Here is a 57,671-nt window from a genome sequence, read left to right as displayed (position 1 = left end):
GATGAGCAGCACTGGTGGCAGGCAGGTTTGGGAGAGGCTGATGCAAGTGAGGTTGAAGATTTTGGTATCGTCGATGATCGTGATGATATGGCGCGCCTTAGCGACTATCTAGATAGCCATCCTGTGCAAGTGCTATTGGGGGTTCATGCTCAGGCGTTACCCGATCGCGGCACGCTGCGCAAACTTGACCGCATCGTCACCCATGCCAAACACGGCTTGATCGTGCAACTGTTAGACATACCGCCCGTTACCGATACGCCCAATGTGCGTTTGCAGCAATGGCAGACCGCACTGGCAGCGCGCAATATTGGCCTGACCAACAACCAATAGCTTGATACTGTTTTGCTGTTTCTATAATTGCCATCACCTAGATAAGACACGACTATGACCACTGATAATCATAACCGCGATACTGACACTGCCCAAGCCCCGCACCAAAACAGCCCATTTGCGGACAAAGCCTATGGTATATCTGATACATCTGACGCGCCGACAACCAACCTAACCAAACCAGCAGACCCTTCTGCCATGCCTACCAATAACGCCAATCTGCAATCAAATCACCAAACAGGCAACCATACAGACCATCACACGGCACCGCGTGGCAAAACCACCATTGCCAGTGGCGAGCCGTTAAAACTGGCTGTCGTTGGTCACACCAATACGGGTAAAACCTCAATTCTGCGTACCTTATTGCGCGATGTGTATTTTGGGGAAATCAGAAACGAAGCTGCCACCACGCGTCATGTCGAGCGCGCCCAGCTCGTTGATAGCCAAACGGGTGAGGTATTGGTGGCGCTCTATGACACTCCAGGGCTTGAAGACGCATCAGGTTTGATGGATTGGCTTGAGGACAACACCGCCAGCCGCCGCGATGGTATCGAGCGTTTGCAGCAGTTCTTGGCGGCCGATATTGCGAGCGCCTCAGCGCTTGACGATGCCCACTATAGCGCCGACTACAGCCAAGAAGCCAAAGTGATTCGTCAGCTGCTGGCCAGTGATATGGCCATTTATGTGGTTGATGCACGCGAGCCGGTACTGGGTAAGTATAAAGATGAGCTGGCGATATTGTCTTGGGCGGCGATCCCTGTGATGCCCGTCTTTAACTTTACCGACAGCCAATCGGCCAATATCGACGACTGGCAGACCATGCTGGCACGGCGCAATCTACATATCTCTACCCGCTTTGACTCGGTGGCCTTTGAGTTTGAAGATGAGATGCGCTTGTGGCAAAACCTTGCCACCATGCTCACCCATGCTGAAATGCTCGAGCAGTTGATGCACAGCCGCCGCACAGATTGGCACCAGCTTTATGATGAGGCCAATATCATCATCGCTGACTTTTTGTTAAATGTCGCCGCCTTTGTACGCGAGATTAACGATGATGATGACCCCCTGCCAGTGCTGACACAAATGCAAGAAGCGGTGCGGCAAAGTGAGCGCAGTATGCAGCAACACCTGCTCAATTTATATCAGTTTTATGATAACGATGTCGCTGCCACCCCGCTTGAGCTCAAAGCCTATCAGCAAGACCCGTTCGATCCGGAGCTGCTCAAAAGCTATGGCATCCGTACCACCTCAGGGGCGGCGGCGGGCGCGTTATTGGGTTTGGGTATTGATGCGGCGGCGCTTGGTACCACCATGGGTCTTGGTACGGCGCTTGGCGGTATCGCTGGCGGGTTGTTGTCAAACACAGGCAGCATCGCGGACAAAATATCAGGGGTCAAGCGTCTGTATATCGATCCTGCCACCGTAACCTTACTGGCAACGCGTGCTATCGACTTACTTGCTGCCCTACGCCACCGTGGTCACGCCGCCACCGATGTCACGCAAATGCGGTATAGCAACAATACATCTAATGATGCCGATCATCATGATGAAACCAACGACAACTCAGAATCAACAGTACTGACCCCGTGGCCTGCTCACAAGCTACCAAGCGAGCTTAAAAAAGCACGCGGAAAACCGCAGTGGTCATCTTTTACCAGTGGCAAGTCAGAACAAGCACAAAGTTTGCGGATAGATGCCGCATGGTCGCTATCGCGCAAACTGGAACGAGAAGCTCAGGCTTGAGACGCTTAGCTTCTGTCTTTTACTCTGTCTCTTAGATAGGAGGTGTCGATAACAGCGCGCTCAGCGCATCAGTGCCGCGCACGTCAGTTTGCTGTAAATATATGGGATAAACAGGATAGCTATCAAAGCTGCGCTCGATATCATGCATGAGATTTTGTTGCCGCTCGGCCCGTGTGCGCCAAAAGTCGTCTTGCTGCACAGGAGTAATCAGCTGATTGACGACTATCGCCGCTGGGGTCAACTGGGTATCTTCCAGCTGAGTTATGGCACGCTTGGTTTCAGCCAGTGGCAACACATCCGCAGTCATCACCAAAATGATCGAAGTTTGCTCACGGTCGTGTAGTAGCGTTCCTGCTTGACGAAACAAATTTTTGCGTTTTTCTAATACCGATACCGCTTGCTCCCATCGGTCAGGTTTGTGCTCGGTAAACGGATTGTTCAGTGCGGTTTTGTCCAGTGCTTTATTATTGGTCTGCAAATGATTGCTGACTGAGCGTAGTTTGGCTTGGCGTCGCTGCTGCGCGAGCAGTCCATCAGTCCATGCCCCCATCATTTCAGGCAGCACGAGCAGACGCAACGTATGCCCAGTTGGCGCGGTATCAAAGACAATATGCTCATAACCTGCCCCCGCCGCCTCGACCAAATGCCGACACATTGACTCCAGCATGGCTGCCTCTTGCGCCCCTGGAGCAGACTTTGACAGGCGCAAATGCTCACGGATTTTGGGCATCATATCAGGATTGGCATAGCCTTTGATGGTGCGCTCGACTTGCGCAAAATGCTGATCGACGATCACATCAGGGTTCAGCTCAATGGCATCAAGATACGGGGTGATGACCGTCTTTTCATTATGCAAACGGGTATCCAATACATCACCCAAACTGTGTGCAGGATCGGTTGAAATAATCAGCGTTTTTTTATGCCTCTGTGCAAAGCGGCTGGCAAGTGCGGCGGCGGTTGTGGTTTTACCCACCCCGCCCTTACCACCTACAAAGATAATGGGTGTTGCAGATAGCTGGGTGACCAGCTTCTCTAAAGGCTGTAATGCCATAATCTCGGTCTCAATATAATTGGGTATATCAGTCAGTATTTTTTGATGTTTTCTCAGTCCAGCTAACAGCAGCCCACATGATCGAAGGGGCATTTATCCATGCCCATCCGCGTGTGCCATTCATGAAAATTTTCCAAAAATAAAGGCTGCAGCTCTAAGGTATAAAAACTGGCTGGATTATCAATACCCAGACTCTCAGCAAACATCAGCAGCATAAAAAAATCCTCTTCATCGCGTGCGGCTCGTGCCATGGTTTGCCGATACGGGGCATGATAAAACTCGTTGAGTCCCGCCAAAAAACGTCGCCACAAGGATGCGTTATGCTCGGCGCTGTGTTCGCTTCGGCCATTTTTGTAGCTTGGTGTTGCTGGCAGGCTTTTATTGTGGTCATCTTCGGTTGGCTGCGGATTCATATCGCCCCTCTTGCACATTTTATAGATTATCTGTGCTTAGCTTATATCGTTTTTTGCTTACCAAAATATAGCACGCCCCTATTATCAAATGATACCGCTCTGACGAGAGCGATAGGCTAAACATAAAAAAAACGCCAGCAGTTGCCAGCGTTTTTTTATTGTCAGTTTATTAGATCAGTCTGATTATTTGCCTTTATGCTCCGACCATTCGCGGCGCAGTACCGACAAGCTCTCAAAGGTGACCAAAATTGTGGCAATCAAAATAATGATATCCATAATGATGAGCAGCCAGTTACCATCGACATAGAAATTTTTGAGCTGTAGCAGCAGTGCAAACACGGTCATCACCAACAAGAACGATAACGGTGCCAAGGTATACCAAACAGCTTTACCTTTACGTAATAAGATCACTGTCACAACCATCAAGGTCAATGCCGCCATCAATTGGTTGGTCGTACCAAATAGTGGCCAGATAATCATCCCGCCTGACCCATCGATGCCACCAGCACCAAAGGCCAATAGCAAACACGTACCCACAGCAAGCAAGGTAGCAACCACGCCTTTACTCAGAATAGGCAGATTATAAAACTCCCCAAACTCTTGGAAAATATAACGCTGCAAACGCACGCCCGTATCCATCGTCGTGCCTGCAAACAATGCCGCCATGACCGTCAGCATGGTTTGTGACAACACCATATCGATACCCACGCCTGCATTAAGAATAGTTGCACCACCATCGATAAAGGCACCGATAGAGCCATCACCGAATTTTTGATAGACCGCTTGCCAATCGCCTAAACTTGCAAAACCTGCGGTAGCCGCTAAAATTGCACCGAGTGCCAATAGGCCCTCACCAAGCGCACCAAAGTAACCGACAAAGCGCGCATCTTCTTCTTTATCGATTTGCTTTGATGTTGTCCCTGTTGCCACCAGTCCGTGAAAACCTGAAATCGCACCACAAGCAATGGTCACGAACAGTAGCGGCATGATCGGCGGTGTGCCTGCAGGCAAATCCATATTTACCGCAGGGGCCACAATATCAGGCGTTGAAATAAAGATGGCGGTATATAACAAAATCAGACCGACAAACAACTGCAAGCCGTTGATATAATCGCGAGGCTGGAGCAGCATCCATACAGGTAGCAATGACGCAACCGCCGCATAGGAAAACAAAATAATAATCCATACCGCATTGTCAGGAAGACCGAAAACGGTCTCAGGCAGTGCAATCGGGAACATAGGGCCCAGATAAATAAGCGTATAAAGCGCCACAACCCCAATAATGGACACCAAAGGTAGGCTCATCTGGTAACGGTAAATACACTGACCAATAATAAAGGCCACCACCAGCGCGCCCCAAACGGGCAGTACCGCTGACGGCGTCTTAATCATCATATTGGCAATCGCCACGCCGAATACCGCGTTGACCATGAGTAGCAGCAGGAAAATAACGACCATCATCAAGCTGCGCACCCGCGTGCCCATCACATTACCCGCAATCGAGCCAATTGATTGACCACGATTGCGCATACTTGCCCAAACCGCCGACATATCATGGACGCCGGCCATAAAGATCGTACCAAAAACCACCCATAATACCGCAGGTACCCAGCCCCAAATGACTGCAATAGCAGGGCCAATGATTGGCGCTGCCCCAGCAACTGAGGTAAAATGGTGTCCCCACAATACATATTTATTGGTTGGGACATAATCCACGCCGTCTTTCATCGTATGGGCTGGCGTGGGACGACTGTTATCTAATGCTAAAATTTTGGTCGCAATAAATTTTGAATAAAAAAGGTAGCCGCAGAGCATTGCGGCGACGCCAAGTAACAATACAATGGCACTGTTCATCTTATCTCTCCTCAGATAAGCCGAGATTATCGCACTCGTCTTCTCTTACTTTGTATGGTTCGCACAAACGCTGGCAAGACAGTAGTAAAACCCTACTTGTTTTCTTCACCCTACTTGTTTTCTTCCCTGTTTTTTATTGCGCCTTGTCATCTTCGTTATGCGCATATGAGTGCTGAGCATGCAGCAACTGCTGCTGAGTTAGAATAGTGATCAGACATCAACCTCAACATTAGTAGTCAATATTTTATCAATCGGATATGTACTCAACATGTCAGACCTCACGCCAAAACATAGACGTGATAGCCATTTTTTTGGTGACCTTAATCAGTAGCTGATAATTCATCATAAAAATCGTGATAATCGAGAGCTGATGTATCACTATTCTCATTTTAGTGTATCTGATTTGACCTAAAATGTAACGTATGATCATGAGTCAAAATGATTTGTCTATTGATATCAGACACATAACCCAAACTACTAAATATAATGTATCTTATTATTTTGTCTTTTATAAACAATAGTTTATTATAGCTGTCTATTTTTTTATTAAATTACCAATACTGATAAAGGCTGTAGCATGGCGCACTATTTTGGATTTGTCCCTTCACCGACGCTAAAAAATATGATCGATGAAGCAGAAAAACTGATTGCCTCAAATGTAGATATCCCCTATTACCCGCATCGCAATGCATTAACTCAGCAAGTGGCGCGTGAGCTGAACGACAACTTACTGGTTAGTCTGGTTGATGTGATCCCCAATCCTGAGCGCAAAGCAGCCATGCGCAAAATCGTTGGGACGATTGAACGTTCTACCGAATCGATGCTCAATGTCCTACTGGGTAAAGACAGTAACGAAGACATCATGCCCAGCTTTGACTTTTTAAGAGAGCAAACCATGTTTGTAGACAACGACGGTATACGTCGTGTTGGTTTTCAGCTCTCAGACAATGAAACACGTATCATCACAGAAGGGTTTGACGCGGTTATGCCGCAGTCCGTTGACAAGGACAAATTCAAACATGCACTTGAAACCATGAATGAAGTGGCGCTGACGCACTTTATCACTCGTTTTACTGAGACGCTTAAACTTGGCATGATCAAACGCAAATCCATACCCGTTGCCAAAGCTGCCATCGATAAAGGAACCAGCATCGCGCTCAATCGACTGTTGCCACAACTGCCTGATGATGGTCTCAACCGTTTAGCAAACTTTTATCGCCCATATTTTGTCAAGCTGGAAGATTGACTTAAATAGCGCATTAATTTTGCCAAAAACCCCGCAGTTATTGGGAATATAGCGCAAAACTTGCTAAAATAAGCGGCACTTTTTACCAAAGGCGCAACCCATGACTCAAATCAGCAATCAAGAAATCGAAAAGACTCTGCGTAACTCAGAATGCCTTATTAGCAGCATCGAAGTTGCCGCCGCTTATGAGCGTCTCGCAGCTCAGCTTAACCTGCATTATGCTGGTCTAAACCCGATCGTAATGGTCGTGATGAATGGCGGATTGATCCCAGCAGGTCAACTGCTTACGCATCTTACCTTCTATCACCGCATGCATTATATCCATGCATCACGCTATCGTGACAATGAAGGCACCAGCGAGCTGGACTGGAAATTCAAACCAGACGTTAAAATCGAAGGTGAGCACGTATTATTGATTGATGATATTTTTGACGAAGGCATTACCTTAAAAGCCGTTGTTGAAGAACTCAGCAAAGAAAATCCGTTGTCGCTTGAGTCTTGCGTATTACTCAATAAGCAACACGACCGTAAAGTTGAAGGCTTTGATGTGGATTTTGTCGGTATCAATGTCTCTGATCGCTATGTATATGGTTGTGGCATGGATTTTCACGGTTACTTGCGTCACCTACCGGGTATCTATGCAATCAAAGAAGACAAAGTATAATTTCTATCTTGTATTGTTCATAAATAGAAAAAGCATCCAAAACGGATGCTTTTTTTGTGCCTAATATTGAGCCTAATTTTGTGTCTGGGTAGATTTAGATTGGATCATCTATATCATTATAGACCTCAAACTGCGATGCCAGCCCTGTTTGGCGAACGGTTGGTGTTTTTAGCGCATAAGTAAATGCGCGCGATGTACTAAAAATAGAGACTTTTGACTTGGCGCGAGTCACTGCTGTATAGATCAGCTCTTGGCTCAGCAAACGCGTATTTTGTTCATCAAAGCAGACCGCCACATGATCAAACTCTGAACCTTGGGATTTGTGAATGGTCATCGCATACGCGGTGGCGATCATATCCTCGCTTAGCATATTGACCGCAATACCTTGTGTCTTATTTTCAAAAAACACTTGCAGTCGTCCCTGTTCTGTTTGCAAACAGATACCAATATCGCCATTAAACAGCCCCAACTCATAATTATTTTGCAGCACCATGATTGGGCGACCGTGGTACCACTCAGATTTCGACAATGGCAGCTTTAACTGCTCTTTATGCTTTTCACTAAGATAACGGTTGACATAGTGATCACCGCAAGTACCATGATGACCAGCAGTTAGTACCTTGAATGTATTTAGCACGGTCATGAGGACGTTGAATTGTTGAATATGAATTGAAGTTGGTATGGATTTCGCTTTTCTTTTTTCTGATAATACTTTTTTTGTTCCATTTATATATTTTGAGTACTGGTCTTGAACTTTCTTTAAAAATTTAAAATTACTTAGGCTATTTTTTATTAAAGCCTCTTGATTGTTTGTCGCTGTTTGCTCAGTGAGTGCCAAAGTGTAGAAGTTTAGGCTGGAATCTCTTGAAATCAGCGACCATATGGCGGGCATGTTTGTTTGATCCTCATTGATTAAACTTGCCAGCTGGCCAATACCCGAGTCTGCACTGAAACGGCGACTACGGGCCAAGCGCTGATGAACATCTTGTAACGCAGGCATACGGCACAAATCAGCAAGCACAGCCCCTGCATCTACCGCTGCTAATTGATTGGCATCACCCAGCAAGATAAGTCGTGCACTGGGCTTGATGGCACTGACCAAATGATTGGCCAACTCTACACCCAGCATCGAGGCCTCATCAACAATAACAATGTCTTCACTAAGTGGATTGTCCGCATGGTAGCGAGGCTGTCCGCCCTGCCCGATACCCAGCAAGCGGTGAATGGTTTTGGCTTCTGGTAGCTGAATCGCTACCCCTGCTTGCTCAATGGCGCGTTGCAACGATTCTTGCATACGCTGAGCCGCTTTTCCTGTTGGTGCTGCTAGTGCCAGATTGGCGCGACCAGACAAGTCTTGCACCATGTGGCTACTTTGTGCTTGCTGTAAAGCAATGACCAGCTGCGCAACAGTATAGGTCTTTCCGGTACCTGGCCCACCCGTAATGATACTAAACGCAGATTGGTTTGCCATGTGGATGGCGTCTTTTTGTTCATCATTCAGATGAGTATTTAGCGTGATGGGTAGCGGCTCAACGGTTTGCGACTTAATACGCATGATATGACGCGCCAAGGCATGTTCTGCTTGCCACGTGCGGTGTAACCATAATGATAGCTCTACCTTGCCATCATGCTTGGTTTTTGTCTTGAATACAATTGGACAATCATCTCCACTACTCTTATCTCTTATTAATGGATGATTGGACAGTTTTATTTCAAAATCGCTTAGGCTATTTTTATGGCTGTCATTTTGGCTAATGCTTTGTAAATAACGATAGAACGGCACACTGTGATGGTATTGCTGGTCCAGTACTTGCCGCTGATACGCAGGTAGTGCAGATTGCAATAAAAGGCTATTCCAGAGGCTATTTTGATTGAGCAGTTCTTCTAAAGTGACATTTGCGCCTGCATCATCAATTTGAGCCACCAAGGGCTGTAGCAGTGGCTGTAACAGCTGCTGCTGCCATGATTGTGTGGTTACGACATAATCATCTATATGCTCATGATGATCATCACGATACTGATGCTCATTGTTTGCTTGTGTCAGCACTAAAACAGTATGCCCCTCCTCCAGTCGCTGTACCAAGATGGAAAACAATGCGGTAAACAGCCAATCGTCTGTATTTTGTTCTGTATACGGGGCATCCGATACATTCAGCTGAGCGTGGTACGCACTATGCGTTTGGCGGCGACGCTCTAGTAGGTAGTGACTGATGGTCATCGACCAACGGCTACCCTCATCCGCTGTCGTTTGTGATGAGCCTGCGTCACCAAGAAGTGTGGTTGGCAAAATATCGATATCCATGGTCATCATGTTCCTTATACGTTTGGTTGCTCAGTTTATTGGTCAGACCCGTCGACAGGAGTGCCAAGTATCGCGTCAAGTCTACTTACCAAGGTAAAAGGTATCTGCCACTGGATACGACCATAGCTGCCCTGCCCTGCCTTGTCGATACCGCGCAAAAAGACATATTCGACCGCGCCAAGATATTGCACTTCATGACCCACGTAGTTTGGCAGTCGTAGGCGCAAAAAACGATGTAGGGCCACTTGATAAATGGCTGCCTGCAGCCAATAGCCAGCCTTGTTCATCGCGGCGCTTAGATTGGTATCATTATAATGACTGATATCATCGCCCAAATAATTACTCTTGTAATCGACCACATAAAACTTACCCGCGTATTCATAAACCAAATCAATCTCACCGCGCAGATAACGGTATAGATGTTCAGTATATTGCGCGGTCAGCTCAATATGCTTATCGGGATCGTCAGGTAGGCAATCGCGAAAGGCTTCGTTAAGATGCTCTGGGGTAAACGCGGTTGATAAGCCCATGTTAAAACTCAGCTCAGCGATGCGCTGCTTTTTGGGGATAGCGCGTAATGGTTGCCCCGATGCCAGTAACGGTGCGGCCAATACATCTGCAACCCATGCCAAAAGTGCGTCATGATCCGCTGCCTGTAAACTCTCTGCTGCGATTGACACCATGTCGTCTTGGTCGTTTGCTTGATCAGTAGACGCAGGAAAACGGCTACTTTGCAATAGTCGCTGTTGGTTTTCAGCACTGGTATAGCTGCTGGGTAATTGATACTGGCGAATGCCTTGATCAATCACGTTTGACCATTTGCTGGTGTTGATAAAGTCGATTTTCTCAAAAACTTGGTGCAAAAACGTCCCCGCATTGGCGCCTTTAACAAAGCGAAAGCGGATATCATCTGCAGTAATACTGCTATAGGCAGCATCATCTTGAGTATAATCAGCCGGAATCGGTGTCAAGCCTGTTATTTCAAACTCATCTTCGATACTGTCATCAAATACTGCCAATGCGTGGCTTTGTTCACCCAGCTGCCGAGCCAAGGCGGTAAAGCTGGTTTTGGCCCAGCCTTTAAAACGACTGGTTTTAAGCTGCGCATACGCGGCGCGATAATCGATACGTGGCGACGTTTCATCGTTAGGTCTTGATGCCGCGTTTTCGTCTGCTGCCTGTGCGGTTGCCTTGGTATTGGCTGTCTTTTTTTGGTCTTTATGAGCAGCGATGATGGTTTCAGCAGCAGGGACAATGCTCGCATAATGTAACCAACCAATGTGCCCTTGAAGGCGCTCAGGCAAGGTAAATACTTTGTCATCGCCATCGAGCCACTGCAAAATTGGCTTGCGTCCTGCGTCTGTCTTGGTACTGGCATCCGTGACTACGATATACAGCTGTTCGCTGGCACGGGTAAAGGCCACATAGGCCAAACGGCGCATTTCATCATAGCTCTCAGCGGTTTCAAAGTCGGCATAATAGCTGGCCTCGGTATCACCTTTTACCGACTGACTATACGCTTTACCTTTACTGGCAGACAGGCGGCGCTCAGTGTGTTCCTTATCAACTGAATGATCGTACAAATACAGTTTGTGCTTACTGCCATGACCCTTGCTACGACTCGCATCGTTACTGGCTTTGTCCATACCAACCACATAAACCACAGGAAACTCTAGGCCTTTGGACTTATGAATGGTCATCAGCTGTACGCCTGATTCGGTCGGTAGTGGTTGCTGCTGCGCCCAGTCTGGTATCTGACGGCTGTTCATATTCTTTTTGTACCATGCCAGCAGCTCATACTCACCAATGTGCATGCCATGCTGTGCCAAAATATCCAATAAATGACGCAAGTCCATCAAGTGACGTGCGCCATCTTCAAGGTCGGCAAGCCCGACCCACACACTTGGGTCTTTATTATCCGTGTCTTTACCATTTGGCTGTGTCGCCATAGGATTACGGCGCAGCAAATAGTGCATGGCAGACAAGATACTGCCTTGCTGCCAATAACTGGCTGCGGTCTTGAGGTAGGTTTGAAAGTCTTGATAGCGCTGCTTACGGCGTTGCTGCGTTTCTACAGGTTCGTCATCAGCATTATTAGTGGCGGTATCTGCATGCTCATCGACACTGTTCATCAGTGCTTGTACCTCATCGAGGCTCAACTGATAAAGGTGGCTGGTCAATACTCGGTTGATGATGTCGCGCCGATGCGGCCGCAGCATGGCCTCCAGTAGCGCCACCAAATCTGCGGCGATAACGGTATCGAATACATTGGTTTCGGCCGTTTCAAGCGTGGGTACGCCAAGCTTGGCCAGCATGTCTTCGACACTTTTTAGCTCACGTTTAGCGCGTCCAAGCACGCCAATATCACTGGGCTGAATGGGACGGCCATCGATACATTGACCACTTGCCAGCAGCGCTGCGATGTGGAGCGCTGTCAACTCAAAAGCATCATACTTAGCCTCTTTATCATAGGGCAAATGGAGGATGCTCACAGGGCTGTTTGGCAAAACAGTTGCGGCTTCGACTGAAGGTCGGTCACTGTGCTCATTTAGCTGCTGCCATGACACACGACTGTCACCATTGTCGGCGGTAATATGCTGATAATAGATATTTTTGCCCAAACGCGCCAACTGATCGGCGCGCGTATCACAGCCGCTATTGTCAATGACTGCCTGTTCATCATGACTGTCGTCATATGCGCTATTTTTGGGTGCATGAACGCGGCCAAACCAATGATTGAGCGCATCAATCAGGCGCGCATTGGAACGCCGATTGATATCCAAACTCATGCGCTGGCGCGGCTCAAAGCGTGCTTTCATCGCATTATAGTTGGCCACATCGCCGCCGCGAAAGCCATAAATGGCTTGTTTGGGATCACCAACCAGTAATAAAAATTGCCGACTGCGACGCACCTCTTCGACATCTTGCGTCGGCTCTTGGTGCAGATAAATACGTTCAATCATCCGCGCTTGCTCGCCATTAATATCTTGTGACTCATCAATCAGTGCCACAGGGTAATGGTGACGGATATAACGCGCCAGCCGTGCGCCTTGTGCGCCCGATAACGCTTGATTGAGACGAACCATCTGTAGCGCAAATGTGGTCTCACCGCGTGTTTCTAATATCGCGGGCAGTTGCTGGCGTACCTTTAGCGCGATATTACGGTTTAAAATCTCAATGAGCGCGTCTAAATATTGCTCGATTGCCGTTGTATAGTCATGCAGTTTTTTTAACAGCGTAATCGCTTCAATATTGATAAAGGTCAACCGCTCGGCTTCTTTGTTTTTATTAAAGCCTTTGCCGCCTTCTTCTTTAGATAAAAAGGCCAAAGGAATGGCGTCATACCATTTTTGTGCATCATCATGCAGATGAGCAAAGAACAAGGTATTATTTTTTTCAATCGCTGACTGGATATCAAAAATACGATCCATTTTGGCACCAAGCCCTGCGGTGGCATGAAACCCTTGCGACTTACGATAGTCCTTACCAAAATAGGGTTCAACGGCAGTCAAATCACAGTCTTTAAACGCCGCTAACGTTTGCCGGTAGCCATCCAAATCAATCTGTTCACCAATCTCCACCAGCTCAATCGGCGTTGAGATAAACTGCATGGCTTTTTGGGCGACGGCCACATGGTCGGCAGGTGTGGTCAAGCGCTTGGTATGCTGCAACAAGTGATAAAGCTCGGGCTGACGGTGATACATATCACTTGCAAAGGCGCGCACCATGTCGTGAATGATGCTCTCAGTCACTACCTGCTCGTGATCGCTGATTTGCATGCCTTGCTGATGGCCCGTCTCGGCGCTATATTCTGACAGCCACTTTTGTGACAGGCTATCGAGCGTGCCCACAAACAGCTTGTCCAAAGTGGTCAATACCAAAGCGCAGCGGCGGTTGGCTTCACTGAGCGCGTAAGTCTCAGTGTGATCAAGTAAATAGGTGAGTAGATGATAATTGATCGGATCACTGATCAGGTCAATATTGCCAGCAAACGTGGCGTGCTCGATCAGCCATGCTTGTCTTGCTTGCTGCTGCTCAGGGCTGACCTTGCGGCGTACTGTCTGTTCGTCATCAGCGGAGTTGGCGGATTGTTGCTGGGTTTGCAGCGGATACAGCAGTGCATGCGTGGCACGGTTGGCTTGTAGCTTGATCAGCCACTGCAAGAGCTGGTGAAAGTCTACCAGCCGCGCATGGATACGCTCACGCATTTCAGCGGCAGCAGCGCGGGTAAAGGTGGTGGCAATGATATGCTCAGGCGCACGCTTGGCCTCGATCAGTAGTCGCAGTACGATGCCAGTGAGCGTCCACGTTTTACCTGTCCCTGCTGAGGCCTCAATCAAGTAATTGCCACGCAAGGGGACGCGCACGGCTGGCGGTTTTTGCGGCGGCTGTTGATCGTTTGGCTGGTGGTCATTTACAGGCATATGGTGTCACTTTTTTGGGGTATATCATCTTGATTATTTTAACGGAGTCAATGCAGCGTGCATCATAGCAAAAAGTGGCTCAGCCAGCGTGGTTAAGCCATCAGACAAGGCGCGGTACGGCTCTTGTTTTTGTAGCACATACTGCCACAGCTCATGCTGGGCACAGGTGTCGTATATCATATCGCTACCATAACTCGGCCATAACCACTCGCTAAAATCGGCCCGCTTAGGCTGGTAAGGCGCATCGTCTTTGGCTGAGTCCATCTTGTTGAGGTATTGCAGCGCATAGACGGGCAAAACAGTCATCGGTGTGGTGCCCGCGATATGGGCAAAACGAACCCACTTTAATAGCTCAGCCAGCGCATCCTCATAAATGATGGGCGCTAAGCTGAACGTTGTGATGCCTTTATACTTGCTGTTTTCACTACTGGCTTTATAAAAGCGCCAAATACTTTTGCCATCATCGTTTGCCACTTGTAGCGCTGTGGTTTGCCGCGCCACTTGCCAGTACACGTGTGCCAGCCAAAAGCGCAACAGATGTGTGGCTCGGGCACTGTTGGGCAAAATGTTGAGCCAGAGCTTCGCTGGTTCGTCTTGCTCACTGGGCACATTGCCTTTGATTTGTAGCCGCCCTTGCGTATTCATGTCTGCGGCTTCGACAGTGATCATTTTTTCGGCACACGGCGTCAACATACTCAGCGGTGCAGCTGTCAGCGTATCGGTTCTACCGCTATCTAAGGTCAAGCTGTCGTCCACATCGATACCGATATTTGCCAACAGCTCACCAAAGCTGCGTCCTTGCTCCATGATATTAAGCTGCTGATACGCCAGCGTGGACTGACGCGAGACGCCTGCAGGCATCACAGGGTGATACAATAGCGTTGCTGTCTCATCAGGGCGCGACTGCCTATCATCCCGTCGATTGACACGGTTGTACAGACTGCTTAGCAATTGATCATTGATGGTATAAGCACTGAGCCCTGATAGCGATAACGGCTCTTGATATACGGTATCTTCAGCAGGCATTACAATATGTACCTGCTGCTCTTTTAAAAAGTGCTTGGCAGGATGACGTACTTGCAGGTACAAATAGCGCATGTCAATATGCACAGTATCCATATCATATACATCACCTTCAAGGGCATCGCCACCAGCAATACGCTGGGCAATCGCCGCATATTCTGCTTTGGATGGCAATGTCACTTTTTGGCGAGTGCGGGCATGATTGTGCTGCTGTAGATGATCAAACACATCCGACCAAACAGGCGCAGGCGCGTAAATGCTTCTTTGGTAGGTTTTTTCGCGCTGCATGGCTTGCTCAAGCATGGGTATCAGATCTTGCGCGGTGTCCGATTGGTCATGGTGGCTATCTGGCACGACAAATACGTCCTCGGCAAATGGCAACGCAGGGTGGCGCGTGACCAGCCATTGTTCAATCAACTTGGGCAGATAACGCTGTACTTGAGCACTCATCGCGTCTTTATTACTGGCGTCATCAGTCGCATGATTTTTAACGACATCAGACTGCTGCGCGTCTTGTAACGGCTGCCATTGCCACTGCACCTCCCCTTGCAAAAACTGCAACAGCTCACTGACAGGGTTGGCAGGTAGGTGCTCATGCGTGTCCGTCAACCGCTGCCCATTATAAAATATCCAGCACGCGTTACGGGCGCACAGCAGGGCATCCAAAAACGCGCCATTATCATCATCTTCACTAAACCGATCACCACGCTGCGCCAATCCTGCTTTCATCAAGTCATAGCGATTGTCCCGATCTCGATTGGGAAACTCTGACAAATCCATATTGAGCATCACCACCAAGCCAAAAGGCACATTACGCAGCGCCCCAAAACGACCAAAGGTAATCACCCCCGTTGGCTCAGCACTGACTTGCTGGCTTTCAAGCTCCGCTTCAATACTATCTAGCATAAAGCTGAGCTTGAGCGGTAAGCTACTCACTTGTGACAACTTGGCTTCTACTTGCGCGCGGCTCAGCACATCGCCGCCTGCGCTGTCTGGCGCATTGTTGGCATGGTAGCGCTGATAGTGACGGTTGGCGCGTAAGCTGCTCTTAAAACCATTCATGGCATTAAAGATAGCGCGCATGGGTCGCGTTTGATCCAGTTCGCCAAAATACGCATGAATGACCGTATCCTCAATCAGATCCAGCCACTTCTCAGCACGGTAACGGGCTTGATAGGCATCACGGCAAGCATGTAACCCTGCATGAACGCGGCATAACGCCTCGATAATGGGGGCATCTGCCAGACTGATCGCCGCAATCGGCACGGTCTTTTCAGGTAATGCTTCAGTACGCCAGTTGGCAGGGTATAGACAGTCGCTGATACCGGCTTCTGGCATGACCAGACCCAAAGCAATCTGATCGAGCGCGTACGCAAAACTAAACCGATAATCATAGTCTTGACTGTCCAAACTTTGCTGCAAATGCGCCTCATCAAAACCCCGTACAAATCCTGCTTGTAATAACAACTCACAAGCACGGCTCATTTGTTCATGAGTCAGCCCCAGACTTTCGTACAACGGTGGCAACATCAGCCAATCAAGCACCGTAGCGGCTTCAAAACGCGCCGTATCGCTACCCAGCAAAGTATAAAAACCACTGATCGCCTCCCAGAGCTGGCGGATCGACTTATCGACCACGCCAGTGACTTTGGCAGGTAAGGTCAATCCATCTTGCCCCTCTCCGGCAACAAACACTGAATTGATTAAGTCATGGTGACGCTCAACATCTGGCAATAACACCACGATATCGGACAGATGACGTGTGCTACCGTCAGCATTAGCCTCGTTGAGCCAGTGCCCAATCATACTACGCAGTATCTCAAGTTGACGCTGTAGATTATGACAAGAATGAACACTTAGGCTATTATCATACTGTGACAATTGCCAATGCCTTGGCTGTTCTAGGTGTTTGTTGGCCAGTTGATCCTCGCTATACCACTGTTCATCAATATTTTCAGTATCGCTTAGGCTATTTTGCTCATTATCAGTATCATCTAGCGCCAATGACAGCTGTGCGCCCAGTGCCCCACTCACGCGCCCTGCTGCTGCTTGCTGCGTGGCGCTCTCATCGAGCATCAAAATATCATGCTGCAAGTGCTCAAGTAAGCTGCGCGGCTGCCCACTACTGTCATCGTCTTGATCGATATCAAATTTGTCTTGCCAATCAAGGACAAATCCCGATCTGTTCTCATTACCAGACAAACTTGCCAGCATGGCAAACGTCTCACGAGACTGTTTGCCCAGTCGTGATAGCAAGGTATGGCCATAATCACGCAAAAACACGCTTTCAGGATTGATAACTTGCTGGCGTTGTAGCCATTGTTTGTCGACAATATCCGCCCAAAACAGCTGTGAGGGATTGTAATGTAGCAAGGTGATGTCGATGTGTTGAGACAGACGCTGCAAAAAATCCAGCTCGTTTTGGGGCAGCTGCTGTATGGTAAAAATGTGCAACTGTGTTGGCAATGTGTCAGATAGGTCGATACCACTACGGCTGCGACAACCGTCTACATCGTCCATGATATGCCAAAACCGCGCCTCAATAGCCGCACGATGCTCATAAACCGCCGCAAATAATAACTGCCATAAATGCCGCTGCGCCGCCTCAAGCTCGACATAATGCGTGACTAACCATTCCGGCGTCTTGCCTGCATACGCATCAAACATTTCGGTCAGCTCATCTTTGGCAACGATCATTGCCTCAACATCCACAGGCTGATTGTGTGACCAACCTGCCAGCCACATCTCACGGTGGGTTAAGTAGCGGCTAAACACCCGCGAAAAATCGGTTGCCAACGACCATAAGCGACTGTCCTGTTGACTGCTATCCGCCGTCTCGTCGATAAGCGCAGACAATAGCGGATACAAAGGGTGCTTCTCATCGGCCATAATATGCGCCCGATAATAAGTGAAATACCCAAACAAACGCCACTGCATCACCGCGCCAGTCAATACCGCCACCTCAGGCACCGCTAGCACCTCTTGCGACTGCTGACTATCCTCAAGCCATGTATTATATGGCGCTAAGACCGTTTGCATCAGCTCCCACTGATACTGCCCCCAAAAGGTCGTCGTCACTAACGTACTGATGCCAGCATGGCTGGCAATCGACTTGTCCAGCCAGTCACCAAGCACCATCGACGGTACAATGACGATAAACTCATCGAAAATAGACTGATTTTTGGCCTGATAAGCCATCAGCAGATGCTCGACCAAGCGTTCGGTGCGATGAGACTGAATAATCGTAAACATAAATAACCAGTTAATAAAAATAAAAAAGCCGCGCCGTATATTGACAGGAGCGCGGTCATATCATCTATGACAGACAGGCCTATGATTTAGCACATAAAAAAAGCCTGCGTATACACGATCTCTACGTTTAATAGTCGTCACTATTTTGCATTTCTGTTACACTGAGGCTTATCAGAATAAGGTTGTTCTATCGTCACTACTTTGCCTGTAGCACGTCGTATTTAGTCCATAAAAACGATGCTCATAGTGTGCCACTGATTGCGCCTACTGACCAGCAAACCCAATCCACTATATAAAACACACGACATTTAGTGTCGCGATAGTTTACCAAGTTCAGCATAATTTTTCACGACGCTATTGCCGCCTACAACCATTGTGTTGCTGATTGCCTCAATAGTCAGTCCTGACTCATTTGGACAATAGCTTTTCGTCGAATACCTTTCGACCAGCTTACTCATAGGATAAGTTGATATGACCCCACGTCGTCCCATTGATGCGCTCTTTGTCAACTCAAAACAACGCTGCTACGTGGTCTATGATCGCGGTAGGCTATGGCAGCTGCCCCGGATGAAGATAGATCAAGCCGCATGGACACGGCGACAGCCTTATACGGGTGATGATGAGGCCTTATATTTGAGCCGTAGCCAAACCATTCATGATCCCATCTTGGCAACGCAGCTGCGTACCCTAAACTTACCTACTGCTGTACGCGGTATTACCCTACCTCGGTTTGAGGCATGGTGGGAGCGCCATGGGTTTGAGTGGACTAAAGCGGCACTGCTGGCAGGTCAGTCGCCACTCGCCGCGCATGAACGCGCAACCACGACAGACACCACGGTCAATCATGTGACTGAATCAAGCCTGCCTACCGTAAGCAATAAAAAAGACACTACTGCCCCTCAGATAGATATGTCAACATCACCCCTTTTAGATCAACATCAGACAGCGTTGTCAGGCTCGAACGATATTTTTGCTGAGATGCTGGCTGATTTGACCAAAGATATGCTGTATCCAAGCTCAAACCGTCACTAGTTGATCCAGCACATCCGTACTGGCGACGCTACTGACCCCATATCATTTTAAAATACTGACTGAATAACGAGCTGTGATATATGAAAGACTACAAGCTGCCATTAGTAGGCCTGATTGTGCTGCTGTTGATTGTTTTTTTTGGATTGCTAATATGGCTTTATTATCACAATCAAAAAAACGTCAACCCTTTGCCCATAGTCGCAGACGCTACCACAGCGACCGATAATAACGAGCCTGTAGGCACAGATAATGCAACGGTCAGCACCTTGTATATCCAAGCCGACGATAGCCTACAGTTGCCGTTAGATGATGTTATCGTACGTTTTGAGAGACGCTACCCAAAGATGCAAGTGTTGGCACGCTATGTACCCACACCATCACTGATCAGCCTGCCCAATATCAGCAACTATAACCATGTGCGTACTGCCTTTTTACTAAGCACCGACATGGTGATCGCTGACGATAAGCTACAACAAAGCCAACTTGATGCCTTACAAGATGTGCTTAACGAGGCGCAGAACAAGCGCAATACGAACAAAGAAGAAGCTGATGCGATATTACTTGAGAGTCGTGACAACACCGATAGTGAGGCAGAAAATACTGATCAATCAATGAGCACCGACCAAAAGGCAGCAGCAAGCGGCAGCAACGAAGCGCGCAGCTTAACCTCGTTCAGCTATGCACTAAAAGACCAACAAGCGGTGGAAGGCGTGATTTTGACGCACAACCCCATCGCGGTCAGCTTTCGTAACTTTTTGCTCTCAAGTACTGGGCAGGATATCTTGAACCGATACGAATACCGCAATATCGATGGCTATAAGAAAAACATTGATGACTTGTTCAACCCCACAACAAATGGTCAATCAGCGGACGATGATGAGTCTGACGTGGAGGTTGCCGATGCGCTGAGCAATGGCAACTAAACTGCATTACTCAGTAGACAGGCACTATATAAAGGATAAAAGCGATAAGAAGCACTGAATCATGCGAAGTTATTTTTTAGTGCTATATATAAGTGGCGCGCCTACCAAGACTTGAACTTGGATCGATCACTTAGGAGGCAACTGCTCTATCCAGTTGAGCTATAGGCGCGTATAGGTAAGGTATTGTAAAAAAATGCACCCACAAAAGCAATCAACTTTCGCATGAAAGCCTTTTTGTTGTTTGATCACATACGACTAATCCCCGTACATGCGGGGAACAGGTACAGGTCACGGATACCAAAGAGTATATCCGCGGTTAATCCCCGTACATGCGGGGAACAGGAGCGTCGTTAAATGTTCCGCAGTAAACAGGGCGGTTAATCCCCGTACATGCGGGGAACAGTGCTCTGAATATAGAGAGCCGCCTGATGTTGCCGGTTAATCCCCGTACATGCGGGGAACAGGTGTAGTGCCATCAGAAAGAGTATCAACAACTCGGTTAATCCCCGTACATGCGGGGAACAGGTGGCTCTGTGTCGTTTAGTATTAGCACCACGCGGTTAATCCCCGTACATGCGGGGAACAGAATTATAGTCTTAATGCTATATTTATCAGTATCGGTTAATCCCCGTACATGCGGGGAACAGCTATTACCAAGCTCAGCCCTATCTTTTAGCGTCGGTTAATCCCCGTACATGCGGGGAACAGAATAGCAGATTAAAAGCAGTATCATTCAAATACGGTTAATCCCCGTACATGCGGGGAACAGACTCTCCGTGCCGCAATTCTTACACTCAGACGCGGTTAATCCCCGTACATGCGGGGAACAGCTTCTTATAAAAGACTAAAATATTCTCATGGGCGGTTAATCCCCGTACATGCGGGGAACAGCCATCCAGTGTTTCACCATCGCCCTCACGTCACGGTTAATCCCCGTACATGCGGGGAACAGTCAAGACTATGTCCCACATTGCCGTTTCGTAGCGGTTAATCCCCGTACATGCGGGGAACAGTAGCGTTTGCAGGTCTACTGCTATGTACATATCGGTTAATCCCCGTACATGCGGGGAACAGTCCCTTTGTGTCCATGTTGTCCAGCGTTGACGCGGTTAATCCCCGTACATGCGGGGAACAGGCCATTTGTGCAAATTCAATATGGCGGCAAAACGGTTAATCCCCGTACATGCGGGGAACAGCCCAAACATTTATAAGAGATTGACTAAAAATCCGGTTAATCCCCGTACATGCGGGGAACAGGCCCCATAAGACCGACTAAGCTTGTCTCAAAACGGTTAATCCCCGTACATGCGGGGAACAGCCATCCTGACGTTGGTTTAACCGTAATATCGGCGGTTAATCCCCGTACATGCGGGGAACAGCAGTTATCACGCATACAAACGGCAGCATAGAGCGGTTAATCCCCGTACATGCGGGGAACAGAACGCAGGTTGCAACTCTAACGTCTGCATGGTCGGTTAATCCCCGTACATGCGGGGAACAGAGTATCGACAGCGAAAACAAAAACGGTCGCAACGGTTAATCCCCGTACATGCGGGGAACAGGACCTGCACCCCTACGGCGATACGGTGCGATGCGGTTAATCCCCGTACATGCGGGGAACAGTTGGCTACTCTGCATCTGTCATCAATCAGTACCGGTTAATCCCCGTACATGCGGGGAACAGCGGTCAGTACGAGCTGCTGACTGGTGATGGCACGGTTAATCCCCGTACATGCGGGGAACAGGTCCATCATGTAAAAAACATCATCACTACTCACGGTTAATCCCCGTACATGCGGGGAACAGCTTGTATGTGTTTTATCGATTTGAGCAATAGACGGTTAATCCCCGTACATGCGGGGAACAGACGCGCAGATTCGTCAAATGATAAACCCATGCCGGTTAATCCCCGTACATGCGGGGAACAGATCCAAGTCAATATTAAGATAGTCTCTATTAACGGTTAATCCCCGTACATGCGGGGAACAGCCGTCAGGCACTGGCTGCATCAACTGATTAACCGGTTAATCCCCGTACATGCGGGGAACAGTTATGGTCGCCATTGCCAAGATTGGCGCGGTACGGTTAATCCCCGTACATGCGGGGAACAGCAGATTACAGGCGTAGGCTCACAGGTCTACGACGGTTAATCCCCGTACATGCGGGGAACAGCCAAGCCAACTTTAGGACCGACTGTCCGATTGCGGTTAATCCCCGTACATGCGGGGAACAGGAATCACTATGAACATTGAATTGCTAAAGCAGCGGTTAATCCCCGTACATGCGGGGAACAGGTCAATGCCTAACAATCGACACCGTTCAGATTTCGGTTAATCCCCGTACATGCGGGGAACAGGCAGCTTTAATATTAATGGGTTGGCATAAGCTCGGTTAATCCCCGTACATGCGGGGAACAGCAGATAAAAGGCAGTGCGTCTGATTTGATCGACGGTTAATCCCCGTACATGCGGGGAACAGTGCTGACAAGCTGTTGATGTGGTCTTTAGTAGCGGTTAATCCCCGTACATGCGGGGAACAGATAGCGATTTTGGTGTTTTGCTGCCATCGACACGGTTAATCCCCGTACATGCGGGGAACAGACAGATGCAGCTAAATTCCCATTTTGGTTAGGCGGTTAATCCCCGTACATGCGGGGAACAGAGCGCCAAATCACGACTCATCTCAGACACCAGCGGTTAATCCCCGTACATGCGGGGAACAGTTACAAGCCGCATTAGATGGTTTAGAGCGTAGCGGTTAATCCCCGTACATGCGGGGAACAGGTAAAATCAATCACACCATCAATTTTATACAACGGTTAATCCCCGTACATGCGGGGAACAGTTAGCATGTATCTGCTGCTCCTCTGTCATGTACGGTTAATCCCCGTACATGCGGGGAACAGGGTCCTTACCTGTTAGATTTTTATCCAACCAACGGTTAATCCCCGTACATGCGGGGAACAGGACTGCGCTAGAGCGCTATCAACAGCATCTTGCGGTTAATCCCCGTACATGCGGGGAACAGTTCTTTGCCCAGTCGACTGGTTACGATAGCATCGGTTAATCCCCGTACATGCGGGGAACAGAAGGTAAAAACTATGAGCGTATTTAATACAATCGGTTAATCCCCGTACATGCGGGGAACAGGTACTGGCTGTGTTTAATGTTTCACCTGTCTGCGGTTAATCCCCGTACATGCGGGGAACAGCTGGTGGCAATAAAGCCATTACGCGTATCTAGCGGTTAATCCCCGTACATGCGGGGAACAGTATTGATGATAAGACTATACGGCTATCGTGGACGGTTAATCCCCGTACATGCGGGGAACAGTCCTCATACGCATGTGACACTGACAGCGGCATCGGTTAATCCCCGTACATGCGGGGAACAGGGTTCGAGCAGACGCACGAAAGCCGTGGGGCATGGTTAATCCCCGTACATGCGGGGAACAGACATTTAGCTCTATCAATCTTCTTATCGTATGCGGTTAATCCCCGTACATGCGGGGAACAGATAGCGAGTTTTGCCGCGTGCGCGTTGGTATGCGGTTAATCCCCGTACATGCGGGGAACAGCAGTAAAGGCGTCATTGAAGAAAACAATCAGGCGGTTAATCCCCGTACATGCGGGGAACAGGTTGAATCAATATCCCCATGCCCTAACAAATCCGGTTAATCCCCGTACATGCGGGGAACAGTTTTTGTCTGTGTAATACTTCAAAACCACCTCCGGTTAATCCCCGTACATGCGGGGAACAGCGTGGCTTTCGCAGGTCTTGACTGGTGCGGGTCGGTTAATCCCCGTACATGCGGGGAACAGAGGTTTATTGGTGGTCGCATATACAAAAGACGTGGTTAATCCCCGTACATGCGGGGAACAGCTTAACAGAGGGCGTAAGGGGTCGCAACTGGGCGGTTAATCCCCGTACATGCGGGGAACAGTTTGCCAATTTCCCGCTGCTGGTCATTGACGACGGTTAATCCCCGTACATGCGGGGAACAGGTGTGAGCATTGTTTTTTAGGTTTGTATAATGCGGTTAATCCCCGTACATGCGGGGAACAGTTTTAGATTATCGAGCGCTGCCTTTTGCCGTGCGGTTAATCCCCGTACATGCGGGGAACAGGTCTATCATGTAAAAAACATCATCGCTACTCACGGTTAATCCCCGTACATGCGGGGAACAGTCACTGTTGATACTCTTACTCATAAGTAACGACGGTTAATCCCCGTACATGCGGGGAACAGACTACTGATATTACCTTGCGCCAGCTCATCGCCGGTTAATCCCCGTACATGCGGGGAACAGTGATTAAGTATGTTGCCGCGCCAATAGCGCGGCGGTTAATCCCCGTACATGCGGGGAACAGATTTCCTAGCGTATTGATTGCATCACTCAGCGCGGTTAATCCCCGTACATGCGGGGAACAGCCGACTGGTTTAGAGCGTATGCTGTGTCCACGCGGTTAATCCCCGTACATGCGGGGAACAGATTGATATATGCAGACGCTACACAAATCAGACCGGTTAATCCCCGTACATGCGGGGAACAGTAAGCTGTCTGTGATAGCGGTTTTTATTTCACCGGTTAATCCCCGTACATGCGGGGAACAGACCTGGGGCGATCAGATCACGAATACGTAGCACGGTTAATCCCCGTACATGCGGGGAACAGTTGATGACGAGGACAACTCGCCAGCCGACGCACGGTTAATCCCCGTACATGCGGGGAACAGATCGAATCCACCGCAGAAGGTCGAGAAGGCGACGGTTAATCCCCGTACATGCGGGGAACAGACGCCTATTATCCGTTTGACCAAAGATAAAGACGGTTAATCCCCGTACATGCGGGGAACAGTGGTATTGATGATACGAGTGCGTCGAGTACGACGGTTAATCCCCGTACATGCGGGGAACAGTATCACCACAGCAGGTAGTGGCATTGGCGGCCCGGTTAATCCCCGTACATGCGGGGAACAGACAAAAATAACGATGCGAGTGTAGCGTCTGAGCGGTTAATCCCCGTACATGCGGGGAACAGTGCGATCAGCTGCGCGCGGGTGCGCTCAGTCGCGGTTAATCCCCGTACATGCGGGGAACAGCTCAACAGGTGGTAAACCGATTTCGGCGCGGGCGGTTAATCCCCGTACATGCGGGGAACAGCGAAAATAAGTTTAAACGGCTGCGTTGTATTACGGTTAATCCCCGTACATGCGGGGAACAGGAACTCAGACAACATATCGTTGATCGTTGCTGCGGTTAATCCCCGTACATGCGGGGAACAGGGCGGTGATGCGGTCGTGGCTCGTCTGGGTGACGGTTAATCCCCGTACATGCGGGGAACAGAATATCAGCGCCTGCGGTGACGGTGGCCGTATCGGTTAATCCCCGTACATGCGGGGAACAGAATTAACCCAGCAAAAGCAACAATAGCGATGGCGGTTAATCCCCGTACATGCGGGGAACAGAGGGCACGATGTTAGCGGGTCGCCCCATCACACGGTTAATCCCCGTACATGCGGGGAACAGCAGCAATACCGCCAACGCGTGCGTATTGCTATCGGTTAATCCCCGTACATGCGGGGAACAGAGGAGCATCATCACTCACGCGACCATATCTAACGGTTAATCCCCGTACATGCGGGGAACAGTACAATATTACTATTTCTAATTAACTGATAGGCGGTTAATCCCCGTACATGCGGGGAACAGCTGTGCAAGCCGTCCCTAAGAGCCATCAAGGGCGGTTAATCCCCGTACATGCGGGGAACAGTTCACGCTTGACTCTAAATCTAAACTTGCCAGCGGTTAATCCCCGTACATGCGGGGAACAGACGGGCTGAGTCACTAAACTCCAGCCCCATGCCGGTTAATCCCCGTACATGCGGGGAACAGGGGTAATTTGCACCAATGAAGTCAGCCTCTAGCGGTTAATCCCCGTACATGCGGGGAACAGGATGAGCTGACCAATGTGCAGGCGCTCGCAAGCGGTTAATCCCCGTACATGCGGGGAACAGGTATATCCAAGAGCACAAGCCCGACCTGCTTATGGTTAATCCCCGTACATGCGGGGAACAGAAAGACGATATTTTCAGAGACAGCGACCTGCACGGTTAATCCCCGTACATGCGGGGAACAGGCATCGCTAAATATGCCCAGTCCTGCCTATCCCGGTTAATCCCCGTACATGCGGGGAACAGGTTTAGCCTGGTGAGCGTAAGTACGTCGCACCCGGTTAATCCCCGTACATGCGGGGAACAGCCTTATTTATTTAGCTTGCTTGTTATTAGTGTCGGTTAATCCCCGTACATGCGGGGAACAGACTTGGAATCATATTGACCTGTGCTAGACAGGCGGTTAATCCCCGTACATGCGGGGAACAGATGACGCGCATCAATCCGACCGTGTGGCGTGACGGTTAATCCCCGTACATGCGGGGAACAGGCTTGTTTCGCCGTCATTGGGCGTATGCTGCCCGGTTAATCCCCGTACATGCGGGGAACAGTATCGCCCACAGCAATATTGGTATCGACTACACGGTTAATCCCCGTACATGCGGGGAACAGTTTCCTGTCTATATAAACCCTAACACTAAAAACGGTTAATCCCCGTACATGCGGGGAACAGTAGGTTGTCCGCTGCCTTGTAGATGTCAATGCCGGTTAATCCCCGTACATGCGGGGAACAGTCCTTGGCTAGCTGTTGATGGATTACCGCGCCCGGTTAATCCCCGTACATGCGGGGAACAGATATGCTGATGCTGCTCCCGACGTTTATGACCCGGTTAATCCCCGTACATGCGGGGAACAGAAGCTGGACTGGTGTTCCGGTGTCTATAAATACGGTTAATCCCCGTACATGCGGGGAACAGCAATTGTGCTATCTCTTCGTTATTACCACGCGCGGTTAATCCCCGTACATGCGGGGAACAGATTGACCTTTTTGCTAAACTCAATCTCATAGCCGGTTAATCCCCGTACATGCGGGGAACAGCCATCTTCTGAGACTGGCTCAGGCTCAACAAACGGTTAATCCCCGTACATGCGGGGAACAGCAAAAATGAGCTTAAATGGCTGAGTTATGTTGCGGTTAATCCCCGTACATGCGGGGAACAGACCTGCGCCGCGAAAGGCTCAGAGCGCGTTATCGGTTAATCCCCGTACATGCGGGGAACAGACTTATGATAAGTCTATGAAATTATTATAATTATAATCTTGTAATTATTCTACCAATTTTTTAACTGTTAAATAGCAATTATCCATCATGTAACGATAAGATAAGGTGTTGATTTTTTTCGTATTATTATTTCTACTCAGCCATTGGATAAAATTGTACCAAACGCATACCTTCATGGTCTATAGGTACACGTCGATTCTCACCATACGTCACAAAGTCAAAGCCAGATTCCGTGTTGGTCGCCCAAGACATAACCACATTGCCATCGTCTGCTAGTGCCAGCACTTGCTCCCAAATCATCTCACGTACACGCCGCGACACATCACCGACGTACACACCCGCCCGTACCTCTAGCATCCAGACTGCCAGACGACCTCGCAGGCTTGGCGGTACTGCTTCCGTCACGACCACAAGCATACTCATGATACTATCCTTCTTTTATGTACTCTATTGACTGCGATGCCCAGCGTTACCTATCGATTCAGGCTCGGGTATCGCTGGCGGCTGGGCATCAGCATAAGGCTTTGGTGGCTCAATCTCTCCTGCAGACAGAACATCCTCTATCATAGGAATTAAATTTCTTAGCACTTTACTTTGACGAAAGATTTCACGGCAGCCAATACGTACTTCACGATCCGGATCTAATGGTGCACGTTTTGCTACAGCAAAAGCGAGTGGCACGACGGTTTCAAATTTGACCAAATCTGCAATGTCATACACAAAACTTTTGGGTTTACCAGTATGTAAAAAACCAATAGCGGGCGCATATCCTGCTGCCAATATTGCCGCTTCTGTCACTCCGTATAGACAGGCAGTTGCCGCACTAATACAGCGGTTGAGATCGTCCGACATATCCCAATCACTAGGATCATACGAGCGCCCTTTCCAAATCATGCCATGCTCGCTTGCGAGACGCTGATAGATTTTTTTGACGCGCCCGCCCTCAATTCCACGCAGCTGATTGACACTTCGGCGACTGGGCGCGGCTTCATTAAAGCGTATTTCAAACATTTTTTTGACGACTTTTAAGCGCAGCTGTTCATCTAAAGCCAGCTTGGCTTGATACAAGAGCTTGTCTGAGCGTGCCCCGCCCGGCTGTCCAACCGAGTACAAACGCACACCTGCCTCTCCAACCCAAATCAGTAGCGTGCCTGTCTTAGCGGCGAGTGCCACAGCGGCATGGCTGACACGCGTACCCGGCTCAAGCATCAGGCAGGTAATCGATCCTATCGGAATGTGCATACGAATGCCATTTTTATCAATGACCACAAACGCGCCATCTTTAACGTCAATCTGACCGTACTCTACAAAAACCATAGAGTTGCGCTCTTTGATCGGGATGGGCTTTAGGGGAATAAATGCCATAAATATGCCTGTCTAAAATAAAAGAGGTGCAAATATAAAATGATACAAACGTAGCGCTTAAATAAACGAGAAACTTATTTATTGACGCAAGGGACGCACGAGCATCAGACCGCAACCAAATGCCTTTTGTTTACCAAAGCCTTGTAGCAGTTGCTCATAAAATAGCGCAGCGTCTTGAATCTCAAGTGCGCCTGCATAATCAAGGCTTGAGAACTGAATGCGTTTATTAACCGTCCCCTTTTTAGCAGTATCCGCCTGATTTTGCTGCGTGATATCCTCCCTAGTTCGGAGAAACTGATGCTGCGTGTACGCTGATAGCTCAAGATTTGGATGAATTACCACGCCCCATGACTGCATGCGCTTGGACTGAGTAATCCAATCGACTCCCGCATCAAACATGGCCTGATCGATACTATAAGCGTCATCAAAACCTTGTTCGATCATTGATTTTTTGGCTTGCATGAGTACATCATGACGAGATGACTTGCCCGCCTCATTTTTTATGGTCACTACAGGATTGGCACGTAATTCAAATGCTAAACGTTGACCTGCATGAAACTTGGGATTAAATGCTTTGGTTTGTACCAAAAAGTACGGATGATCTGTTTTTGGCTTGATGGTTGATAACACATAATAAAACAGCTGCCCGCCTTGCTCGTATTCGCGGTATAAAAACGGTCTTGGGCTGTTTGATGGTAAATCAAACAATTGCCATAGCGCTTGGTGTACGCGATACGGGTTTTGTGTCGTGGCATCGGCGCCCTGTGCATCATTTTTGTACTGCGGTCTGATTTGTTCCGTCACAAAAAGCCGTTTGGCGGCAGGCTCAGACTTTAATGTGACTCGGCTCAAATAACTCATAACGTCTTATCCATAGTCATATCAGTAGGCTTTGTGCTATCTGTAGGTTGAGCATCATCTACAAACGGGGTTAATGGCTCAAACGTTGACCACTCATGCCCGATACGCTGCGTAAACTGCCATTGCTTACGATCAATAGGATCGTCCCAATGCCTGTGGGTCAAGATATGCTCGGTGGTTTTGGCAGATAAGGACACCCCAAATAGATCATCGCGCGCGCCCTCCCAGTGGTAGCTCACTTGGCGACAGCGTGTTGTTTTTGCACCAACATTGGCATCTGTCTGACGATTATCTGTTTGTTCATCGCCTGCTCTTCTCTCAGTAACTATAGTGATCTCGGTAGGTAGCCAGTGATCACTCACCGTTTGATATAAAAGCTCATTGACACGGTTAATATGATTGACAGGTTGATCAGAAGCGTCTTCTTGGACTGGTAATAAACGATTAATAGACGTATCTAGCGCTTGCTTGATATTGGTAGCCGTAATAATGCGCGGCGTTAACGGCATGGCAAGCGGGCAAGACTTACGCCCCAAATATAGCGTAAACTTAGGACGCTCTAGCGCCTGCTGCAGTGCTGGCAAGTCAAATTCATAATCATGATTTCTCGCGTTCTGCTCATTATTTTGCTCACTCTGGGGCTTTAGCCAAATAGCAACCATCCATAAGCCATCTTCGCGGTAGTCTCGTGATGACAATATGGTCTCAAGCTTGGCGCTTTGTAGTTCTTGTTTACGGGTATGAAAGCGCTGTCCTTTGACGGCAGCAGTCGTTTGAATGGTATGATAATCGCGCAATATCGTCCCACGACTGTATGTTTTTGAGGCTATGCCAATACTATCCGCCAGTGCTTGCAACTGCTTTTGGTCATCACGCCTGATACCTAACGCCGCGCCAATCAAACCGAGTACCGCACCGCGCGTGGGATGATCACTCGTTGGTCTCTCCTCACCAATCGCTACAGCGCCCCATGAGGATAAGGGGGCATATAGCCGCATGACCAAATAATCCATAGCAAATGTCCCTGTTTTATGTGTGGTTAAATGGTCGTTATGTTGCCATCGACACCATAACGACTCAGTCATTAGATAAAATTACGGCTTAGGATAATTTGCCGCGCCGTCATCGGCCACAAATTGCTTCAGCCCTGGTAGCGTACCCACACCATTGTCGACGTCCATCACATAGCGGCTGTCCGCACAGGCGCCGTACACGCTATCAAATTTTTGTTGATGCAATTGTAAACTGTCAATGGCATCACTTAACACATTGTCCGTATTCACAGGGCGCAAGTAGGCGACCGACAATGAACGTGGCTGCACACTGCCCTTCTCAGCCATCACATAACTTGCAAAGGCACGCGACCCAAAGCTGTTTTGTTTGCCTGACGGGGCGACCGTTGTCACCGCCTCCGTCAGCGCCGCAAGCGTTTTTTCGGCAAGTTTCATATCGCCGTTTAGATTGTCCAGCAGCAAGTCTTTATTGATACAGATGTATTGATAAAACACAGCAGCAGCAAAGTTGGTCTCGCCAATGTGCGCCGCCCCCGCATCTTCGCTATGGTCATTCAAGTCATCAACGGCGGTAAAATAATCGTCTTCTATAGCCACTTGCTGCACGCTGATTGCATGAGCCACTTGACATGCCGCCTCAACATTGAAAGTAGGCTTGCTTGCAAGCATACGTCCAAACAAGGCAATATCTGCTGCCATATTGTCATGCTTTAATAGTGATAACTCTTCCTCAGTAGGCGCATCCCCTGTCTCAATAACGCGTTTGACCAATTCATCAACCGCTTGCTGCTCCGCTGGGCTAACATGTACCAACTGCTCAATCTCAGGCGCACGTTTGGCACTGACTTTACCAAATTGCTCGGCAATCGCTTTGGCAATTTTATCCGCAGTGGTGTCCTTTACCCCGCCTGCCAGAAGTTTTTCCTTAACTTGCGTACCAATGCGTTTGGTGCGCGTACCAATATGACCTGCCAGCGCCTCCTCAAACACATCGGACACACGCCAGTGCCGCTTGAGGCTTTGTGAGCTGACCCGCAGACGCTCAGCGTTACCCATTCTGGCGGTTTTGGGTCGTCCCATATCATCACGGTTTAGGTTCGATGGTGGATAGCTGGTCAATACATGCAACTGGATAAATTGGGTCATAGTCATGTCCTGTAAGAGTCATAAAAAGGGGGTAATAATGCTTAAGCGGCGTTCATTTGATAATAGCTCAGCGACCACTGCACGGTTAATTTATCTTTTGGGCTGCGATAGTTTGAGCCTTGAAAATCAGCAAAGCGGTGCATGATGTCATTGGCAAGCCAAACAATATTTAGCGGTTTGCCTTGCTGCTGCAACTGCGTAACCATTCGCCATAGTAACTGCACAAAGTCGTTAGGGTCTCGCGCTGATATCAGCTTTTCGAAGCGTAGCGGCGTAATCAGTGGACGCTCATTATCTTGTGACCCCGCCACATGCGCCATGTTGTTGACGAGTTTAGCTTTGTCTTTGCTGGTGACATAATAGGGCTCATCGGCATGACGTACTTGCGCGAGCACCCAAGCAACGGCTAGCCATGCGTTGAAAGTTGTATCAGTAATCTTGCTAGAAGGTGACGCGGCAAGCTTATTGCTCACTTGCTGCCACAGAGCGATAAACGCTGGCTGCATGGCAACCTCGTCCATATGCTGGCAGCGCTTGAGCTTGGCGGCATCTGATGACGATAGGCTACTGCGAAAAAATACCAGATAAGGGTCATTTTCGTCTGTTACAGGCAAGTTATTTGCCTTGTTTTTAATCTCTAATAATCTTTTGTGCCATGCGCTGATGATAGGAAAACAGCCTTGCAAATAACGCACTGCCTGATAGCTTGGAGCGTTTTTTTTATTGTCTTGATTACTATTGTTTTGAGCGGTGGAATTATTCATGAAACATTTTCCTTATTTGCAGCTTTATGACGACCACGGAAGTTTGCCAGTGCTTTATTGCCATATAAGAAAGCGCGCAGTTGGTTTAATTGCGCCATATGCCGCTGTTTGATGACCGCCGACGACAGCACTTGCTCTTCAAAGATTCGCTCGGTCAATTTAACGATACGGTTGAGCCAGCGCATGCCAGCGTCATGGGTCAGTTTGCCACCATGACGCGTTGCTTCATCAATCGCGGCAAAAAACAGCGGCTCACTGCGCTGCCAAAACATGGTGTCAATATTGCTCATATCGCCTTTAGTGTCTTTGGCCTGGCGCTCACTCATCCAGCCTTTTTTTATGCTGTCGCGCAATTGTCTGACGATGCTGTCCGTTAAAGTGTGCAACTCAAGAACAGTATCTAAAAGCTGTTCTTGATCTTCAGGCTCGATATGATAGATGGGCAGCTCTTTACTATAAAAGCCGCGCGCCTTCATGTTATCCATATCATAAGAAAACGCCCATAGCCTTGAAGCGTCTATCTCGCCCTCGCTTGCTTCATGAATATCGTTGGCTTGATCAATCACCATGGCACGAATAAACCCTGAGCTACCTTCCTTACCAGTAAAGGTAAGCATGTGCCAGATTTTATAGTTAATGCCGCCCGGTTGGGCTTTAATTGAAAATGGCGTGTCGTCAGGTTTTTTGGGATTCAGTCGGTACGGGGTAAAGGGATGCGGCGACCAATCACCTTCATAATTGTGACCATAGTTTTGGGTTCGGTACTGAATGACTATCTGGTCGCAGTGCTCGCCTGTGATGTCATCTATTGGCTTAATATCAGCATTATCTGGCGCATCATCAATTATGAGCCGTATGCGGCGCGGCATCGCCCAGTAAATATGTAGTGGATGTACGTCCTGGCTATATATCGGCTCACCACTCTTGTCACTGACACGCGTGTCTGTAAGCCACGGAAAGACGCTGCCGTCATATAGGTTAGGGTCTGGATAGTCAAAATCGGCACGATTAATCACATTTAACCACAGCTTTTGCCATAAGCTGCTGTCATCATGAGTGGGACGGACAAGGGTGGTCATAGGGCCGCCGCCGCGCAGCCCAGTGCGATGACCTTGCCCGCCAGATGGCGCGTTGATTTGCAGGGTAAATAGTGCCAACGCCGCTATCGGCAGTGACAGCTGATTAACCAGACTACGTTTGATAAAAAAGTCTTTATTGTGTTTAAGCGTATTACCGCCCGGAGCTTCGATAAGTAAGCCATCAATACGGTTAACCGATTTGACGTCTTGTAGCGGGTCTAAGTCCTGCATAAACCGCGCGCCATTGCTCTTTGGATCATCATCAACAAAAAATGCATGACGAACGGTAGCAAACGCCGCTTGTAGCGCATCAAGACTTGGCGGTGTCTCGTAACTGTCTAGCCAGTCATCGATAGTATTGGGGGCAAAGGTGGTTTGTAATAAGCCGATTAGTAATTGATACGCAGCGCCTTGAAAGTCTAAGCGCGGCAAATCCAGCTCAGCAATATTAGGATCAGATATCTGTACTGGGGTTATGATTATACGGCGACCATCACAGGTGAGTACCGGCAACCAAGGGTCATCAATTAGGTTCATATCTATCCTAGTGTTATTCGTTATCAATGGCTATTGTGAAACACTCCTTTCAGACTAACGACAGATAAAATACGAGTCAACAAAAATTTATATTTTTAGTGCGGAAGACAATCTATCGACAGCCACTACACTCCATGTAGAAAAGCTATTTAAGCATATAGAAAAAAATTCTATAAAAAATATTTTAAATAATAATAAACAATTGTAATTAGAAGTAACCCGTTCCCCACTCACGTGGGGATTTTAGTTTCTACCAATCCTTTATCTGCATCATAAACAAACTGCTCATCATTACCCAATAACCACAACTGTTTATACTCTAATCCATGGTAGCGCTCGTTTAAGGCAGCTACTTGTGAAGTATATTGATCAGGAACATCTGCCAGTTTTTTTGCCATACTTTCACCCATTTTAATCACGCTTAGTTCAAGCGAGAACGGTCTTGGCGCGGCATAGAATTCAATTCTTTCTGAGTCTTGATTTAGCTTACATATCACCACCTCTGATGTGGGCATTTCTTGGAACCTTGTATTGGCGTCACTATTGGCAACGGATTCGCTGGCAAACCACCGCGTTTGGCTTTTTTCGCAATAGCCCTTATCCCACTCGATCAGCATGTCCTTAGCAGTGCTTTGTTTGCGTTTTTGTTGGCTGTCATCGGCTTTACTGTCGGCAAGTAGTGCCTCTGGTATTTGCTGCTGGGCATCTTTGGCATAGACCGATTCGATCAATAACCGTGCATCTTTTGGCAGATCAAGACAGCCTTGCTGCTGTAAGATTCGCATCGTCAGCCACAGTTGACCGACATGCCGATACACATATTGGCTTTTATCAAACAGATCGCTATACCATGCTGCTGACGGATCATCGCTAAATATCGGCGCTAGTATCTTTAAGGTAGGCGTGTCTCGCGGCACAAGGCTATCAGATAGCCGTCCTTCTAACCGCTGACCCGCTTGATCACGCTGATGTCGATGTAGCCTGCCTGCCCGCTGGATCAGATAATCAATAGGACACAAATCGCTTACCATCACATCGCTATCAGCATCGAGAGATTCTTGAAACACTTGGGTGGCAATGAGTATCTTGCCAGCACGGATATCTGGCGTACTGTGTTTGCCAAACCAGTGTAATACTTGCGTCTCAATGCGGTTGCGATCGGCAAGCGCAAAGCGGCTATGAAACAGTACTATATTTTGGCTGTCCATTCCTGCTGCAAGCAGATCATCATAGGCGTCAATGGCGTCAGCCACGGTATTTCTGACCCACACCGCGCATTTATTGTCCTGTGCCGCCTGCAGCAAATAATCCACGACCGTCTCAGTGGTGTGCATAAAATCAACTGCCAATTTGCGCGCCACCCGCTCAGGACTATCAATCACGCTTTCGCGGACAGGCATTACACCAATGTCAGGTATGGCTATCACTTGTGTGGCAAGCGGGAATTGCTCGCTTTGGGTTACGTGTTGATCAACGTCCATTTGATAATGAGTGGTATATTGATCCAGCCACAGCTTAGCCAGCGCTTCGCGCTTATCAAGACTGAGCGTTGCGGTTAATAAAATCGCGTGCCCGCCTTGATGTAAGTGTACTTGCAATAGCGACTTTAGTAGCTCAAACATATAGCTGTCCGCGCTATGCACTTCATCGAAAATCAACACTTTGTGGTGTAGCCCAAATAAGCGTAGCGGTTGGTGTTTTTTGGGTAGGGCTGCTAGTAGTGCTTGATCAATCGTACCTACGCCGATGCTGGCAAGTAGCGCGCGCTTATTACTGCTAGCAAACCAAGCATGACACTGACTGCTGATCTCGTCACCGATTATTGCTGTCTTAGCTGTATTGACATAGTCTGCACTGGCATTTTGCAGCAATTTCTGAAAAGTTGCGTTCATGTTTTTGCTACCATGCGCAAGGACCAGTGACGGTACACTGCCCTGAGCGTTTGCATCATATAGTGTGGGCATGAACCGCTCGATACGTTCAAACATGGCATTAGAGGTCGCGGTAGTTGGCAGTCCAAAATAAAAGCCATCTGCTGCACCCTTTGCCATCAAGCGATGCGCAAGACAAAGCGCTGCTTCTGTCTTGCCAGATCCTGTGATGTCTTCTAACACAAACAGCTGCGGGCTATCAGGCAGCGGTACAGACTCTGCCCACGCTTGCAACGGCGATGGCGCAAAGCCAAAGCTGTCTTGGATGCTATTAAAAGGCGCTGGCGGCGTAATATTTACCAGTCCTTTGTCATAAATACAGCGACCAGCACGCTCAAGCGCCATAAGCCAATAGTCACTAAGTGGCATCACTTTATTTTCATAACAAAAGTACTCGCTGTCAGAGCCAAGCCAATCTGCCAGCATGGTCACACCAGACACCTGCCAGCTGATGTGCTTAACGCGCGTTTGCCAGTCGGTATCAGCCAACAAGTCAATTGGCATATCGACATGAAACAATGATTTTAAATCAGTGATCCACTCATTAGCCGCTTGTAGATTATTTGGTGTGATTTCATTTTGATACTTCACACCAACCGCTGACAAATCCTTAAAGTTGACTGGCTTATCCTCAGGTTGAATAGGCACACCATGATGCCCCAACACGCAATTAAATAAGATAGACAACCCAGTCTTGATACGCCGCTTCTGGTCTTTATCTGCTGTGCAAAGACGATTATTAGCAAAGGCATTTTGATAAAAACACCATCCAAGCGCGTCGTGCCGTTTGGTATAAGGATAAGTTTGCCGATCAACCGAGATCAAAAAGTCATCGTTTGCTTGATACAAACCCTGAAACGAGGCGGCAAACTTACCCAAATCATGCAATCCAATCAAAAAACACAATAGATCACGCAGCTTAGCCTTATCAATTTCTAAGTAGCTTGATAAATCACTCATAATGGGCGCATCATCATGCAGTAAGTGATACGCAATTGCTGCCACATCTAAGCTGTGATAAACCAACAAATGATAAGGAATAGTAGATAATTCAAGATTGGGCTGGGCTTTACCCCAGTAGCGGTAATAAGCAGAAATGTTAGACATAGCAAGACTCTATGGCAATATGATCAGCTATAGATTATAGCAAACAAAAGACAGCTGTATTTTGGGATTACGAGAATCTATACTCCTGCTTTCGATACTTAACTACCAAGTATTTTAATATATATTACTATTCATATTTGAACGAATAAATGCTAATATAGAACTTTGTCATTTAAATATGAGTGATTATTATCATATGCGATTTGATTTTTATACGCCAAGTGAGATTGCCGTTATTTTAGGTCAACGCTTAAAGACGCAGCGGTTATCATTGAATCTCACCCAAGCGGCTTTAGCAGAAAGGTCTGGGATTGGTATCAGTACTGTGGCTCGCATTGAATCAGGTCAAGGCGGTACACTAGACAATATAATCAGGCTTGCTATAGCACTTGGTATGGTCAATCATTTTGCCGAGTTGTTTGACATCAAACCTAGCAGTATTGAAGACATTATCGCTAAACAAAACCCACGCCTGCGAGCATCAAATAAAGCTAGCGAGTAACGCTATGTACCAACCAATATCTGTTATTAATGCCTACTATAAAGGCTTTGGATCTAAGCGTCTTATCGGTCAGCTCACAATGGACGGACGCCGTCCTGTATTTGGCTATGATGCTGCGTGGCTGGCTGATGGACTGGAACTATCACCAGTTGAAATGCCCTTACGATCAGCACCTTATTATGGTGCTCATGCATCAAGCCATTACCTATGCGGATTATTATCAGACAGCTTACCTGATGGTTGGGGCATGCTGCTTATGGATAGATTTTTTCGTAAGATTATGGACAAACCTGCAGGGCAAATCAATGTTTTGGATCGTTTAGCTTATATTGGTGACTCTGCCATGGGGGCGCTTAGCTTTGAGCCTGAGCATGACTTATCTGACACTATTGATACAGGTGAGCTGACTTTAGCCAAACTGGCGGCTGCCAACCAATCGATTTTATCAGGTCAAGACAGTGATATATTAACCGAGCTTATCGTCATCGGTGGCTCACCGCAAGGCGCAAGGCCAAAAGCACTTGTCCTATATGATGAAGCAACCGAGTTTATTGCTATGGACTTAACAAGCGAACAGCCATCCACAACGCCGTGGCTGATTAAGTTCCCTGCCCAATCTGAGCATAAAAGCGTTTGTCTATTAGAGTCACTTTATGCTGATATGGCTAAGCAAGCAGGCCTAAACATGCCTGCGCACCATTATTTTGATATCGGTGAACAACATGCTGCTTTTGGGGTTGAGCGTTTTGACCGCATGGGCAATCAACGCGTTCATACTCATACGCTGGCAGGGTTATTAGACATTGATTTTCGGATTCCCTCATTAGATTACCTGCAGTACTTGCGCTGTGTGCGTATGTTGACAGGATCACAAGCCGCGGTAGAAGACGGTTTTAGACATGCGGTATTTAATGTGATTTTTAATAATAAAGACGACCATAGCAAAAACTTCTCTTTTATGATGGACAAGGCTGGCAGGTGGTCATTAGCGCCCGTTTATGATTTGGCTTATAATTCAGGAATGAATGGTTATCATCAAATGGATGTGGCAGGTGAAGCGAAGCACCCTACTCGATCTGACTTACTGAAACTGGCTAAAGCAGCTGATATTAAGCAAAACAAAGCTCAAGCAATGATTGATCAAGTAGCATCAGTTGCTGAAGATTTTTTGACTGTTATTAGAGACCATGACATCGAAAACGAATTATCAAATCAGGTCATTCGTGACATAAAAGCCAATATTAATCGGATGGTAAGTTGATAGCGTTATGTAAGTTGTTAAATTTGTTGTTAAAAATAATGGTGGTGTTCTAAAAAGTATGCTGGCAATAAAAGTCCATCAGAAACCTATGCTAAGTTCTCTGTTTCTATAGCGCTTTCAAGGCTTCAAAAATGGTTCAAATTTCAATCAGCATACTTTTTGATACACCACCTAATTATACCGCTACGCTTATTAAGATTTAAAAACTTGCATGGTCTGTATAGACGTAAACTCTTTGAGACCCGCTTCTCCAAACTCAATACCAAACCCAGAGTCTTTAACACCACCGAACGGGGCATCGGGTTGAACCATGGCATGATTATTGATCCATACAGTACCGCAGTCTAAACGTGAACCGATACGCTGTGCTTTTTCGATGTCTGTTGACCACACTGAACCGCCAAGTCCAACAGATAAGCGGTTGGCACTGACAATCGCTTCTTCGACATCGCTAAACTTAATAATCGGAAGAATCGGTCCAAACTGTTCTTCATCAACCAATCTTGCGCCATCATTGATATGATTCACCAACGTTATGGGATAAAAATAACCAGTCTCGTCTACCACTTCCCCGCCACATAAAAAGTTAGCACCGCGCTCTTTGGCATCTTGAACGAGTGCTTTGACGATGTCTAGCTGCTTCTCATTTTGTAGTGGTCCAAAGTCGGTGTCTTCATCAAGCCCATTACCCGTCTTCATGCTTTTGGCAATCGTGGTCAAGGCGGCACACAACTCATCATGTACTGATTCATGCACATACAGTCGCTTTAGGGCGGCACACGTTTGACCATTATTGATAAAAGAGGTGGCAAAAATCTTACCTACAATAGCTTCAATATCAGCGTCGGCCAGTACGATACCAGCGTCATTGCCCCCTAACTCAAGTGTCAAACGTTTTAAAGTCACAGCCGCGCTTTTCATGATGGCTTTGCCCGTTGGGGTGGAGCCTGTAAATACAATTTTGGCAATGTCCACATGCTCAGACATCGCCGCACCGATATTCCCTTCACCAGTGACGATATTTAATACCCCTGCTGGCAAAATATTATTAGCAATTTCACCGAAGTATAATACCGTCAACGGCGTCATCTCAGATGGTTTCATAACCACCGTATTGCCGGTTAATAGCGCAGGAATGATATGCCAGATACTGATCAACAATGGGTAGTTCCATGGCGTTATGGAGCCTACCACGCCAAGTGGTTTGCGATGCAATTCTATGCGAGCCGAGTCATTGTCTTGAATGATTTCTGGTTCCAACGCCATGCTGGCGGTCGCACGTATCCAAGCCAATGTCCCACCAAGCTCAAAGCCTGCCCCCAAATCGGCAAAGCCTTTTAGTGGTTTGCCTTGCTCTTTGGTCAGCATCGTCATCAACGCCTCACTGTCGGCTTCGATGGCATCAGCAAGCTGCATTAGGTAATCACGGCGCTCTGCATATGTGAGCGCTGACCAACTAGGAAAGGCGGCTTTGGCGGCGGCGACTGCCGTATTTAACTGTTCAACACTGGCTTTTGGACAGCGTGCCACCACTGATTTGTCGGCTGGATTAATCACATCGAAATAATCATTCGTTGAAACTTGTTTACCGTCGATAATTAGATTAAATTTTTTCATGGTGTTAACTCTTATTCTTGTGAATATTATTTATAGGGCTGACTAGAAACACTCAGGCTAAGCCATAGCGTCAAATCATCTAAAAATAAGCGCTCTGCTTATATCATTAGCCTTAATGCAACCTTAGTGCAACCATATTATTGCTGCACTAAGGTTGTACTATTGACGCAGTAAGGCATGTCCCTATTTTAGAGCGGTTTATTTGCTTTCATCTTTGCCTTGATTAAGTGCCAATGACGGGGTTTCATCAAAGAAATTCCAAGGTTTGAGCAGTACATTCACCCATTCAGTTGGCATAATAGGCCACTCTTCAGCGCGCGCTATATGGGTAGTGCCCGTCGTTAACCATACCACCAGATCCTTATTATGAATTTTTTCATCATCTGCAATAAAGGCTCCTAACCCTGTGTCTTTATCAGAACGGTTGGGATAGGTACCTTCTGGATATAACTCATCTGGCTTGTATTGTGTTACCCAAATTTGTTTGTCCATAAAGCTCAGACGATTGAACAACCACTCATCATCCGCAAAATTCGCGCCTTTGGCAATCGGATGCGTACCACCTGCAAACGGAATCATTTGATAAGACACGGGGTTGCCCATACGGTTTTCTTTACTGGCATTACTGATTAAACGTACAGAAGAAGGATCAAAGTTTTCTTTCGCTGTCGTTTCTGTCAGCACGGTCGTCTCACGCGTCTCCATCGTGCTGGTACGCGGGCCGCCGCGCGTATTTTTCGTGACTATAGGCTCTATATGTTTGATGTTATTGGTCTCGCCATCAATATCCATGTCCAAGCGAAAGTTGTAGATATGCTGGTGCGTGGTACCAACGATGTTATGGTCAATCAAAGTGCCATAGCGCGTGTCTTCTTTGGCACTTGGGTCATGCATGGTTTTTGCCATAACCCCTTTGACCGCTTCAATGCCTGTCGCGCCCGCATCAATACCAATAGTACCGTTTGGCTGTAGTACCCAGTCAAAGATATAATCATAGTTACCGATGGTGCTGATCCAGCGCACCACCAGTTCTCGGCGCTCGGTACTGACGTTTTTTTGTCCCATTTCTTGGTGCTTAAATTCAGGGCCTGCATAGCGCTCAAATATGGCAATGGCGTTCGGAATGGTATAAGGATTGCCTTCATAGTCTGCAAGCACCGCATCAAGTAGCACTGCGTTTTCTGGGGCATCGACATTTTTCTCTAATGGCGAGGTCAAGGTACCCATGCCGTACTCGCCCGCATCGAGGTACGATTTAAAGTACCAGCCCACATCAGGGTCACCGTAGGGCACGACCATACCGCCTAAGTTACCTTGATACATGATTTTACGGTCAACGCCTTTGTCGTTAAAGGTCATGGTACTCAGCTGCAAACCAGTACGGCTATCAAGACCGATATGAAACTTCCAGTTATTCCATTCAACGTTTCGACCTGTGATGGTGTAGTTTTTGCCTTCTGGCTCGATGATATTCAAAGGCTTATTGTTGACAATGTCTCTGTCGCGACCATCGATGGGACGCGGGGTCATCGGTACGGGAATGACGCTATCTTCTTCTATTTTAATTACTTTTTTCGTATCTAGATCAATCACTGCCACCAAGTTCTCGATGGGATGTGCCCAGTAATTGCCATCTCCGACATCTAGGTAAGAGACGATTTTGAGGATGCGCTGCTGCTTATCTGCTAGTCCGTCTTTACCACCAAAGTAACCGACGGTCAGCGGTGTGCCCACCACTTTTGTCACATCATCAATGCCGTGTTTTTTTAAGGCGACTTTGTATTCTGGGCTGGTTTGAATAATCTCTTGTACGGCGATAAAGTCATCTATGAGCACCATACCGAACGTATCTTCAAGCGTTTTCCAACTCGTAAGCGCCTTTTTATCTAAGTTCACCTCACCCTCAATGGCGGTAGTACCCTTCAAAAGGGTAAAAGTAGCCACACGATCACCGCTAAACGGCTTGTCCGCCAGTACACTTTTCCAGACAGCGTCTTTGTCAGGCTGCTTTAGGCGAATATCGGCAAACCTTAAGTTTTTCTCTGTTGGTTTTGACTGACGGATAATCGCGGTCACTTGCTTAATCTCATCACTGTTCAAGCTATTAAGTGGATGCGGCGTGCGCTCGACTTTAAAGGTTTGGTCTAAATTTGATTGCAGTATTTCATTGGCCAAGGTGTCAGGTACTAAGGCTTGACCGTTTTTCATGACCAGCGGATTGGTGATGGTTAGAGGTTTTCCATTGACCATGGCAGTCGAGCTACTCGGTTTGATTTTTACCCGTGTCGCGTCCTTGGTGATGGTATACATACCGGCATAGCTGTCATAGGTGACTTCTGCATCCGCTGTTGACATGGCTTCCTCAAGCGGAACCATATGCACCTCTCCACCATGCGCTAGTGCCTGACCACTATAAATAAAAGCCAAGCTGGCGACTAACGCCGTGAATGCCGACTTGAATGCGGTACGCTGACGAGGTTGTTTACTGATTGTCGCGTTGATTTTTTGCTGATGGCTAGCGTGTCTCATAAATAACTTCCTTGTTATCGTGGATGAATGTAGATTTTACTTTTTGTCATAGCCGCTATTTGTCATAGCCGCTATTCGTAACTGATGGCCTGTATTGTTAACATTCTGATTTGATATGGTGTTGAGCCGTAAAGTTCTTATGTGTTAGCCGCTCGTCCGTGTCCATGGTTAACGGCTGTACTTCTTCTAAAGAGTGTAAAGATCGGTTGGCAAGGTCGATATATTGCTGCGTACCATGCGCTTTCCAAGCCAACTCCTTTTCTTCAAGTGCTCTGATCACTTTTGCAGGGCTGCCCAATGCCATGACGTTTGGCGGAATGACCATCTTCGCTTTGACGGTACTATTCGCCCCAATAATGCTATTTTCACCCACTTCTGCGAGGTCTAAAATGACACTGTTCATGCCGACAAGTGCATTTTTTCGCACGATACAGCCATGTAGAATGGCGGCATGCCCAATATGACCGTACGCTTCGACCACCACGACATGATTGGGGAAACCATGAATGATGCAGCTGTCTTGGATATTGGCGTTTTTTTGAATACGAATACCACCAAAGTCTGCCCGTAATGACGCGAGTGGACCGACATACACGCCAGCCTCAATGACAACATCGCCAATAATCACGGCAGTTGGATGCACATAAGCATCTGGGCTGATCACGGGGACTACTCCGTCGATGGCATAGCAAGGCATCATCGTCTCCTTATCAAGACATAGCAAACAACGTATAACATCGTCATTCGTTTAGGTTTCTTTTACTCAAGTTTCTTTTACTCAGCTTTCTGCAGCAAACTTTAAGCCGCCGAAGCGTTTATAAAACTGGGGCAGTGCTGGTGGCATGGTGCCCTCTGCTGTGCGCGCAATGTTCAGAAAAAACGCCTCAGACGCGCTTACAATCGTTTGGTACACATTACTGGTCAAGTTACGCGCGGTCAGTGCCAGCCAATCTGAGGGCAATAGCTCTAGCGGTAAGTTTGGGTCTTTTAACAAAATACGGCGGTACTGGTGAATCAGTAAAATGCGAATTTGAAACGCTTGCAATGCATCAAAATCATCATCTTCGATAAGACTTAAAATATTACGAAAGTCGTTAATGAATTTATCATAGCGTTGGTGCAGCTGCTCGATGGGCCAGTTCACCTCAACCATACGCTTGAGTGTCGGATGTGACTCTTGCCATAAGGGCAAGGCCTCGGCGCGAAACACCACCACTTGCTCCGTCATCTTGAGATTAAATAGCAAGTTTTGTAGCTGCTGTTGGTCGCAGCTGGGATAGGCCATAAGATTGGTGGAAATATTAGCAAACCCGAGCCACTCCAATTCTTTTTTGAGCAAGGTTTTGTTGCCAAGCTCAACCGAGCTTAATAACACCAGATCCCATTTGTGATCCCACTCGCTCTGATGTAAGCCATAAATCTTTTTATGAGCGGTCGCAAAGCGTTCACGGCTGACATCGGTAATGCGGTAGTAACTGGTACGTCCGATTTTTTCGGAGCTTAACCAGTCATTTTGTCCCAAGCGAAACACCGCTGTACGCACGGAGCGTTCATTAAAGCCGAACGCATCCATGAGTTGAATCAGGCTGGCTAAACTAATCACCCCGCCTCGTTGAAAGATACAATCCCCAAAGATGGACATAATTAACGAGGTGCCGCTCAAGACATCTTCACAAATAAGCTCATCGATACATTGTTTTAGTTTCGCGTTCATGTCGTTTATTCATTATTTAAAAAGCACGCGATAATACCCAAGAGACTATCGCGCTGGGTTAATTACATTAAGCAGGAACAGCGACATCACGCAGGTCAACAACACGTTGAGCCTTACCCTCAGAACGAGGTAACATGCCTTGTGGTAAGACATCTACCTGTACGCTGATACCCACCATCGTTTTTATTTTTTGTTTCAGTTTATTGGCCAATTGCACCACTTCAAGATCATTGATATCACGACGTGACTCAACGTGGATACGTAGAGTGTCTAAGTGGCCGTGCTTGATGATATGAATTTGGTAGTTTGGCAGTAATTTTGATATTTGTAAAATCTGCTCTTCGATCTGCGAGGGGAACACATTAACGCCGCGAATGATCATCATGTCATCGCTACGACCAACAATTTTTTCCATGCGGCGCATGGTGCGTGCAGAGCCAGGTAATAAGCGGGTCAAATCTCGTGTACGGTAGCGAATGATGGGCATACCCTCTTTGGTAATGGTGGTAAACACGAGTTCGCCAAGCTCACCGTCTGGTAGTACTTCCCCAGTCTGAGGGTTGATGATTTCTGGGTAAAAGTGGTCTTCCCAAATGGTGGCGCCGTCTTTAGATTCTAAGCATTCCATAGCGACACCTGGGCCCATGACTTCTGACAGGCCGTAGATATCTAACGCATCAATACCTAAGCGCGCTTCGATCTCTTGGCGCATGGCATTCGTCCACGGTTCCGCGCCAAAAATACCCGTTTTAACTGAACAGTCTTTGGCAGTGCCAAATTTTTTCTCTAACGCTTCAATAATGTTTAGGCAGTACGAGGGGGTCACCATTAAAGCGGTTGGTTTAAAGTCTTGGATGAGCTGGGCTTGGCGCTCCGTTTGGCCACCTGACATAGGGATGACCGTTGCCCCCAAGCGTTCAACACCATAGTGAGCACCCAATCCGCCAGTGAACAAGCCATAACCGTAGGATACTTGAATGGTGTCTTTGCTGGACAGGCCAGCGGCACGCAGTGAGCGCGCGACGACATCTGACCACGTCATGATATCTTGCTTGGTATAACCAACCACGGTAGGTTGGCCCGTCGTCCCTGATGAGGCATGCACACGGATGATCTGTTCTTGGGGGACGCTAAACATCCCAAACGGATAGTTGGCGCGCAAATCTGACTTGGTGGTAAATGGGAATTTGGCCAAATCTTCCAAGGATTGGCAGTCCTCTGGGTGAACGCCAATTTGGTCAAATTTCTTTTTGTAGACAGGACTGTTGTCGTAAGCGTGTTTGAGGGTTGCTTTCAAACGCTGCAACTGTACGCTACGTAATTCGTCTACCGACGCGGTTTCGATGTGTTCCATGACATTATGATTCATATAAGACTCCTTGTCGTAGTCATCCTGACTACATTTCCAATTAAAAATTCCGTTAACGCTTCGCTCAGATGCTTTCTATCACCATTGCCACGCCTTGACCCACGCCCACACACATGGTGCATAACGCATACTTGCCGTTACGACGTTTTAACGCTTTCATCGCGGTGATGACCAGACGTGTCCCACTCATGCCGAGCGGATGACCGAGCGCAATGGCACCACCATTTGGGTTGATACGGGCGTCATCATCGGCAAGACCCAATTCGCGAATCACGGCAAGCGACTGCGCGGCAAAGGCTTCGTTCAGCTCGATAACGTCCATCTGCTCTAATGTGAGCCCCGTTTGCTCAAGCACCTTAAGTACCGCAGGCACAGGGCCGATACCCATATAGCGTGGCTCGACACCCGCACTCGCCATACCCACAATACGCGCTTGCGGCGTTAAATCATGTGCTTGACCAAAGTCCTCACTACCCATCAGTACGCAAGCAGCGCCGTCATTGACGCCTGATGCGTTACCCGCCGTCACTGAGCCGCCTTCTTTACGAAAGGGCGTTCTCAAACCAGCGAGGGCTGCCAAGCTGGTATCTGCGCGTGGGTGCTCGTCTTGCGCCACCATCACGCTGCCTTTTTTGGTTTTGACTTCAACGGGTAAGATCTCTTCAGTGAAGATACCTGACTGCTGGGCAGCGGCGGTTTTTTGTTGGCTGCGTAGCGCGAATAGATCTTGGTCTTCGCGGCTGACTTGGTATTTGTCCGCCACGTTTTCGGCTGTTTCTGGCATGCTGTCCACACCATGCGCGGCTTTCATTAATGGATTAATAAAGCGCCAACCGATGGCGGTATCAAAGATTTCTGGGGCGCGGTGAAAGGCGCTAGTCGGCTTTGACTGGACGTAGGGCGCGCGGCTCATGCTCTCGACACCACCAGCCAAGACAAACTCGGCCTCACCCGTTTTGACCAAGCGTGAGGCAATACCAATCGCGTCCATACCAGAGGCACAAAGACGGTTAACGGTGATGGCGGGCACGCTATCAGGTAAGCCTGCCAGTAACGTTGCCATACGCGCGACGTTACGGTTGTCCTCGCCAGCTTGGTTGGCACAGCCAATCACGACCTCATCGACGGTATCCCATGGCAAGTTTGGGTGCTCAGCTTTTAGATGTTGAATGGGCAAAGCGGCCAAATCATCCGTACGCACACTGCTTAGACTACCCGCATAGCGCCCGATTGGAGTGCGAATGGCGGCATAAATATAGACTTGTTGCATGATAATTTCCCTTTATAATAAACCAATTAAGCGTAAGCGCTTGCTGCGCGATAGGTGGCGGCTTTTCTGACCAGATACAGACTGGCGCGATAACGCTCTTCCCCATAAAGACGCTGTAAATTATTGAGCGTGCTCAGCACGGTGTCGTAGCCAAGCAGCGCTGCCCATTCAAATGGCCCTTTGGGATAATTCACACCGTATTTCATGGCCGCGTCGATGTCTGATTCAGAGGCGATGTCATGTAACACCGCTTCACAGCCTTCATTGATGAGCATGGCAATGGTACGTAACACATAAAGACCAGGATGATCGGCAGACCAAATAACACTTACGCCAAGGCGGGCAAAAGCTTGAGCCACTAGCGCGCGCTCGTTATCGTCACAGGCCATCGCAGCCGCCAATACGACCGCGCGGGCTTGTGACCAGTCGGCCTGCCAGTCCATCAGCATGACTTTGGCATCAGCGTAATCAGCCTCCACCGATTCACCCAGTGATAAACGGATGCTGATATCACCGATTTCGATACTGCTTTGCTCTGCCTCTTCAAGGGTCACCGTAAGGCCATCCGCAGCTTGTAAGCGCTCAACCAAACCTCTTGCGTAAGCCCAATCACCGCGTACGATAATAGTGGGCAGCGCTTTATCGTTCATATCATCATTTACGTCGACGCTTGGCAACGTATAAACTGGGGCTTTTGGCGTTTGGCTATAATCATAGAACCCTTGACCAGATTTACGACCGAAACACCCTGCATCGACCAATTCTTGTTGCACCAATGAGGGACGGTAACGCGGCTCATAAAAGAACGCTTGATAGACGCTTTGGGTCACTGAAAAGTTGATATCTTGACCGATTAAGTCAGTCAGCTCACATGGCCCCATGGCAAAACCACCGACTTCGCGCATGATAAAGTCAAGCTGCGCGGGTGTGGTCGCGTTTTCTTGCAAGGCGCGAAAGCCTTCGGCATAGTATGGACGCGCCACGCGGTTGACGATAAAACCTGGGGTAGATTTGGCGGTGACGGGTACTTTTTTCCAAGCACGCATCAAGTCAAACAAGCTATCTGTAATCTCAGGCGCTGTTCGTAACCCGCGCACAATCTCCACAAGCTTCATCACTGGGGCGGGGTTAAAAAAGTGTAAGCCCACCACGCGCTCAGGGTTAGGTACTGCGGCGGCAATCGCGGTGATCGATATGGACGACGTGTTGGAGGCAAAAATCGTATCATTGGCGCAAATAGCCGCTAATTGGACAAAGAGCTGCTGCTTGATGTCTTGACGCTCAACAATCGCCTCAACGACCATCTGCACGGCTGCCAACTCATTGATATCGGTAACAATCGATAGATTCGCTAGGGTGCTATCGAGTAGCGTTTGCGTCATCTTGCCTTTTTCTACCCGTTTGGCAAGTAAGCTTTCTAGGCCTGCCAAGGCGGCTTGGCTTTTGGCAGCATCCACGTCAAACAGATAGGTCGTGTGACCGTGCATGGCGGCCAGCTGGGCGATGCCAATGCCCATCGTGCCTGCCCCAATAACGGCAATGGCGGCTGTTGATAAATCCCTCGTTTCCATAATTAACGTCCTTGGTAAGTTGGGGTGCGTTTTTGCATAAAAGCTTGGACGCCTTCTTTATAGTCAGCTGAGCGGCCAGCAAGGCGCTGCAAGTCCCGCTCTAAGAGAAGCTGATCTTCTAAGCTGTTGTCCGCAGATACATTGATGGCTTTTTTAATCAGGCTTAGGCCATAAGTCGGTTGGCTGGCCAAGTGTTCAGCCAAGGTAATAACTTCACTACGCAGCGCGTCATCCTCGACCACTTGCCAAATCATGCCCCACGCCAGCGCTTGTTCCGCCGACAGCTTATCGCCTAGCATGGCTAAACCCATCGCACGGGCGCGTCCGACAACGCGAGGTAAAAACCATGTGCCGCCTGAATCGGGTACCAGCCCAAGACGGCAAAATGCTTGGATAAATGAGGCGGATTTGGCCGCCAATACCAAGTCACAGGCTAAGACGATGTTCGCACCCGCACCCGCTGCCACGCCATTGACCGCACAGATAACAGGCTTTGGCATAGTCGTAATCAGTTTAATCAGAGGGTTGTAATAAGTTTCGATGGATAGCCCCAAGTCTGGCGAGTCCGCATTCGGGTCAACCACGCGATCGCCCAAATCTTGACCGGCGCAAAAACCGCGACCTTCAGCCGAGAGCACCACAGCACGAATGCTGCTGTCCTTTGACCACGCTTTGAGCACGCTGGACACTTCTTTATGCATGACTTCGTTAAAGCTGTTCAGCTGCTTTGGGCGGTTTAAGGTCAGATAGCCGACCGCGTTTTTTTCTTCGACGAGAATCGTTTGATAGTCCATTACACACCTCTAAAACTGGGTTGACGTTTTTCCAAAAAGGCACGGATGCCTTCTTCGCGATCTTGAGTGGCAGCCAGCCAAACAAACAGCTGGCGCTCTTGTTTGAGGCCTTGGCTTAGGCTCACTTCATGAATGCTTTTGAGTGACTGCTTGATGGCGCGAATGGCCAAAGGGGCTTGCTTGGCGATCTTGGCTGCCAGATCAATGGTGTACTGTACGGTAAGCTCAGTTGGGCAGATTTGGGTGGTGATACCATGCTGCTTTGCGCTTGATGCATTGATGCGCTCGCCTGTCATCGCCCAACGCATGGCAAGCTGCTGACCGACTAGGCGGGCAAGACGCTGTGTCCCCCCTGCTCCTGGTAGCATGCCTAAGCCAATCTCAGGCAACGCAAATTGGGCGTTTTCACCCGTGACCAAGATGTCACCATGCAACACCAACTCAAAACCCGCGCCGAGGGCATAGCCATTGACCGCCATTAATAGCGGCTTGCTAAACTCATCAATGCGCTTCCATAAGGTTGGACGGATATCGGTTTGCAAGCTGACGGTATCGAGCTCGATAAGCTCGTTAAGATCAGCGCCCGCAGCGAAGCATTGAGTATTGCCAGTAATGACAACCGCCTTTATATTGGCATCAGCGTCATAGGCTTTCAGCTGCGTAGCAATCTCTTGCAACGTGGCGTTGTTTAAGGCGTTGCGTTTTTCTGGGCGATTGAGCTCAATCAGTGCAACGCCTGCTTTTGGGCTGGAGGTTTTAATGTAATTCATCCCTGAATCCTAATAAAAACAATGAAATAGAGGGTTTTTCTAAACCCTACTGTGGATATACAAACGACAGACAGTCTGCTGGCGTCTTGCGATCACGCATCAAAGCTTAAGCGTACGTTGGGTGAGACGGGTAAGGATTGGCAGCTGAGCACGTAGCCTTGATCCAACTCGTCTTGCTCAAGGCTATAGTTGACCGCCATGTCGACCTCACCGTCTATTACCTTACATTTACAAGTAGCACACACTCCGCCTTTACAGGCATAGGGTAAATCAGCACCTGCATTTAATGCCGCCTCTAAGATGCTGTCATCTTGTTTTGACACTTCAATGATCAGCTCACGACCGTCCAAAATGATGTTGACGCGCTCTTCGCTACGTTTTTCGATTTGCTGGGCGGTTGGTTTGTTGACCGTCCCCGTGTGGAAACGCTCGGTATGGATGTTCTTGCGATCGATACCAAGCTTTGGCAAGACTGTCTCAACGGCTTCCATCATCTCCTCTGGGCCACAGGCAAAGCAGTGATCTACATCAGCGCTGATTAATTGCGCGTCAAACAGCTGTTGTAATTTGTTCGCATCGATACGACCATTAAAGAGGTCGCTCTCGCTCAGTTCACGTGAGAAAATATTGACCAGTTGTAGGCGCGTTCTGAAACGGTCTTTAAGATCCATGATTTGCTCAGAAAACATGGTTTGTTGCCATGAGCGATTGCCGTATACCAAGGTAAAATTGGCCTCTGGCTGGGTGCTTAACACCGTTTTGACGATGGATAAAATGGGAGTGATACCACTACCCGCCGCAAAGCTTAAATAGTTTTGACCACCAGCTTTCGCAGCTTTTTGAAATAACACGCCTTGGGGCGGCATGACTTCTAGGGTCTGTCCTACTTCGAGATGCTCGTTCGCCCACGTAGAGAACTGACCTTGGTCAATCTTTTTGATGGCGATGCTCATGTCTTCTTGCACATCACTACAGATGGAATAGCAACGACGGATTTCGCCATTGTCAGTCATATGACGGATGGTCAAATGCTGACCCGGTTGGTACTCAAAGGTTTCCGCAATTTCTGGCGTGACGTCAAAGGCAATGCAAATCGCTTGCTCTGTCTGTGGCTGGATAGCTTTGATGGTGAGTGGTAAAAATTGACTCATGCGAAACTCCTTTTTGCATGTGGCTTAGCGTGCATATTGCTTAACATACTAATTAATTGGTGAGCTGACCGTAGGTGCCATCTTGCGACTGCCCTTATCTCAGATACATTAGATGCATTTAAAATAATCAAACGGCTCAAGGCAGTCGAGGCACTTATACAAGGCCTTGCACGCTGTCGACCCAAATTCGCTAATGATTTCGGTTCGTTTACTGCGACAATGGGGACAAGTTACCCCGCCGGTGAGTGGCATATGGCTACCACAGCTGTGCGCATCCCCTTGCGGCGGTGCAATGCCATAGTCTTGCAGCTTTTGCTTCCCAGCCTCACTCATCCAGTCGGTCGTCCACGCTTCAGACAAGTCAACCACTACCTTAACAGGGGTAAGCCCGCGCTCGGTAAACGTGCTTTTAATCTCGTCTTTTAGCATATCGGTTGCTGGGCAGCCACTATAGGTGGGGGTTAGACGCACCACGATTTCGTTATCGGCGTTGATGTCAACGCCTCGAATCATGCCTAAGTCAAGCACGGTCAGAACGGGTACTTCTGGATCATGAACCTGACTCAGGGCTTGCCAGCAGGCATCGGTGGCTTGTGGAATTAACTGCATACGTTGACTCCCTGTCTTGTATGTTGATTACCAATTCATATTGGGGTAAGTGCGCTGCATGTACTGCATTTCTGCCAAGATATAACCCAAGTGCTCGGTATGCGCGCCTTGCTTGGCACCGCGGCGGTATGCGCCATTGTCAGGTAAGGTTAAGTCCAAACGTGCCAATTCGCTTTCAACCTGCGCTGACCATTCAGCCTTTAAAGTATCTAGCTTTGGCAAGACCCCACTATCCACCAAGGCTTGTTCGTCAGCGGTCAGCTCAAACAATTCAGCGGTAAAGCGCCATAGATTGTCCAGCGCTTGTTGCGTTTTGTGGTGTGCCTCATCGGTACCGAGGCTTAAGCGCTCCATCCACGCATTAGAGAAACGTAAGTGATATTTTGCTTCTTTTAATGATTTCACACCAAAAGCGGCGATATCTGCATGGCTGCTTTGGCTTAACGCGTCCAGTAGCAGGATATGGTAATGATCCATCAGCCACTGACGTACCATCGTTTGGGCAAAATCCACATTGGGCTGCTCACACAGCAATAGGTTGCGATATTCTCGTTCGGTACGGAAAAACGCCAGCTTGTCTTCATCGCGGCCTAAGTCTTCGATTTGGCCTGCCAGACTCAGCACCGTGCGTGCTTGACCCAATAAGTCCAAACCAATATTTGATAAGGCAATATCCAACTCAAGCTCTGGGGCGTGTCCGCACCACTCCGACAAGCGGTGCGAGAGAATCAGCTGGCTATCACCAACGTGAAGTAAAAACTGTGTTAATGCTTGGTTATTCATCGACTGTCTCCTCCCTTAAATATGTTCAAAACCGTCTGGAATGTCATAAAAGGTAGGATGACGATATACCTTGTCGAGTGATGGCTCAAAAAACTCTGCTTTTTCCTCGGGTTGCGATGAGGTAATCAGCTCTGATTTCACCACCCAAATGCTTATCCCTTCGTTACGACGGGTGTAGACATCACGCGCGTTTTGTAGGGCGATTTCGTCATCTGGCGCGCGCAAGCTGCCAACATGACGATGACTTAACCCTTGTTTACTGCGGATAAACACTTCATAAAGTGACCAGTTATTTTTGCTTTCCATAGCGAATATTCCTTCCTTTAAACCAATATTAAGTCAGTTAAGCGACCTTTTGAGTGGTGGCTTGTTGTTTTTGTTTCTGCGCGTAAACGGCTGCAGAGTCACGAACCCACTTGCCCTCTTCCCACGCTTTACGGCGGGCTTCGATACGCTCATGGTTACAAGGGCCTTTACCCGCGATCACGGCAAAGAATTCATCCCAGTTGATTTCACCGAACTCATAGTTGCCCGTTTCTTCGTTAAACGTTAAGTCTTTATCAGGAACGGTCAGACCAAGCTCCAATACCTGTGGCACGGTGTTGTTCACAAACTTTTGGCGCAGCTCATCGTTACTAAAAAGCTTAATTTTCCACTTCATGCTCGCCGCACTGTTGGGTGAATTGTCGTCATTGGGACCGAACATCATTAGCGCAGGCCACCAGAAGCGGTCAACGGCATCTTGTGCCAGTGCTTTTTGTTCGGGTGTGCCATTTGCTAAGGCCATCATGGCTTCAAAACCTTGACGCTGGTGGAAGCTTTCTTCTTTACAGATACGCACCATTGCGCGTGCGTAGGGACCATATGAGGTGCGGCACAGTGCCACTTGGTTTACGATGGCCGCGCCGTCAACCAACCAGCCGATAGCAGCGATGTCCGCCCACGTTAAGGTTGGGTAGTTAAAGATTGAGGAGTATTTCATCTTACCGGCAATCAGCTTGTCCATCATATCGTCACGATCTGCGCCTAGGGTTTCAGCGGCGCTATATAGATAGAGTCCATGACCTGCTTCATCTTGAACTTTCGCTAACAACACGGCTTTACGTTTAAGTGTTGGTGCACGCGTAATCCAGTTACCCTCAGGCAACATACCAACGACTTCTGAATGCCCATGCTGCCCGATCTGGCGAATGAGCGTTTTACGATACGCCTCTGGCATCCAATCCTTTGGCTCAATTGAAATGTCCTTTTCAACCTTGCTATCAAACAATGCTACTTTCGTGGCTACTTGTGTATTCATATGACACCTCGTCCTTAAAGAATGTTCGTTCTATATAATATAAAGCGATACCTATTTAAAATCAAATATTATTTTAGTGTATCACTTTATTTATTAGGCGAATTTATATCTAAGTTATTGTTTTTTATAATTATTTGAGATAAATTATTTTAAATAAATTCTCATATTCTATAGACACGCTTGACTTTTTAGCGATTTAACGACAAATTATGATATGTTTTATCGTTGAATTTTAACTAAAATGTATCGTAAAGGGAGTTACTACATGTCAGACATCAAAACGTTAAGCTCACTCGTGCTCGGCAAAGCCTATATTGCCCAAAGCGACTTTCGCACCGTGCACCACGCCATCACTGGCGAACCCATTTATCAAGTCAGTAGCGCGGGTATCGACACCAAAGCCGTGGTTGATTACGCCAAAACACATGGCGCCGCGCTTGCCAACTGGACATTCCACGAGCGCGCCAATGCCTTAAAAGGGGTCGCACAATACCTGATGGAGCGTAAAGAAGATTTTTATGCCTTAGCCACGGCAACGGGTGCGACGCGTAAAGACGCTTGGGTCGATATTGAAGGGGGTTTTGGTACGTTATTTTCCTACTCAAGCCTTGTGCGCCGTGAGCTTAGCGATGAGACGGTCTTGATTGAAGACGCTTGGATTCCGCTGTCCAAACAGGGTACGTTTGGCGCGAAGCACATCCTAAGCCCAAAGTTGGGCGTGGCGGTGCATATTGATGCGTTTAACTTCCCTATCTGGGGGATGTTAGAGAAAATCGCCCCAACGCTATTGGCTGGTGTGCCGTGTATTGTCAAGCCAGCCACCGAAGGCGCTGAGCTGACGCATGCTGTGGTTGCCGCCATTCATGAAAGCGGCCTATTGCCAGAGGGCGCATTGCAGCTGATATGTGGTCAGACCTATGACTTGTTTGATCATCTAAATGCCCAAGACACCATCACCTTTACTGGCTCTGCGGTAACAGGGCAAAAACTGCGCGCCCATCCTCACTTAAATGCGCATTCGATTCCGTTCACTATGGAAGCCGACTCAGTCAATAGTGCTGTGTTAAGCCCAGACGCGAATGATGAAACGATCGATTTGTTTGTCCGTGAAGTGTTCCGCGAAGTGACGAGCAAAGCGGGGCAAAAATGTACGGCTATTCGTCGCGCCTTTGTCCCTGCCGCCTTGCTAGAAACCGCGCAAGCCCGCCTGATTAAAAAACTTCAAAAAGTCGTGGTGGGCGACCCCACTCGTGAAGACGTGACCATGGGCGCGTTGGCGAGCGTGAAGCAAAAACACGACGTCGCTGAAAAAGTGACCGAGCTAAGCCAAGAAGCCGACGTGGTCTTTGGCAGTCACTTACGCGACGACTTTACCCTACAGGTAGAGGACGCAGAAAAATCCGCCTGTTACCCGCCAACAGTGTTGGTCTGTCATCAGCCAACACAGGCTAAAAACATCCATCGCATCGAAGCCTTTGGCCCCGTGGTCACCCTCATGCCCTATAGCAACCTCGATGAACTCGGCGCGCTTGTCGCCCGTGGTGAAGGCAGTTTGGTGGCCTCTATCGTGCGCAATACCGACGAAAACATCGAAGCCTTATTGAAAAAAATTGCCCCTTGGCATGGCCGTATCCATATCCTAGATAGCGAAAGCGCTCGTGAAAGTACGGGTCACGGCTCACCGCTGCCCTTACTGATACATGGCGGCCCAGGTCGTGCAGGCGGCGGCGAAGAATTGGGTGGTCTACGCGCCGTCAAACACTACATGCAGCGTACCGCCCTGCAAGGCTCCCCCAACGCCATCACCCAAGTCAGTCACAGCTGGACAGCGGGTGCGGACGTGTTCGAAGACCGCGTGCACCCATTTAAAAAATCATTCGATGAGCTACGTATTGGTGAGCGTCTATTGACCGCACGGCGCACGGTGACTGAGGCAGACATCGTCAACTTTGCCTGCTTGAGTGGTGACCATTTCTACGCGCATATGGACAAAATCGCGGCGGCGGATTCGTTCTTTGGTGAGCGTGTGGCCCACGGTTACTTCATCGTATCAGCGGCCGCTGGCTTGTTTGTGGACGCAGCAGCAGGTCCTGTTATCGCAAACTACGGTATGGATAACCTACGCTTCGTTGAGCCTGTCAAGATTGGGGACACCATTCACGTGGAATTAACGTGTAAGCAAAAAACGCCAAAAGCGCAGCGCGACCCCGAGCAAAAACCACATGGTGTGGTGGTATGGGACATCAAAGTCAAGAACCAACGTGACGAATTAATCGCAACCTATGACATCTTGACCTTAGTTGAGCGTCAGGCTTGATATCTGTGCGGATATGCAAAAAGGAGTCGTTATGACTCCTTTTTTTTCGACTAAAGTAAGATTTTTTGATAAAACATGTTGACGTTAGATTGTAGAATGGCTAGATTATAGTTCAATTGATACATAATTATATAATTTAATATATAAAAAGTATCATTAATAGGCATCATATGCAGGTGCCACATCATGCTTGGCTAGGATAGCCATGCCATCGTTCCTAGGACAGTGGGTTTCTAGGACAACATACAGACAAGGAGTCACAAATGACCACCACCACCACGATGGCTGAAAACGCCTCGCTTGCTGTTCATAAAGATAAAAAAGTCCTCACTGCCACCTTGGTTGGCACGGCGATTGAATGGTATGATTTTTTTATCTATGCACAAGCGGCAAGTCTTGTATTTGCGCCCCTATTTTTCGCTGAAATCAGCAAATCCAACCCCATGCTGGCGCAAATCATCGCGTTTGCGACCATTGGTATCTCATTTCTCTTTCGCCCCTTAGGTGCCATCGTATATGGTCGTTTGGGTGACAAATACGGTCGCAAGATGGTATTGGTATCAACCCTGATTTTGATGGGTGCGTCAACGACCTTGATCGGCTTCTTGCCGACGTATGCGCAGATTGGGGTCTTAGCGCCCTTGGCGTTGGTGTTTTTACGTATTATCCAAGGCTTCTCTGCAGGGGGCGAATGGGGCGGTGCGGCATTGTTATCGGTCGAGCATGCGCCTATCAACAAACGCTCACTGTTTGGGTCTTACCCGCAGATTGGTGTACCCATCGGCATGATTTTAGCGACTGGTGTGCTACTGCTCTTAAATTTGATCTTGGGTAAAGAAGCCTACCTTGAGTGGGGCTGGCGCATTCCGTTTATCTTAT

The 57,671-nt window shown here is 48.2% G+C and carries 38 protein-coding genes, 1 tRNA gene and 1 CRISPR repeat array (1 of these 40 running past the window's edge); of the genes, 10 read left to right on the top strand and 29 right to left on the bottom strand.

Features of this window, described 5'->3' with window-relative positions:
- Positions 1-330 carry the 3' portion of a DUF2868 domain-containing protein gene (locus ACFI32_RS02220; protein WP_462624871.1) on the top strand. The gene continues 1,014 nt to the left of window position 1, outside the view, so only the last 330 of its 1,344 coding nucleotides appear in the window; its start codon lies beyond the left edge, outside the window; the stop codon is at positions 328-330.
- 54 nt (positions 331-384) lie between these two features.
- Positions 385-2,073 carry a DUF3482 domain-containing protein gene (locus ACFI32_RS02215; RefSeq protein ID WP_462624870.1) on the top strand — a complete coding sequence of 563 codons (1,689 nt, stop codon included), beginning with the start codon at positions 385-387 and terminating at the stop codon, positions 2,071-2,073.
- Between the two features lie 31 nt (positions 2,074-2,104).
- Here the strand turns inward: ACFI32_RS02215 and ACFI32_RS02210 are convergent, their stop codons facing one another.
- The 3 genes from ACFI32_RS02210 to ACFI32_RS02200 all read right to left on the bottom strand — a co-directional run bounded on the left by ACFI32_RS02210 (position 2,105) and on the right by ACFI32_RS02200 (position 5,391).
- Positions 2,105-3,124, bottom strand: a complete 1,020-nt coding sequence (locus ACFI32_RS02210; RefSeq protein ID WP_462624869.1) for an ArsA family ATPase — start codon at positions 3,122-3,124, stop codon at positions 2,105-2,107.
- 62 nt (positions 3,125-3,186) lie between these two features.
- The gene (locus tag ACFI32_RS02205) at positions 3,187-3,435 is read right to left on the bottom strand and encodes a cory-CC-star protein (RefSeq protein WP_462624993.1); all 249 of its coding nucleotides are present in this window, start codon (positions 3,433-3,435) and stop codon (positions 3,187-3,189) included.
- Positions 3,436-3,720: 285 nt separating this feature from the next.
- Complete coding sequence (locus tag ACFI32_RS02200; protein ID WP_462624868.1) at positions 3,721-5,391, bottom strand: carbon starvation CstA family protein; 1,671 nt, start codon at positions 5,389-5,391, stop codon at positions 3,721-3,723.
- Positions 5,392-5,968: 577 nt separating this feature from the next.
- Between ACFI32_RS02200 and ACFI32_RS02195 the strand changes: the two genes are divergently transcribed.
- Positions 5,969-6,637: a hypothetical protein gene (locus tag ACFI32_RS02195; RefSeq protein WP_462624867.1), complete on the top strand. Its 669-nt coding sequence runs from the start codon at positions 5,969-5,971 to the stop codon at positions 6,635-6,637.
- Between the two features lie 100 nt (positions 6,638-6,737).
- Entirely contained in the window at positions 6,738-7,301 is a 564-nt protein-coding gene (locus tag ACFI32_RS02190; RefSeq protein ID WP_462624865.1) for a hypoxanthine-guanine phosphoribosyltransferase, read from the top strand.
- 94 nt (positions 7,302-7,395) lie between these two features.
- Here ACFI32_RS02190 and recD read toward each other — a convergent pair whose 3' ends face one another.
- The 3 genes from recD to ACFI32_RS02175 are packed head-to-tail and all read right to left on the bottom strand — an operon-like array spanning position 7,396 to position 18,302.
- Entirely contained in the window at positions 7,396-9,609 is a 2,214-nt protein-coding gene (gene recD, locus ACFI32_RS02185) for an exodeoxyribonuclease V subunit alpha (protein WP_462624864.1), read from the bottom strand.
- A gap of 29 nt (positions 9,610-9,638) precedes the next feature.
- On the bottom strand, positions 9,639-14,027 hold the full coding sequence (locus ACFI32_RS02180; RefSeq protein ID WP_462624863.1) for a UvrD-helicase domain-containing protein: 4,389 nt from the start codon (positions 14,025-14,027) through the stop codon (positions 9,639-9,641).
- 33 nt (positions 14,028-14,060) lie between these two features.
- Positions 14,061-18,302, bottom strand: coding sequence for an exodeoxyribonuclease V subunit gamma (locus tag ACFI32_RS02175; protein WP_462624862.1), 4,242 nt, complete (start codon positions 18,300-18,302; stop codon positions 14,061-14,063).
- A 471-nt stretch (positions 18,303-18,773) separates the two neighbouring features.
- Between ACFI32_RS02175 and ACFI32_RS02170 the strand changes: the two genes are divergently transcribed.
- Both ACFI32_RS02170 and ACFI32_RS02165 read left to right on the top strand, forming a co-directional pair.
- Complete coding sequence (locus tag ACFI32_RS02170) at positions 18,774-19,334, top strand: hypothetical protein (protein ID WP_462624861.1); 561 nt, start codon at positions 18,774-18,776, stop codon at positions 19,332-19,334.
- 80 nt (positions 19,335-19,414) lie between these two features.
- Positions 19,415-20,257, top strand: a complete 843-nt coding sequence (locus ACFI32_RS02165; RefSeq protein WP_462624860.1) for a hypothetical protein — start codon at positions 19,415-19,417, stop codon at positions 20,255-20,257.
- 93 nt (positions 20,258-20,350) lie between these two features.
- Here ACFI32_RS02165 and ACFI32_RS02160 read toward each other — a convergent pair.
- From ACFI32_RS02160 to cas3, 9 genes are all read right to left on the bottom strand, one after another.
- Positions 20,351-20,426 (bottom strand) — tRNA-Arg (locus tag ACFI32_RS02160).
- Positions 20,427-20,509: 83 nt separating this feature from the next.
- Positions 20,510-27,432: a CRISPR direct-repeat array (repeat unit 29 nt; unit sequence CGGTTAATCCCCGTACATGCGGGGAACAG).
- A gap of 132 nt (positions 27,433-27,564) precedes the next feature.
- Positions 27,565-27,855, bottom strand: coding sequence for a type I-E CRISPR-associated endoribonuclease Cas2e (cas2e, locus tag ACFI32_RS02155; protein WP_462624859.1), 291 nt, complete (start codon positions 27,853-27,855; stop codon positions 27,565-27,567).
- Between the two features lie 24 nt (positions 27,856-27,879).
- Complete coding sequence (gene cas1e, locus ACFI32_RS02150) at positions 27,880-28,797, bottom strand: type I-E CRISPR-associated endonuclease Cas1e (RefSeq protein ID WP_462624858.1); 918 nt, start codon at positions 28,795-28,797, stop codon at positions 27,880-27,882.
- Between the two features lie 78 nt (positions 28,798-28,875).
- Complete coding sequence (gene cas6e / locus ACFI32_RS02145; protein ID WP_462624857.1) at positions 28,876-29,658, bottom strand: type I-E CRISPR-associated protein Cas6/Cse3/CasE; 783 nt, start codon at positions 29,656-29,658, stop codon at positions 28,876-28,878.
- Positions 29,655-30,671 carry a type I-E CRISPR-associated protein Cas5/CasD gene (cas5e, locus tag ACFI32_RS02140; RefSeq protein ID WP_462624856.1) on the bottom strand — a complete coding sequence of 339 codons (1,017 nt, stop codon included), beginning with the start codon at positions 30,669-30,671 and terminating at the stop codon, positions 29,655-29,657. The genes cas6e and cas5e overlap by 4 nt, the downstream gene beginning before the upstream one ends.
- 81 nt (positions 30,672-30,752) lie before the next feature.
- Positions 30,753-31,817, bottom strand: coding sequence for a type I-E CRISPR-associated protein Cas7/Cse4/CasC (gene cas7e / locus ACFI32_RS02135; protein WP_462624854.1), 1,065 nt, complete (start codon positions 31,815-31,817; stop codon positions 30,753-30,755).
- Between the two features lie 41 nt (positions 31,818-31,858).
- On the bottom strand, positions 31,859-32,581 hold the full coding sequence (casB, locus tag ACFI32_RS02130) for a type I-E CRISPR-associated protein Cse2/CasB (protein WP_462624853.1): 723 nt from the start codon (positions 32,579-32,581) through the stop codon (positions 31,859-31,861).
- A complete protein-coding gene (gene casA / locus ACFI32_RS02125) occupies positions 32,578-34,197 on the bottom strand; it encodes a type I-E CRISPR-associated protein Cse1/CasA (RefSeq protein ID WP_462624852.1) in 1,620 nt (539 codons plus the stop codon). The genes casB and casA overlap by 4 nt, the downstream gene beginning before the upstream one ends.
- A 230-nt stretch (positions 34,198-34,427) precedes the next feature.
- Complete coding sequence (gene cas3, locus ACFI32_RS02120; protein WP_462624851.1) at positions 34,428-37,235, bottom strand: CRISPR-associated helicase Cas3'; 2,808 nt, start codon at positions 37,233-37,235, stop codon at positions 34,428-34,430.
- Positions 37,236-37,431: 196 nt separating this feature from the next.
- Between cas3 and ACFI32_RS02115 the strand changes: the two genes are divergently transcribed.
- Together ACFI32_RS02115 and ACFI32_RS02110 are read left to right on the top strand one after the other, a co-directional pair.
- A complete protein-coding gene (locus ACFI32_RS02115; RefSeq protein ID WP_462624850.1) occupies positions 37,432-37,737 on the top strand; it encodes a helix-turn-helix domain-containing protein in 306 nt (101 codons plus the stop codon).
- Positions 37,738-37,741: 4 nt separating this feature from the next.
- The gene (locus ACFI32_RS02110) at positions 37,742-38,998 is read left to right on the top strand and encodes a type II toxin-antitoxin system HipA family toxin (protein ID WP_462624849.1); all 1,257 of its coding nucleotides are present in this window, start codon (positions 37,742-37,744) and stop codon (positions 38,996-38,998) included.
- A gap of 192 nt (positions 38,999-39,190) precedes the next feature.
- On the opposite strand, the gene ACFI32_RS02105 is transcribed toward ACFI32_RS02110, so the two are convergent.
- From ACFI32_RS02105 to paaA, 14 genes are all read right to left on the bottom strand, one after another.
- Positions 39,191-40,615, bottom strand: a complete 1,425-nt coding sequence (locus ACFI32_RS02105) for an aldehyde dehydrogenase family protein (protein ID WP_462624848.1) — start codon at positions 40,613-40,615, stop codon at positions 39,191-39,193.
- A gap of 198 nt (positions 40,616-40,813) precedes the next feature.
- Positions 40,814-43,144: a primary-amine oxidase gene (gene tynA / locus ACFI32_RS02100; protein WP_462624847.1), complete on the bottom strand. Its 2,331-nt coding sequence runs from the start codon at positions 43,142-43,144 to the stop codon at positions 40,814-40,816.
- 97 nt (positions 43,145-43,241) lie between these two features.
- Positions 43,242-43,841, bottom strand: coding sequence for a gamma carbonic anhydrase family protein (locus ACFI32_RS02095; protein ID WP_462624992.1), 600 nt, complete (start codon positions 43,839-43,841; stop codon positions 43,242-43,244).
- Between the two features lie 81 nt (positions 43,842-43,922).
- On the bottom strand, positions 43,923-44,858 hold the full coding sequence (locus ACFI32_RS02090) for a PaaX family transcriptional regulator (RefSeq protein WP_462624846.1): 936 nt from the start codon (positions 44,856-44,858) through the stop codon (positions 43,923-43,925).
- Between the two features lie 67 nt (positions 44,859-44,925).
- Entirely contained in the window at positions 44,926-46,227 is a 1,302-nt protein-coding gene (gene paaK / locus ACFI32_RS02085; RefSeq protein ID WP_462624845.1) for a phenylacetate--CoA ligase PaaK, read from the bottom strand.
- A gap of 64 nt (positions 46,228-46,291) precedes the next feature.
- Complete coding sequence (gene pcaF / locus ACFI32_RS02080; RefSeq protein WP_462624844.1) at positions 46,292-47,497, bottom strand: 3-oxoadipyl-CoA thiolase; 1,206 nt, start codon at positions 47,495-47,497, stop codon at positions 46,292-46,294.
- A gap of 26 nt (positions 47,498-47,523) precedes the next feature.
- Positions 47,524-49,068 (bottom strand): 3-hydroxyacyl-CoA dehydrogenase, encoded by a 1,545-nt coding sequence (locus tag ACFI32_RS02075; RefSeq protein ID WP_462624843.1) that lies wholly within the window; start codon positions 49,066-49,068, stop codon positions 47,524-47,526.
- Positions 49,069-49,070: 2 nt separating this feature from the next.
- Complete coding sequence (gene paaG, locus ACFI32_RS02070; RefSeq protein ID WP_462624842.1) at positions 49,071-49,862, bottom strand: 2-(1,2-epoxy-1,2-dihydrophenyl)acetyl-CoA isomerase PaaG; 792 nt, start codon at positions 49,860-49,862, stop codon at positions 49,071-49,073.
- On the bottom strand, positions 49,862-50,632 hold the full coding sequence (locus ACFI32_RS02065; protein ID WP_462624841.1) for an enoyl-CoA hydratase-related protein: 771 nt from the start codon (positions 50,630-50,632) through the stop codon (positions 49,862-49,864). The genes paaG and ACFI32_RS02065 overlap by 1 nt, the downstream gene beginning before the upstream one ends.
- Positions 50,633-50,724: 92 nt before the next feature.
- On the bottom strand, positions 50,725-51,783 hold the full coding sequence (gene paaE, locus ACFI32_RS02060) for a 1,2-phenylacetyl-CoA epoxidase subunit PaaE (protein ID WP_462624840.1): 1,059 nt from the start codon (positions 51,781-51,783) through the stop codon (positions 50,725-50,727).
- Positions 51,784-51,891: 108 nt separating this feature from the next.
- Positions 51,892-52,392 carry a 1,2-phenylacetyl-CoA epoxidase subunit PaaD gene (gene paaD / locus ACFI32_RS02055; RefSeq protein WP_462624839.1) on the bottom strand — a complete coding sequence of 167 codons (501 nt, stop codon included), beginning with the start codon at positions 52,390-52,392 and terminating at the stop codon, positions 51,892-51,894.
- 27 nt (positions 52,393-52,419) lie between these two features.
- On the bottom strand, positions 52,420-53,175 hold the full coding sequence (gene paaC / locus ACFI32_RS02050; RefSeq protein ID WP_462624838.1) for a 1,2-phenylacetyl-CoA epoxidase subunit PaaC: 756 nt from the start codon (positions 53,173-53,175) through the stop codon (positions 52,420-52,422).
- Positions 53,176-53,190: 15 nt separating this feature from the next.
- Complete coding sequence (gene paaB, locus ACFI32_RS02045) at positions 53,191-53,481, bottom strand: 1,2-phenylacetyl-CoA epoxidase subunit PaaB (protein ID WP_201606631.1); 291 nt, start codon at positions 53,479-53,481, stop codon at positions 53,191-53,193.
- A 37-nt stretch (positions 53,482-53,518) separates the two neighbouring features.
- A complete protein-coding gene (paaA, locus tag ACFI32_RS02040; RefSeq protein ID WP_201606632.1) occupies positions 53,519-54,475 on the bottom strand; it encodes a 1,2-phenylacetyl-CoA epoxidase subunit PaaA in 957 nt (318 codons plus the stop codon).
- Between the two features lie 265 nt (positions 54,476-54,740).
- On the opposite strand from paaA, the gene paaZ reads away from it, so the two are divergent.
- Positions 54,741-56,792, top strand: a complete 2,052-nt coding sequence (gene paaZ, locus ACFI32_RS02035; RefSeq protein ID WP_462624837.1) for a phenylacetic acid degradation bifunctional protein PaaZ — start codon at positions 54,741-54,743, stop codon at positions 56,790-56,792.
- Between the two features lie 263 nt (positions 56,793-57,055).
- The coding region (locus ACFI32_RS02030; RefSeq protein WP_462624836.1) for an MFS transporter at positions 57,056-57,671 on the top strand (616 nt) is incomplete at its 3' end.

The organism is Psychrobacter sp. PSi21 (assembly GCF_054960615.1).
Note: the sequence above shows the minus strand (reverse complement) of the source record. Positions and strands in the feature narration are given on the sequence as shown.

Coding starts and splice junctions, on each gene's coding strand:
- ACFI32_RS02215 (WP_462624870.1), top strand. CDS start 385: ATGACCACTGATAATCATAACCGCGATACTGACACTGCCCAAGCCCCG.
- ACFI32_RS02210 (WP_462624869.1), bottom strand. CDS start 3,124: ATGGCATTACAGCCTTTAGAGAAGCTGGTCACCCAGCTATCTGCAACA.
- ACFI32_RS02200 (WP_462624868.1), bottom strand. CDS start 5,391: ATGAACAGTGCCATTGTATTGTTACTTGGCGTCGCCGCAATGCTCTGC.
- ACFI32_RS02195 (WP_462624867.1), top strand. CDS start 5,969: ATGGCGCACTATTTTGGATTTGTCCCTTCACCGACGCTAAAAAATATG.
- ACFI32_RS02190 (WP_462624865.1), top strand. CDS start 6,738: ATGACTCAAATCAGCAATCAAGAAATCGAAAAGACTCTGCGTAACTCA.
- recD (WP_462624864.1), bottom strand. CDS start 9,609: ATGACCATGGATATCGATATTTTGCCAACCACACTTCTTGGTGACGCA.
- ACFI32_RS02180 (WP_462624863.1), bottom strand. CDS start 14,027: ATGCCTGTAAATGACCACCAGCCAAACGATCAACAGCCGCCGCAAAAA.
- ACFI32_RS02175 (WP_462624862.1), bottom strand. CDS start 18,302: ATGTTTACGATTATTCAGTCTCATCGCACCGAACGCTTGGTCGAGCAT.
- ACFI32_RS02170 (WP_462624861.1), top strand. CDS start 18,774: ATGACCCCACGTCGTCCCATTGATGCGCTCTTTGTCAACTCAAAACAA.
- ACFI32_RS02165 (WP_462624860.1), top strand. CDS start 19,415: ATGAAAGACTACAAGCTGCCATTAGTAGGCCTGATTGTGCTGCTGTTG.
- cas2e (WP_462624859.1), bottom strand. CDS start 27,855: ATGAGTATGCTTGTGGTCGTGACGGAAGCAGTACCGCCAAGCCTGCGA.
- cas1e (WP_462624858.1), bottom strand. CDS start 28,797: ATGGCATTTATTCCCCTAAAGCCCATCCCGATCAAAGAGCGCAACTCT.
- cas6e (WP_462624857.1), bottom strand. CDS start 29,658: ATGAGTTATTTGAGCCGAGTCACATTAAAGTCTGAGCCTGCCGCCAAA.
- cas5e (WP_462624856.1), bottom strand. CDS start 30,671: ATGGATTATTTGGTCATGCGGCTATATGCCCCCTTATCCTCATGGGGC.
- cas7e (WP_462624854.1), bottom strand. CDS start 31,817: ATGACCCAATTTATCCAGTTGCATGTATTGACCAGCTATCCACCATCG.
- casB (WP_462624853.1), bottom strand. CDS start 32,581: ATGAATAATTCCACCGCTCAAAACAATAGTAATCAAGACAATAAAAAA.
- casA (WP_462624852.1), bottom strand. CDS start 34,197: ATGAACCTAATTGATGACCCTTGGTTGCCGGTACTCACCTGTGATGGT.
- cas3 (WP_462624851.1), bottom strand. CDS start 37,235: ATGTCTAACATTTCTGCTTATTACCGCTACTGGGGTAAAGCCCAGCCC.
- ACFI32_RS02115 (WP_462624850.1), top strand. CDS start 37,432: ATGCGATTTGATTTTTATACGCCAAGTGAGATTGCCGTTATTTTAGGT.
- ACFI32_RS02110 (WP_462624849.1), top strand. CDS start 37,742: ATGTACCAACCAATATCTGTTATTAATGCCTACTATAAAGGCTTTGGA.
- ACFI32_RS02105 (WP_462624848.1), bottom strand. CDS start 40,615: ATGAAAAAATTTAATCTAATTATCGACGGTAAACAAGTTTCAACGAAT.
- tynA (WP_462624847.1), bottom strand. CDS start 43,144: ATGAGACACGCTAGCCATCAGCAAAAAATCAACGCGACAATCAGTAAA.
- ACFI32_RS02095 (WP_462624992.1), bottom strand. CDS start 43,841: ATGCCTTGCTATGCCATCGACGGAGTAGTCCCCGTGATCAGCCCAGAT.
- ACFI32_RS02090 (WP_462624846.1), bottom strand. CDS start 44,858: ATGAACGCGAAACTAAAACAATGTATCGATGAGCTTATTTGTGAAGAT.
- paaK (WP_462624845.1), bottom strand. CDS start 46,227: ATGAATCATAATGTCATGGAACACATCGAAACCGCGTCGGTAGACGAA.
- pcaF (WP_462624844.1), bottom strand. CDS start 47,497: ATGCAACAAGTCTATATTTATGCCGCCATTCGCACTCCAATCGGGCGC.
- ACFI32_RS02075 (WP_462624843.1), bottom strand. CDS start 49,068: ATGGAAACGAGGGATTTATCAACAGCCGCCATTGCCGTTATTGGGGCA.
- paaG (WP_462624842.1), bottom strand. CDS start 49,862: ATGGACTATCAAACGATTCTCGTCGAAGAAAAAAACGCGGTCGGCTAT.
- ACFI32_RS02065 (WP_462624841.1), bottom strand. CDS start 50,632: ATGAATTACATTAAAACCTCCAGCCCAAAAGCAGGCGTTGCACTGATT.
- paaE (WP_462624840.1), bottom strand. CDS start 51,783: ATGAGTCAATTTTTACCACTCACCATCAAAGCTATCCAGCCACAGACA.
- paaD (WP_462624839.1), bottom strand. CDS start 52,392: ATGCAGTTAATTCCACAAGCCACCGATGCCTGCTGGCAAGCCCTGAGT.
- paaC (WP_462624838.1), bottom strand. CDS start 53,175: ATGAATAACCAAGCATTAACACAGTTTTTACTTCACGTTGGTGATAGC.
- paaB (WP_201606631.1), bottom strand. CDS start 53,481: ATGGAAAGCAAAAATAACTGGTCACTTTATGAAGTGTTTATCCGCAGT.
- paaA (WP_201606632.1), bottom strand. CDS start 54,475: ATGAATACACAAGTAGCCACGAAAGTAGCATTGTTTGATAGCAAGGTT.
- paaZ (WP_462624837.1), top strand. CDS start 54,741: ATGTCAGACATCAAAACGTTAAGCTCACTCGTGCTCGGCAAAGCCTAT.